54 protein-coding genes, 1 tRNA gene and 2 riboswitches (1 of these 57 cut by a window edge) are annotated in these 55621 nt (G+C 62.8%); of the genes, 25 read left to right on the forward strand and 30 right to left on the reverse strand.

The features are described 5' to 3' along the window. Positions 1-411: 411 nt before the first annotated feature. Positions 412-487 (reverse strand) — tRNA-Lys (locus A2I95_RS20870). 187 nt (positions 488-674) lie between these two features. Here A2I95_RS20870 and dapF point away from each other — a divergent pair. Both dapF and mtaB read left to right on the forward strand, forming a co-directional pair. After that, positions 675-1517, forward strand: a complete 843-nt coding sequence (dapF, locus tag A2I95_RS20875; RefSeq protein ID WP_291732877.1) for a diaminopimelate epimerase — start codon at positions 675-677, stop codon at positions 1515-1517. Further along, entirely contained in the window at positions 1514-2776 is a 1263-nt protein-coding gene (gene mtaB, locus A2I95_RS20880; protein ID WP_291732880.1) for a tRNA (N(6)-L-threonylcarbamoyladenosine(37)-C(2))-methylthiotransferase MtaB, read from the forward strand. The genes dapF and mtaB overlap by 4 nt, the downstream gene beginning before the upstream one ends. A 17-nt stretch (positions 2777-2793) precedes the next feature. Here mtaB and A2I95_RS20885 read toward each other — a convergent pair whose 3' ends face one another. Next, positions 2794-3207 (reverse strand): nuclear transport factor 2 family protein, encoded by a 414-nt coding sequence (locus tag A2I95_RS20885; protein ID WP_291732881.1) that lies wholly within the window; start codon positions 3205-3207, stop codon positions 2794-2796. A gap of 263 nt (positions 3208-3470) precedes the next feature. Here A2I95_RS20885 and A2I95_RS20890 point away from each other — a divergent pair, with 263 nt between their 5' ends. Next, on the forward strand, positions 3471-3908 hold the full coding sequence (locus tag A2I95_RS20890) for a glyoxalase superfamily protein (RefSeq protein WP_291732883.1): 438 nt from the start codon (positions 3471-3473) through the stop codon (positions 3906-3908). 159 nt (positions 3909-4067) lie between these two features. Here the strand turns inward: A2I95_RS20890 and A2I95_RS20895 are convergent, their stop codons facing one another. From A2I95_RS20895 to A2I95_RS20910, 4 genes are all read right to left on the reverse strand, one after another. Then, on the reverse strand, positions 4068-4856 hold the full coding sequence (locus A2I95_RS20895; protein ID WP_291732885.1) for a cytochrome c1: 789 nt from the start codon (positions 4854-4856) through the stop codon (positions 4068-4070). Positions 4857-4875: 19 nt separating this feature from the next. Then, on the reverse strand, positions 4876-6210 hold the full coding sequence (petB, locus tag A2I95_RS20900) for a cytochrome b (RefSeq protein WP_291732887.1): 1335 nt from the start codon (positions 6208-6210) through the stop codon (positions 4876-4878). Between the two features lie 12 nt (positions 6211-6222). After that, positions 6223-6783 (reverse strand): ubiquinol-cytochrome c reductase iron-sulfur subunit, encoded by a 561-nt coding sequence (gene petA, locus A2I95_RS20905; RefSeq protein ID WP_291732889.1) that lies wholly within the window; start codon positions 6781-6783, stop codon positions 6223-6225. A gap of 211 nt (positions 6784-6994) precedes the next feature. Beyond that, complete coding sequence (locus A2I95_RS20910) at positions 6995-7597, reverse strand: glutathione S-transferase (RefSeq protein WP_291732891.1); 603 nt, start codon at positions 7595-7597, stop codon at positions 6995-6997. 112 nt (positions 7598-7709) lie between these two features. Here A2I95_RS20910 and A2I95_RS20915 point away from each other — a divergent pair, with 112 nt between their 5' ends. Next, positions 7710-8006, forward strand: a complete 297-nt coding sequence (locus A2I95_RS20915) for a hypothetical protein (protein WP_291732894.1) — start codon at positions 7710-7712, stop codon at positions 8004-8006. 50 nt (positions 8007-8056) lie between these two features. Further along, positions 8057-8205: riboswitch (FMN riboswitch) on the forward strand. A 136-nt stretch (positions 8206-8341) separates the two neighbouring features. Then, complete coding sequence (locus A2I95_RS20920) at positions 8342-8779, forward strand: 6,7-dimethyl-8-ribityllumazine synthase (RefSeq protein WP_291732896.1); 438 nt, start codon at positions 8342-8344, stop codon at positions 8777-8779. Here the strand turns inward: A2I95_RS20920 and A2I95_RS20925 are convergent. From A2I95_RS20925 to thiB, 3 genes are read right to left on the reverse strand one after another with little or no spacing between them, the layout of a single operon-like run. Next, positions 8776-9468 carry an ATP-binding cassette domain-containing protein gene (locus A2I95_RS20925; RefSeq protein WP_291732898.1) on the reverse strand — a complete coding sequence of 231 codons (693 nt, stop codon included), beginning with the start codon at positions 9466-9468 and terminating at the stop codon, positions 8776-8778. The two genes, A2I95_RS20920 and A2I95_RS20925, sit on opposite strands and share 4 nt — an antisense overlap. Then, positions 9455-11011, reverse strand: coding sequence for a thiamine/thiamine pyrophosphate ABC transporter permease ThiP (locus A2I95_RS20930; protein ID WP_291732900.1), 1557 nt, complete (start codon positions 11009-11011; stop codon positions 9455-9457). Before A2I95_RS20930 ends, A2I95_RS20925 begins: the two co-directional genes overlap by 14 nt. Next, positions 10987-11964, reverse strand: coding sequence for a thiamine ABC transporter substrate binding subunit (gene thiB, locus A2I95_RS20935; RefSeq protein ID WP_291732902.1), 978 nt, complete (start codon positions 11962-11964; stop codon positions 10987-10989). Before thiB ends, A2I95_RS20930 begins: the two co-directional genes overlap by 25 nt. Before the next feature lie 32 nt (positions 11965-11996). After that, positions 11997-12088: riboswitch (TPP riboswitch) on the reverse strand. A 231-nt stretch (positions 12089-12319) separates the two neighbouring features. Here thiB and aroC point away from each other — a divergent pair. Further along, positions 12320-13420, forward strand: a complete 1101-nt coding sequence (gene aroC / locus A2I95_RS20940; RefSeq protein WP_291732904.1) for a chorismate synthase — start codon at positions 12320-12322, stop codon at positions 13418-13420. Between the two features lie 77 nt (positions 13421-13497). Here aroC and A2I95_RS20945 read toward each other — a convergent pair whose 3' ends face one another. Next, positions 13498-13914, reverse strand: coding sequence for a helix-turn-helix domain-containing protein (locus A2I95_RS20945; RefSeq protein WP_291732906.1), 417 nt, complete (start codon positions 13912-13914; stop codon positions 13498-13500). Positions 13915-13987: 73 nt separating this feature from the next. Between A2I95_RS20945 and A2I95_RS20950 the strand changes: the two genes are divergently transcribed. Beyond that, positions 13988-14626 (forward strand): cation transporter, encoded by a 639-nt coding sequence (locus A2I95_RS20950; RefSeq protein ID WP_291732908.1) that lies wholly within the window; start codon positions 13988-13990, stop codon positions 14624-14626. 63 nt (positions 14627-14689) lie between these two features. Here the strand turns inward: A2I95_RS20950 and A2I95_RS20955 are convergent, their stop codons facing one another. Continuing rightward, positions 14690-16192 (reverse strand): malonyl-CoA synthase, encoded by a 1503-nt coding sequence (locus A2I95_RS20955; protein ID WP_291732910.1) that lies wholly within the window; start codon positions 16190-16192, stop codon positions 14690-14692. Positions 16193-16286: 94 nt separating this feature from the next. Here A2I95_RS20955 and A2I95_RS20960 point away from each other — a divergent pair, with 94 nt between their 5' ends. Beyond that, positions 16287-17222, forward strand: coding sequence for a DMT family transporter (locus A2I95_RS20960; RefSeq protein ID WP_291732912.1), 936 nt, complete (start codon positions 16287-16289; stop codon positions 17220-17222). Between the two features lie 105 nt (positions 17223-17327). Here A2I95_RS20960 and A2I95_RS20965 read toward each other — a convergent pair whose 3' ends face one another. After that, positions 17328-18032: an SDR family oxidoreductase gene (locus tag A2I95_RS20965; protein ID WP_291732913.1), complete on the reverse strand. Its 705-nt coding sequence runs from the start codon at positions 18030-18032 to the stop codon at positions 17328-17330. Between the two features lie 96 nt (positions 18033-18128). On the opposite strand from A2I95_RS20965, the gene A2I95_RS20970 reads away from it, so the two are divergent. Beyond that, positions 18129-18965 (forward strand): LysR substrate-binding domain-containing protein, encoded by an 837-nt coding sequence (locus tag A2I95_RS20970; protein ID WP_291732915.1) that lies wholly within the window; start codon positions 18129-18131, stop codon positions 18963-18965. Between the two features lie 3 nt (positions 18966-18968). Here the strand turns inward: A2I95_RS20970 and A2I95_RS20975 are convergent, their stop codons facing one another. The 4 genes from A2I95_RS20975 to A2I95_RS20990 form a co-directional block, all read right to left on the reverse strand. After that, entirely contained in the window at positions 18969-19340 is a 372-nt protein-coding gene (locus A2I95_RS20975) for a hypothetical protein (protein WP_291732917.1), read from the reverse strand. A 143-nt stretch (positions 19341-19483) separates the two neighbouring features. Beyond that, positions 19484-20443 carry an AraC family transcriptional regulator gene (locus A2I95_RS20980; RefSeq protein ID WP_291732982.1) on the reverse strand — a complete coding sequence of 320 codons (960 nt, stop codon included), beginning with the start codon at positions 20441-20443 and terminating at the stop codon, positions 19484-19486. Positions 20444-20579: 136 nt separating this feature from the next. Next, positions 20580-20873, reverse strand: a complete 294-nt coding sequence (locus A2I95_RS20985) for a DUF1330 domain-containing protein (RefSeq protein ID WP_291732919.1) — start codon at positions 20871-20873, stop codon at positions 20580-20582. 336 nt (positions 20874-21209) lie between these two features. Beyond that, the gene (locus A2I95_RS20990) at positions 21210-22076 is read right to left on the reverse strand and encodes a branched-chain amino acid aminotransferase (RefSeq protein WP_291732921.1); all 867 of its coding nucleotides are present in this window, start codon (positions 22074-22076) and stop codon (positions 21210-21212) included. A 162-nt stretch (positions 22077-22238) separates the two neighbouring features. Here A2I95_RS20990 and A2I95_RS20995 point away from each other — a divergent pair, with 162 nt between their 5' ends. The 6 genes from A2I95_RS20995 (at position 22239) to dxs (ending at position 27612) form a co-directional block, all read left to right on the forward strand. Beyond that, positions 22239-22742 carry a MarR family transcriptional regulator gene (locus tag A2I95_RS20995; RefSeq protein WP_027256903.1) on the forward strand — a complete coding sequence of 168 codons (504 nt, stop codon included), beginning with the start codon at positions 22239-22241 and terminating at the stop codon, positions 22740-22742. Positions 22743-22747: 5 nt separating this feature from the next. Further along, positions 22748-23449: a response regulator gene (locus A2I95_RS21000; protein WP_291732925.1), complete on the forward strand. Its 702-nt coding sequence runs from the start codon at positions 22748-22750 to the stop codon at positions 23447-23449. Positions 23450-23579: 130 nt separating this feature from the next. After that, the gene (locus tag A2I95_RS21005; RefSeq protein ID WP_291732927.1) at positions 23580-24506 is read left to right on the forward strand and encodes a histone deacetylase family protein; all 927 of its coding nucleotides are present in this window, start codon (positions 23580-23582) and stop codon (positions 24504-24506) included. Next, the gene (locus tag A2I95_RS21010) at positions 24503-24745 is read left to right on the forward strand and encodes an exodeoxyribonuclease VII small subunit (RefSeq protein ID WP_291732929.1); all 243 of its coding nucleotides are present in this window, start codon (positions 24503-24505) and stop codon (positions 24743-24745) included. Before A2I95_RS21005 ends, A2I95_RS21010 begins: the two co-directional genes overlap by 4 nt. A gap of 3 nt (positions 24746-24748) precedes the next feature. Continuing rightward, positions 24749-25633 carry a polyprenyl synthetase family protein gene (locus A2I95_RS21015; protein WP_291732931.1) on the forward strand — a complete coding sequence of 295 codons (885 nt, stop codon included), beginning with the start codon at positions 24749-24751 and terminating at the stop codon, positions 25631-25633. A 50-nt stretch (positions 25634-25683) separates the two neighbouring features. Beyond that, positions 25684-27612, forward strand: a complete 1929-nt coding sequence (gene dxs, locus A2I95_RS21020) for a 1-deoxy-D-xylulose-5-phosphate synthase (RefSeq protein WP_291732934.1) — start codon at positions 25684-25686, stop codon at positions 27610-27612. Between the two features lie 390 nt (positions 27613-28002). On the opposite strand, the gene A2I95_RS21025 is transcribed toward dxs, so the two are convergent. Further along, positions 28003-28872, reverse strand: a complete 870-nt coding sequence (locus A2I95_RS21025; protein WP_291732936.1) for an SDR family oxidoreductase — start codon at positions 28870-28872, stop codon at positions 28003-28005. A gap of 74 nt (positions 28873-28946) precedes the next feature. On the opposite strand from A2I95_RS21025, the gene A2I95_RS21030 reads away from it, so the two are divergent. Continuing rightward, entirely contained in the window at positions 28947-29582 is a 636-nt protein-coding gene (locus A2I95_RS21030; RefSeq protein ID WP_291732938.1) for a class I SAM-dependent methyltransferase, read from the forward strand. 218 nt (positions 29583-29800) lie between these two features. Here A2I95_RS21030 and A2I95_RS21035 read toward each other — a convergent pair whose 3' ends face one another. The 4 genes from A2I95_RS21035 to A2I95_RS21050 are packed head-to-tail and all read right to left on the reverse strand — an operon-like array spanning position 29801 to position 34140. Next, positions 29801-30586, reverse strand: coding sequence for a carnitinyl-CoA dehydratase (locus tag A2I95_RS21035; protein WP_291732940.1), 786 nt, complete (start codon positions 30584-30586; stop codon positions 29801-29803). A 50-nt stretch (positions 30587-30636) separates the two neighbouring features. Further along, positions 30637-32664 carry an acetate--CoA ligase family protein gene (locus tag A2I95_RS21040; RefSeq protein WP_291732942.1) on the reverse strand — a complete coding sequence of 676 codons (2028 nt, stop codon included), beginning with the start codon at positions 32662-32664 and terminating at the stop codon, positions 30637-30639. A gap of 6 nt (positions 32665-32670) precedes the next feature. Continuing rightward, positions 32671-32973: a SelT/SelW/SelH family protein gene (locus A2I95_RS21045; RefSeq protein WP_291732944.1), complete on the reverse strand. Its 303-nt coding sequence runs from the start codon at positions 32971-32973 to the stop codon at positions 32671-32673. Positions 32974-32976: 3 nt separating this feature from the next. Beyond that, positions 32977-34140: an acyl-CoA dehydrogenase family protein gene (locus A2I95_RS21050; RefSeq protein WP_291732946.1), complete on the reverse strand. Its 1164-nt coding sequence runs from the start codon at positions 34138-34140 to the stop codon at positions 32977-32979. An 80-nt stretch (positions 34141-34220) separates the two neighbouring features. Between A2I95_RS21050 and A2I95_RS21055 the strand changes: the two genes are divergently transcribed. Then, complete coding sequence (locus tag A2I95_RS21055) at positions 34221-35180, forward strand: GlxA family transcriptional regulator (RefSeq protein WP_291732948.1); 960 nt, start codon at positions 34221-34223, stop codon at positions 35178-35180. A 31-nt stretch (positions 35181-35211) separates the two neighbouring features. Here the strand turns inward: A2I95_RS21055 and A2I95_RS21060 are convergent, their stop codons facing one another. Both A2I95_RS21060 and A2I95_RS21065 read right to left on the reverse strand, forming a co-directional pair. Then, the gene (locus A2I95_RS21060) at positions 35212-36402 is read right to left on the reverse strand and encodes a hypothetical protein (RefSeq protein WP_291732949.1); all 1191 of its coding nucleotides are present in this window, start codon (positions 36400-36402) and stop codon (positions 35212-35214) included. Between the two features lie 83 nt (positions 36403-36485). Continuing rightward, on the reverse strand, positions 36486-36908 hold the full coding sequence (locus A2I95_RS21065) for a VOC family protein (RefSeq protein WP_291732952.1): 423 nt from the start codon (positions 36906-36908) through the stop codon (positions 36486-36488). Between the two features lie 141 nt (positions 36909-37049). On the opposite strand from A2I95_RS21065, the gene ade reads away from it, so the two are divergent. From ade to msrA, 8 genes are all read left to right on the forward strand, one after another. After that, the gene (gene ade, locus A2I95_RS21070; protein WP_291732954.1) at positions 37050-38852 is read left to right on the forward strand and encodes an adenine deaminase; all 1803 of its coding nucleotides are present in this window, start codon (positions 37050-37052) and stop codon (positions 38850-38852) included. Further along, positions 38849-40315, forward strand: coding sequence for an AMP nucleosidase (locus A2I95_RS21075; RefSeq protein WP_291732956.1), 1467 nt, complete (start codon positions 38849-38851; stop codon positions 40313-40315). Before ade ends, A2I95_RS21075 begins: the two co-directional genes overlap by 4 nt. Positions 40316-40454: 139 nt before the next feature. Continuing rightward, a complete protein-coding gene (locus tag A2I95_RS21080) occupies positions 40455-40742 on the forward strand; it encodes an HU family DNA-binding protein (protein WP_027256921.1) in 288 nt (95 codons plus the stop codon). Between the two features lie 168 nt (positions 40743-40910). Beyond that, positions 40911-41534 (forward strand): LysE family transporter, encoded by a 624-nt coding sequence (locus tag A2I95_RS21085; RefSeq protein ID WP_291732960.1) that lies wholly within the window; start codon positions 40911-40913, stop codon positions 41532-41534. Positions 41535-41594: 60 nt separating this feature from the next. Beyond that, a complete protein-coding gene (locus A2I95_RS21090; RefSeq protein ID WP_291732963.1) occupies positions 41595-42500 on the forward strand; it encodes a DMT family transporter in 906 nt (301 codons plus the stop codon). Between the two features lie 110 nt (positions 42501-42610). Beyond that, a complete protein-coding gene (locus A2I95_RS21095; protein WP_291732965.1) occupies positions 42611-43174 on the forward strand; it encodes a DUF4202 domain-containing protein in 564 nt (187 codons plus the stop codon). Positions 43175-43281: 107 nt separating this feature from the next. Further along, a complete protein-coding gene (gene msrB / locus A2I95_RS21100) occupies positions 43282-43731 on the forward strand; it encodes a peptide-methionine (R)-S-oxide reductase MsrB (RefSeq protein WP_291732967.1) in 450 nt (149 codons plus the stop codon). Next, complete coding sequence (gene msrA / locus A2I95_RS21105) at positions 43728-44243, forward strand: peptide-methionine (S)-S-oxide reductase MsrA (RefSeq protein ID WP_291732968.1); 516 nt, start codon at positions 43728-43730, stop codon at positions 44241-44243. The genes msrB and msrA overlap by 4 nt, the downstream gene beginning before the upstream one ends. A 114-nt stretch (positions 44244-44357) precedes the next feature. On the opposite strand, the gene A2I95_RS21110 is transcribed toward msrA, so the two are convergent. From A2I95_RS21110 to A2I95_RS21140, 7 genes are all read right to left on the reverse strand, one after another. After that, entirely contained in the window at positions 44358-46364 is a 2007-nt protein-coding gene (locus tag A2I95_RS21110; protein ID WP_291732969.1) for a hydantoinase/oxoprolinase family protein, read from the reverse strand. A 72-nt stretch (positions 46365-46436) separates the two neighbouring features. Beyond that, positions 46437-47474 carry a tRNA epoxyqueuosine(34) reductase QueG gene (queG, locus tag A2I95_RS21115; RefSeq protein ID WP_291732971.1) on the reverse strand — a complete coding sequence of 346 codons (1038 nt, stop codon included), beginning with the start codon at positions 47472-47474 and terminating at the stop codon, positions 46437-46439. Between the two features lie 78 nt (positions 47475-47552). Then, positions 47553-48218 carry a glutathione S-transferase family protein gene (locus A2I95_RS21120; RefSeq protein ID WP_291732972.1) on the reverse strand — a complete coding sequence of 222 codons (666 nt, stop codon included), beginning with the start codon at positions 48216-48218 and terminating at the stop codon, positions 47553-47555. Positions 48219-48284: 66 nt separating this feature from the next. Continuing rightward, entirely contained in the window at positions 48285-49022 is a 738-nt protein-coding gene (gene mtgA / locus A2I95_RS21125) for a monofunctional biosynthetic peptidoglycan transglycosylase (RefSeq protein WP_291732973.1), read from the reverse strand. Between the two features lie 99 nt (positions 49023-49121). Then, positions 49122-53654 carry a glutamate synthase large subunit gene (gene gltB, locus A2I95_RS21130; RefSeq protein ID WP_291732975.1) on the reverse strand — a complete coding sequence of 1511 codons (4533 nt, stop codon included), beginning with the start codon at positions 53652-53654 and terminating at the stop codon, positions 49122-49124. Continuing rightward, positions 53651-54085: a GFA family protein gene (locus tag A2I95_RS21135; RefSeq protein WP_291732976.1), complete on the reverse strand. Its 435-nt coding sequence runs from the start codon at positions 54083-54085 to the stop codon at positions 53651-53653. Before A2I95_RS21135 ends, gltB begins: the two co-directional genes overlap by 4 nt. Before the next feature lie 110 nt (positions 54086-54195). Next, positions 54196-55621: the 3' portion of an NAD(P)-dependent oxidoreductase gene (locus A2I95_RS21140; protein WP_291732978.1), read on the reverse strand. 14 nt of this gene lie beyond the right edge of the window; 1426 of the gene's 1440 nt are visible here — the last part of the coding sequence; its start codon lies beyond the right edge, outside the window; the stop codon is at positions 54196-54198.

Raw genomic sequence — 55621 nt, forward strand, 5'->3', positions numbered from 1 at the left:
TGTTCCAGCCACCCATACTCCCGAACAGTAACTTTGAGGGCTTGATGGAGCGCGACCAATAGCGGTTCACAGTCGCGTTCGAAAAACGGCCTCGGATCCTACCGGTATCTTCCCAGCGTTGATTTCCGCTTCGATCTGCCTGACCCAAGTTTCAGCATTGTTTTTGCGGTTAAAGTAAGCCGGCTACTGCTCGTAACCCTTGCGGCGAATCTGAGCTTGCCAGCGAATACTTTTAGCGCTTTCGACCCATTGAACAGACGCCAGACTCACCACTTTGTTGGCAATGTTGATTGTCATCCGGTTTAGGGAGTTTTCGGGGAGATTTGCACTGTTTTTGCACCAAAAAACCGCGCCACTCTCGTAGCTTTCGCTCACCAAGRTGGCAGCTGCTTGTCTTTTTGGTGAAAGAAGTGGTGAGCCGTGTTGGGTTCGAACCAACGACCTACTGATTAAAAGTCAGTTGCTCTACCAACTGAGCTAACGGCCCACTTCTTCGTTGCTGTCTAAGCGTTTTCTCCAAGAGGATCAAGCACTTATTTCGCTTCGGRACTGCCTGGCAGCCTGTGTCATGCTGTCCCGATAGGCGGCGTATCTAGGGCCAGTGCAGCGGGGGGTCAACCCCTTTTTTCAACTTTTCTCACCGAAGACTAGATTCATCTGCAGTCCAGGTCTATATGCCCGGAATGAACACCCAAGCAGATACCGCACTCCCCTTCATGAAGATGCACGGGCTGGGCAACGACTTTGTTGTTGTTGACGCGCGCGCGCAGGACATCTCCATCACCCCGGCGATGGCCAAGGGAATCGCTCACCGCCGGTTCGGGGTGGGATTTGACCAGCTGACGGTAGTCTCAAACGGCCTCGGGGACGCGCATCTAACCTTCTATAACGCCGACGGATCCACTTCCGGAGCCTGCGGCAATGCCACCCGCTGCATTGCCCGCCATCTGATCCTGGAAAGCGGCAAGTCCGAGCTGCATCTGACCACCGATCGCGGCGACCTTTATGCACGCGATGCCGGCGATGGCCTTACGTCCGTCAACATGGGACAGCCACAGCTTAACTGGCAGGACATCCCGCTGGCCGAAGACGCGGATACATTGGAACTGCCCATCGAAGGCGGCCCTGCTGCAACCGGCATGGGTAACCCGCACTGCACATTCTTTGTCGAGGATGCCACGATCATTCCGCTGGAAGAATTCGGCCCCCGCTACGAGCATCACCCGCTGTACCCCCAGCGCACCAATGTGCAAGTTGCCCAAGTGACTGGCCCCGACCGCATCCGCATGCGTGTGTGGGAGCGCGGTGTAGGGGTGACACTGGCCTCCGGCTCCTCCTCCTGCGCCACTGCCGTTGCTGCCGCCCGGCGCGGACTGACAGGCCGCAACGTGCAGATCGACCTGGATGGGGGCACGCTGTGGATCAACTGGGCCGAAGACGGCGTGTGGATGACCGGCCCCACCATGCATGTGTTCGACGGCACCTTCACCCGCGAATTCCTGGAGACGCTGGCATGAGCGTGCCAAAGTTCACCACCCTTGGCTGCCGCCTCAACGCCTATGAGACCGAGGCGATGAAGGAGCTGAGCCAGCAAGCGGGGCTTGAAAACGCCGTGGTTGTGAACACCTGCGCGGTGACCGCCGAGGCCGTGCGCAAGGCACGCCAGGAAATCCGAAAATTGCGCCGCGAAAACCCGGAGGCGCCGATCATCGTGACCGGCTGCGCCGCCCAGACCGAACCGGAAACCTTTGCCGCGATGGACGAAGTCACCCGTGTCATCGGCAATACCGAAAAGATGCAGGCCCAAACTTGGAATGAAATCGCCAAGGGCCCGGACTTCATCGGCACAACGGAAAAGGTGCAGGTTGACGACATCATGTCGGTGACTGAAACCGCAGGCCATCTGATCGACGGTTTCGGCACCCGCTCCCGTGCCTATGTGCAGGTCCAGAACGGCTGCGATCACCGCTGCACCTTCTGCATTATCCCCTATGGCCGCGGCAACTCCCGCTCCGTCCCCGCCGGGGTGGTGATCGACCAGATCAAACGGCTGGTTGACAAGGGCTATAACGAGGTGGTGCTGACCGGAGTGGACCTCACCTCCTGGGGCGCTGATCTGCCTGCGCAGCCGCGTTTGGGCGATCTGGTGATACGCATTCTAAAGCTGGTGCCGGACCTGCCCCGCCTGCGCATCTCCTCGATCGATTCGATTGAAGCGGATGAGAATCTGATGCAAGCCATTGCCACCGAACCGCGCCTAATGCCGCATCTGCACCTGTCGCTGCAGCACGGCGACGACCTGATCCTCAAACGTATGGCGCGGCGGCACCTGCGCGGCGACGCCATCGCCTTCTGCGAGGAGGCCCGGCGCCTGCGCCCGGAGATGACCTTTGGCGCAGACATCATCGCGGGCTTCCCGACCGAAACCGACGCCCATTTCGAGAACTCGCTGAAGCTGGTCACAGACTGCGGCCTGACCTGGCTGCACGTCTTCCCCTATTCCAAGCGCGACGGCACCCCGGCCGCAAAGATCCCCAATCAGGTAAACGGCAACGTTATCAAGGAGCGCGCCGCCCGTCTGCGTGCGGCTGGCGACGCCCAGGTCGACCGCCATCTGGCTGAACAGCTCGGCAAGACCCACCGCATCCTGATGGAAAACCCGCATATGGGCCGCACTGAGCAGTTCACCGAGGTGGCCTTTGCCGCGCCGCAGGCAGAGGGCCGGATCGTCACCGCCGCCATAACAGGCGCCAGCGGCAGCCAGCTCACCGCCTGATCAGCGCGCTGAATGCGTCAGCAAGTTGCGGCCGCCACCGAAGCGGAATCGTAGAACTCGTGCAGGTCGCAGATGCGCCCGTCCCGGAACCGGCAGACAATGGCAACAGGCGTCTCCACCCGCTTTCCTGTGGCCTTGCAGGTCCAGGCCGTGGTGCCCAGCCCAACCACCCGGTCTCCCTCCGCCACAGTTTCCTCCAACGTCCAATGTTCCATTGCAAAGGCGCTGGTTAGCTCACTCAGATAGCTCTGCAGCTGCGCGCGCCCGTTCCGTGCCGCACTGAAATCCAGCCCATGCGCGCCCTCTCCCATCGAACGCATGCACATGTCTTCGGTTGTGTAGTCGTCCCACATGATCAAATCGCCCGCCTTGCAGTCATCCCACTTGGCCATCACCTCACGCAGGATCTCTGCATTCGATAGTCCCGTCATTGCAACGCCTCCCAACTGGTATTGATACAACCTCTAAAGGGTGCGCTCCGGTCCCCTCATCCGTCAAGCGTGCCTGCCCGCAATTGCAGCGCAGTCTGAACTGCGCTATGACTTCAACAAGGTCCCGGATACCTGCCGCTCGCAGCCTTTGGCTTTGGTGAAATCCGGACAAGGAATATTCCTGACGCTTGGGTGCATGCCCGGATAGCAACGCGAGCCCTGTCTGCATCGGCAACTGCACCCTTCACGCGAAAGGTAACTCCATGCAGCCACAGCCTGCTCTCCCACCTGTTCCGCAGCTTAAGGCCGAAGCGCGCCTGCTGCGCAAGCATTCACAGGCCCAGGGCCAACCCATCAGCCACAGCACCGCGCTGGAGCGAATCGCGCAGTACTACGGCTTTCGCGACTGGAACACCCTTAGCGCCCGCGCATCAAACATCCCCGATTTGCAGGTCGGGATGCGGGTCGAAGGCAAGTACTTGGGCCAGCCTTTCACCGGCTATGTCCACGGTCTCTCGGCCTGCGGCACCAACGGGCACCGTCGGATAACCCTGCAGTTCGATACTCCGGTGGATGTGGTACGGTTCGACAGCTTTTCATCCTGGCGCCAAAGGGTTTCCGCGGTGATTGGCGCCAACGACCGGTCTCCGCAAAAAACCTCCAACGGATTGCCCCATCTGGTGGTCAGCCCGCTGTTGTGACCCAAAGGCCTGTCTTCTTTCTGGTACCAAATACTCCGGGGTGAATGCCCGCAGGGCAGAGGGGCAGCGCCCCTGTCCCCCTGTCCCCCTGGCAACGAAAAACCCCCGCAAGAGACACTTGCGGGGGTTTGATGTTTCACGCTGTCAGTCAGACAAGGATCAGTCTTTGCCCTTGTGCGGCGCCCACAGCTTCTTGTTGGTCAGATACAGCAGAACCGACAGAACGGTCAGGAACAACACGCCGACAAACCCGGCCTGCTTGCGCGCCATCATCTTGGGTTCTGCGGTCCACATCAGGAAGGCAGCGACGTCCTGCGACATTGCTTCCACGTCATTGGCGTGGCCGTCTGCAAATTCCACCTGCTCATCCGACAGCGGCGGCGCCATCGAAATCCAACCGCCCGGGAAGGCAGTGTTCTGATAGAAGATGGTGCCAGCCTCTTCCTTTTCTTCGCCGGTATAGCCAGCCAGCAGAGAGGCGATATACTCGGCACCGCCCATGCCTTTGAACAGCTGGTTCAGACCCGAACCGTAGGGGCCGTGGAAGCCCGCGCGCGCCTTGGCCATCATGCTGAGATCCGGGGCGCCGGCGTTGTTGTTTTCCGGGAAGTGGTCGACCGGCTTGGCCGGGCGGTCCTCATCCAGTTCCGCATCATAGACGCTGAAGTTGTCAGCCGCGTAGGCACGCACCTGATCCTCAGGCAGCTGCGGGCCGCCCTCGTCGGACAGGGTGCGCAACGGTACCAGCTTCAGCCCGTGGCAGGCTGCGCAAACCTCGGTGTAGATCTGCAACCCGCGCTGCAGCTGGTTGCGGTCATAGGTGCCAAACGGGCCTTCAAATGAGAAGGCGTAGTCGGTGATGTGCTGCTCGCCGCCGCCTGCTGCGAAGGACGCAGCAGGGATCATGGCCAGAGCGAAGGCGGCACCGGTTGCCAGTTTCTTGAACATAGTCAGGTGTTCCTTCTTCTTACTCGGCAGGAGTGGCTTCAGCAGAAGACTTCTTGCCGTAGTGGGCGTCGAAATCCTCTTCGATGGTGGCAGGCTGCGCCGTCGGCTTCTCGATCACGCCCAGCAGCGGCAGGATCACCAGGAAGTAGCCGAACCAATAGGCCGATGCGATAAGCGAGAACGATGCATAAGGCTCTTCCGCCGGCATCGCACCCAGCCACATCAGGGCAAAGAAGTCGACGACCAGCAGCGCAAACCACCATTTGAACATCGGACGGTAACGGCCCGAACGGACGCGCGACGTGTCCAGCCAGGGCACCAGCGCCATCACGGCAATCGCACCGAACATCGCCAGAACACCAAAGAACTTGGCGTCAACAATGCCGCCGGTCACGAAGGAGGCGAACTGCACCACCCACACTTCCGAGGTGAAGGCCCGCAGGATCGCGTAGAACGGCAGGAAGTACCACTCCGGAACGATATGCGCAGGGGTCACCAGCGGGTTAGCTTCGATGTAGTTGTCCGGGTGGCCCAGGTAGTTCGGCATGAAGCCGACGATGGCCCAGAAGATCACCAGCACAACGGCCAGGCCCAGGAAGTCCTTGATGACGAAGTACGGCCAGAACGGCAGGGTATCTTTCTCGGCTTCGGCTTTGGACCCTTTGCGGACATCAACACCGGTGGGGTTGTTGTTGCCAGTGGTGTGGAAGGCCCAGATATGCACGATCACCAGCGCCGCAATCACGAAGGGCAGCAGATAATGCAGCGAGAAGAAGCGGTTCAGCGTGGCGTTGTCCACCGCCGGTCCGCCCAGCAGCCAGGTCTGGATCGGCTCGCCGATGAACGGGATCGCGCCGAACAGGCCGGTGATCACGGTGGCGCCCCAGAAGGACATCTGCCCCCAAGGCAGCACGTAGCCCATGAAAGCGGTGCCCATCATCATCAGATAGATCAGCATGCCGACAATCCAGGTGATCTCGCGGGGCGCCTTGTAGGAACCGTAGAACAGGCCGCGGAAGATGTGGATGTAGACAGCAACAAAGAACAGCGAGGCGCCGTTCATATGCAGGTAACGCAGCATATGGCCGCCGTTCACGTCGCGCATGATGTGCTCGATCGAGGCAAAGGCCAGGTCGGCATGCGGCGTGTAATGCATCACCAGGACAATGCCGGTGACGATTTGCAGCGCTAGGCAGAAGGCCAGGACGATGCCCCAGATCCACCACCAGTTCAGGTTCTTGGGGGTGGGGATCATAATTGTGTCGTAGACAAGACCGACGATGGGCAGGCGGCTGTGGAGCCACTTTTCTGCGCCTGTCTTCGGCTCGTAATGGTCGTGCGGAATACCGGACATGAGCGCGTTTCCTTATCCCAGCTTGATGGTGTTAGCGTCGGTGAACTCGGCCACCGGCACATGCAGGTTCTCAGGCGCCGGGCCTTTGCGGATGCGGCCTGCGGTGTCGTAGTGCGAACCGTGGCAGGGGCAGAACCAGCCGTGAAAATCGCCGGCGCCGTCGCCCAGCGGCACACAGCCCAGGTGGGTGCAAACACCCATCATCACCAGCCATTCGCCGGCCTCGTCCATGGTGCGGTTGACGTCAGCCGCGTCGGTGCCCGGTTTGTTCGGGTTTTCCGACCGCGGGTCGATCAGCTCGGACATCTCCACGGCACGGGCTTCGTCGATCTCTTCCTGGGTGCGGCGGCGGATGAACACCGGCTTACCCAGGAACATGACCGAGATCTGCGTGCCTACTTCCACGCCGCTGACATCGACTAGGATCGAGGACAGAGCTTTCACGTCGGCGGAGGGGTTCATCTGGTTGACCAGGGGCCATACGGCGGCACCCGCGGTCACTGCCCCGGCGCCGGCAGTGGCGTAGTAGAGGAAATCTCTCCGGGTTCCTTCGTGGTCTTCTGCGTGGGACACGAGGTTTTCTCCAATTCCAGCGCCCGTTTAGGGCAAACATGCGCATGCACCGCGATTGCTCGCAGTGACTCAGGCGCGTGTCTAGCGGGGAGAAGGGCATTCGTCCAGCGGTCATAGGCGCGCAGAAAGCCGCAGACGGCAATTCTGTCACTGCTGTGTGACCGTGCCGCACCCATATCGGTGCGGCACCTGTCATTATCAAGAGGCGCTCTCAGCCCGCTGGCGGTTTTGTGGCCTGCATCGAAGGACGCGATTCGAAGCCTGCAAACCATTCCGCCAGCGCCTCGTTGCCCTGGCGCCAGCCCGCATCCGGGTGGCGCAGATCCACATACCCCAGCGCACAGGCCACTGCGATCTGGCCGATGTCCAGCGGCCCCTGCAGATGGCTCATCCAGCGCGCATTCAGCGCGGCACAGCCGCCCAGAACCTTGCTGCGCTGCGCATCCAGCCAGCCATCCCATTGTTTTTCCTCCGGGCGCAGCCGCTTTTCATACGCCATTAGAATCGCCGCATCCATAATGCCGTCGGCAGTGGCCTCCAGCACCTTGCTGTCCCAGCCGCTGCCGTACAGCCTGCCGCCGGCACGGTCGTCCAAATAGGCGCAGATCACCCGGCTGTCATACAGTGCCGGGCCGTCGTTGCGCTCCAGCGCCGGGATCTTGGCCAGCGGGTTGCTGGCCGCCACCTCAGGGCTGGGACTCAGGGGGGTGGTGGTGACATCCAGGATTTCGACATCGTCCAGCTGCCCGGTTTCGTGCAGCAGCACCACAACCTTGCGGGCAAAGGGGGATGCTTGGGAATAGGTGAGCTTCATTGAAAATCCTCCGCTTTCAGGCCGCAGCCTACTGCAAGCTGGCCTGAGGAAAAGGGGCAATCGCCACCTGTGCTATGCTGAACCCGCATAACCAGTCACGGGAGCCCCTCCAATGATCATGCGGATATTCCAGGTTGTCATCCGGCCCGGCAAGGAGGCCGAGTTCAGCAAGTTCTTTCATGAAACCGCGATTCCGCTGATGAAGGGCACAGACGGCATCGTTTCCGTCCTGCCCGGCGCACCCCGCGCGGAAACTCCGCGGGAGTTCAGTTTTGTGATGGTGTGGAAGGATCTGGCGTCGCTCAAAGCCTTCGCGGGCGAGGACTACACCAGCCCGCACATCGACCCGGCTGAGGCCGAACTGGTCGAGTCGCGCATCATTAAACACTATGACCTGGTGGAAACCTGACTCATTGTGAAATTCCCGCTTGCAGGCATCCCTGCTGCTTGGCACAGTCCCGCCGTTCTCAGGGCGGGGCGGAATTCCCCACCGGCGGTAAGCGGGCAAATCCCGTAAGCCCGCGAGCGGCTTCCAAAGTTTGGAAGTGTCAGCAGATCTGGTGCAACTCCAGAGCCGACGGTCACAGTCCGGATGGAAGAGAACGTGCAGAAGGGCGGCGCCAGGCGTGCGCCCGTCTGCTCGTGATCGCCTTGGGTGACGTGTCATGCCGTGCTGGCAGCGAAAAGCGGACACCGGTTTTCGCGGCCGCCAGCACGCCACCAAACTGTAAAGGAGATTACGATATGACACACACCCGCTATGCCTTCATCAAGGCGCAATGGCACGCTGATATTGTTGGCCGGGCACTGGAGGGCTTCCTGCAGCAGATCCCGGCAGAGCAAGTCGACGTCTTCGATGTGCCCGGCGCCTTTGAAATGCCGCTGCTGGCGCAGGAGCTGGCAAAGACCGGGAAATACGCCGCCGTGGCCTGCGCCGCATTAGTGGTGGATGGCGGCATCTACCGGCATGATTTTGTCGCCCAGGCGGTGGTCGACGGGCTGATGCGTGCAGGCATGGATACCGGGGTGCCGGTGCTGTCGGTCTCGCTGACCCCGCATCATTTTCAGGAAACCGATCATCACGTGGCCATCTACCGCGAGCACTTCGTTCAAAAGGGCACCGAAGCCGCCAGTGCCGCGCTGATGATCACGAAAACGCGGGAAACGGCGCTGGCCGCCTAACCCAAGTAGGCCTTCAAGGCAGGCGGCGGATTGTCCAGCAGCTCCGCCGTCTGCTGCGGCGGATGCGCCGTGCCATCCGTCACCAGGACAACCTGATCTGCAATCCGGCGCGCGTCATTCGGATCATGGCTGACCATCAGCACAGTGGCACCGCTTTCCCGCGTCAGTTCCGCCACCAGATCCAGCATCTCCGCCTTCAGCGCAGGGCCAAGCGCTGCAAAGGGTTCGTCCAGCAGCAGAATGCCGCGCCCTTGCACCAGCACCCGCGCCAGCGCCACCCGGCTTTGCTGCCCGCCGGACAGCGCCGCAGGCTTGCGGCCGCCCATGCCACCAAGGCCAACACGATCCAGAGCCGCGTCTGCCCGGCTCCACTCTGATGTGTTCAGCCGCAGGTTGGCACGCAACCCTAAGCCGACGTTCTGCGCCACGGTCAGATGCGGAAACAAGTTGCCGTCCTGAAACAGCATCGCGACTGGCCGCTTGCCCGGCGACTGGCTGGTCAGGTCCGCACCATTCCACAGGATGCGCCCGCGGGTGACAGGCAGGAAGCCGGCCACAGCCTCCACCAGCGTCGATTTCCCGGCACCGGAGGGACCGATCACCGCCACGCAGGCACCGGACGCGATCTCCAGATCCGCCTCGACCGCATAGTCGCCATTCATGATCCGGCAGTTCTCAAGCCTCAGCATGCCAGCGCCCTCCGCGGTCCAAAATCCAGAATGCGCCCATCGACAGCATCAGCAACAGAAGCGCCGCACCCGCCGCTGCCTCCATCCGGTACGCCCCCATCAACCGGTAGATCTGCAAGGGCAATGTTGCGAAATCCGGATCGGCAAACAGCGCGACGACGCCGAGATCGCCCATCGACAACGCAGCCGCCAGCCCGGCGGCAAACCCTGTCTGCGCCCGCATCCGGGGCAAGTAAACCCCACGGACAAAAGCCCAGCCCCGCATGTCCAGCGACAGCGACAGCCGGCCATAGCGCGCCAGCACCTCGCGGGCGCGGGGTACCAGGATCCGCATGGCAAACGGCAGCGCCATCACCGCATTGACCAGCGCCGTCACCGGCAGAGCCAAGGCAAAGGGATCGGCAACGGGATAGATCAGGATGAACAGCCCGGTGCCGATCACCAGCGGCGAGGCCGCAAGGCCCAGAATGCCCGACAGTTCAGTCATGCCGTTGCGCCCGGCGGCCACCGCGGCGGCCATCGGCAGGGCCAGCGCCAGCAGGATCAATGTGCTGAGCGCAGCAACCAGAATGGAGTTTCCAGCGGCCTGCCAGACACTGCTTTTCAAATCTGCCAGCCCCGGCAGTCCCGCCAGCACGATTGCGGCCAGCGGCAGCAGCAGGAACGCCGCAGACAGGATAATCCAGAAAACATCCAAGCCGCGCGCCAGCGCCCCCTGCCCGTCCCAGCGCCGCACCGCGCGGTCAAGACCAGCGCCAAAACCCTCGCCCGCCGACGCCCGCAGCGCCACCAGCGCGGCGGCGCCGGTCAGCAGCAACTGCATGCCCGACAGCAGCGCCGCGCGGCCCAGATCGAAATCAAAGCGGAACGCCTGATAGATGGCGAGTTCGATGGTTGTGGCTCTTGGCCCGCCGCCCAATGTCAGCGCCACCGCAAAGCTGGAGAGGCAGATCGCGAAGACAACCGCCAGTGCGCCGGGCACCACTCGCCGCAGCATCGGCCCTTCCAGCAGCCGCCACATCGCCAGCGCCCCGGCATCCAGCTGCGCCGCCAGGCGGAAGCGCTCGGCAGGAATCTCCTGCCAGCCCTGCAGGATCAGCCGGGTCGCCAGCGGCAGATTGAAAAAGACATGCGCCAGCACCACCCCGTGCAGCCCGTAGATCTGCACCGGTTCCATCCCGAATTGGCCAAGAAGGCTGCTCAGCCAGCCAGCCCGGCCAAAGACCGCGAGGAGCCCAAGAATGGCAACAATAACTGGCAGAATGAACGGTGCGCCCAGCAGGGCAATCAGAAGCCCCCGCCCCGGAAACCGCCGCCGCGCCAAAGCGCGGGCAACGGGAATGGCGAGGCCGACACTCAGCAGCGCCGACAGGCTCGCCTGTGTCAGCGTAAAGCGGACCGCAGCCCAGTCGCTGGCTGCGAATCCGCTTCCGGCCTCAGCCCTTAGGCCAACTGCCCCAAGGGTTCCCAGGATCAGCGCAGCCACCAAAAGGGCCGCACTGATGCCGGGAAAGGCGCTTACTGGCTGAGCGCGTCCAGCCATTCGCCCAGCGCCGTATCGCGCACCTCTGCCGCTTCAGTCTCGTTCAGCAACAGGGATTTGCCCGGCGCGATCAAAGTGCCGAACCCTTCCGGCAGGCCCGCCGCCGGGGTCACTGCGGGGTACATCCAGTTGGTGGTCGGGATGATCGACTGGAAGGTATCCGATACCATAAATGCCAGGAACTGATCCGCCAGCTCCGGCTGGTCAGTGTTTGCCAGCTTGCCGGCAACTTCCACCTGCATGTAATGGCCCTCGCCAAAGGCAGCAGCAGCCTTGGAGGCGTCCTCCTCTGCTATCAGATGATAGGCGGGCGAGGTGGTGTAGGAGAGAACCATATCAGCCTCGCCTTCCAGGAACATGCCATAGGCCTCGGACCAGCCCTTGGTCACGGTGACAACGTTGTCGGACAGGCCCTTCCAGATTTCCGGCGCCTCGTCGCCATAAGCGGCCTTGACCCACAAGAGCAGGCCGAGGCCAGGGGTCGATGAGCGCGGATCCTGAATCACGATTTTCTTGTCGCTGGCAGCCAGCGCCTTGAAATCCGCAGGTGCCGTTGCATCGGCGTTGTGAACAAAGGCAAAATAGCCCCAGTCATAAGGCACAAAGGTCGCGTCGTTCCATTCGACCGGCAGCGCAAAATCGGCGCTGACCGAATGCTCGGCAAACAGGCCGGTTTCCTTGGCCGCCGCGGTCAGATTGGTGTCGAGGCCCAGAACAACGTCTGCATCAGAACGTTCGCCCTCCAGCTTGACCCGCGCCAGCAGCGCCGCGCCGTCACCTGCGCCGACCAGTTTCAGGTCGCAGCCGCAAACTTCCTCGAATGCTTTCTCCACCGCCGGGCCGGGGCCCCAATCGGAGACAAAGCTGTCATAGGTATATACGGTGAGTTCGGGCGTTTCGGCAAAAGCTGCCGACGCGCCAAGCAGTCCCGCTGCAAATGCAAGATGTTTCATGCCATCCTCCTTTGCGGCTTCGGGCAAGGGTGGAGGCTGTCCAGTACCTTCCCTCCGCCGGTGTGATCCGGTTCAGGTTCAACGGGTGTCATCTCAGCGCCGCAGCGCACCCCGAGGTCTCGCGGACATTAGGCCCCGGGCGCAACAATGACAAGCCAAAGCCCCGCCAGGACCTATGGCCAGGTCAAACTGGACCGCTGCCAGCGCCGATCCCCTGTTCTTCTGGCTTAAAATATCCCGGGGGAGCCGCCGCAGGCGTCGGGGGCAGCGCCCCTGCCCGCTTTGCCGCAGAGGAATCCGCTTGAGGCACAGGCCCCTGCCCGCTAAGCACGTCCCGCAAAGGAGACCGCGCCGCATGTCGATGAACAGCTTTGGACACCTCTTCCGCGTCACCACCTGGGGCGAAAGCCACGGGCCCGCGCTTGGCGCCACCGTCGACGGCTGCCCGCCGAACGTGCCGCTGGAGCCGGAAATGCTGCAGCAGTGGCTGGACAAGCGCCGCCCCGGCCAGAACAAGAACACCACCCAGCGCAATGAGCCGGACGCGGTCAAGATCCTGTCGGGCGTGTTCGACGGCATGTCCACCGGCACGCCGATCCAGCTGATGATCGAAAACACCGACCAGCGCTCCAAGGACTACGGCGAGATTTCCCAGACCTTCCGCCCGGGCCACGCCGACATCACCTATTTCCAGAAATACGGCAACCGCGACTACCGCGGCGGCGGCCGCTCCTCGGCGCGCGAAACCGCGGCACGGGTTGCCGCGGGCGGTGTTGCACGTGAAGCAATCAAGGCGCTGGCGCCGGGGCTGGAGATCAAGGGCTACATGACCCGGATGGGCGCGCTGAAGATCGACCGCAGCCGCTTTGACTGGGACGCGATTGAGCAGAACGATTTCTGGATCCCCGACGCAGGCGCGGTGCAGGAATGGGAAGACTACCTGCAGGCCCTGCGCAAGGCGCACGACTCGGTCGGCGCAGTGGTCGAGGTGGTCGCCCGCAATGTCCCCGCCGGTATCGGCGCGCCGGTTTACGGCAAGCTGGACACCGATCTGGCCGCCGCGATGATGTCGATCAACGCCGTGAAGGGCGTGGAAATCGGCGAGGGCATGAATGCCGCGCGGCTGAAGGGTTCGGAAAACGCCGATGAGATCTTCATGGGTGAAAACGGCCCGGAGTATTCCTCCAACCACGCCGGCGGCATCCTGGGCGGCATTTCCACCGGTCAGGATGTGGTAGTGCGCTTTGCGGTGAAGCCTACGTCGTCAATCCTCACCCCGCGCAAGTCGATCCGCAAGGACGGTTCTGCCACCGAAGTCATCACCAAGGGCCGCCACGACCCCTGCGTCGGCATCCGCGCGGTGCCGGTGGCCGAGGCGATGATGGCCTGTGTGATCCTGGATCACCTGCTGCTGCACCGCGGCCAGATCGGCGAAAACCAGGGCCGGATCGGTTGAGAAACAGGCTCTAACCAGGGCCAAGTGCTTCTTTTTGGGCGAGATTTGCAAATGCAGGCCTCGCACTTTTTCAATTCTCAACCGTGCTCGCCTGCGCATTGGCTGTGGTCGCCCAGCGCCGTCAGCACCTTGCAGCAGCCGCCATTGCCGCCGTCGCACAGATGGCTGATCCGCTCCAGCTCCGCCGCCAGCTGCTCCAGCTTTCGGATGCGGTCGCGCACATTCTCAAGCTGGCTGCGGGCGATCCGGTCGGCCTCGGCGCAGTCGTCACCCAGGTGCCCGTCTAGCCCCATCAGAGCCTTGATGTCTTCCAGCGGGAACCCCAGGTCGCGGGCGTGTTTGATGAAGCCCAGCGTATCCATGCCATCCTGCCCGTACCGGCGCTGGTTGCCAGCATTGCGGCCCGGCGCCGGCAGCAGGCCGATCTCCTCGTAATAGCGGATGGTGGGCACCTTCACGCCGGTGGTCTTGGACAGCTGGCCGATGGAAAACATGTTCAGAATCTCTTGAAGCTCTAGTGACTAGAGGCCTTACATTGACCTCGAATCAGGAATGAGGACAAGAGCAATGGCAGGCTGCTGCAATCATGAGGCCCGGTTTGACGGGGTATCGGCGGACTATAAACGCAGGCTTTGGCTGGTGATCGCCATCAACGCCGGCATGTTCGCGGTGGAAATGGGCGCAGGCCAGATGTCCGGCAGCCAGGCGCTGAAGGCGGACGCGCTGGACTTTCTGGGCGATGCGCTGACCTATGGCATCTCTCTGGCGGTGATCGGCGCCACCCTGCGCACCCGCGCGCTGGCCGCACTGGGTAAGGGCATCAGCCTGCTGCTGATGGGGCTCTGGGTGTTCGGTTCTACTATCTATCAGGTGTTCTACGTCGGCGTGCCGCAGGCGCAGATCATGGGTGTGATCGGCTTCATGGCGCTGGCTGCCAATCTGATTTCGGTAATGCTGCTGGCCCGCTACAAGGACGGCGACGCGAATGTGCGCTCGGTCTGGCTGTGTTCACGCAATGACGCCATCGGAAATGTGGCGGTGATGATTGCGGCCTTGGGGGTCTGGGGCACAGCCACCGGCTGGCCGGACCTGATTGTGGCCGGGATCATGGGCGGGCTGTTTCTGAATTCGGCCTCCCAGATTCTGGTGCAGGCAGTGCGGGAATGGCGGGAGGAAGAGGCGCACGCGGCGGCACATACACTTTAGGCACTGAGGGCTGTGCCTGCCTGGGCAGGCACAGCCCGACTTCTCGGCCGGGCGGAACAGAGATTAGCCAAACAGCCCTGCGTGTTCCTCGCGCAGGGCTTTTTTCTGCACCTTGCCCATGGTGTTACGCGGCAGCGCGTCCAGCAGGATGATCTGCTTGGGCTGCTTGAACTTGGCCAATTGCCCGGACAGAGCGGATTTGATGGCTTCAGCGCTGGTGCCGTCACCGTCAGGCACCACCACGGCCACCACGCCCTCGCCGAAGTCTGGATGCGGCACGCCGATCACCGCGCTTTCCAGCACGCCGGGCAGATCGTCGATCAGGCTCTCCACCTCCTTGGGGTAGACGTTGAAGCCGCCAGTGATAATCAAATCCTTCTCGCGCCCGACGATCGTGACATAGCCATCGGCGCCGATCTTTGCCATGTCGCCGGTGATGAACCAGCCGTCCGGCTGCAGCTCCTCCGCCGTCTTCTCCGGCATCTGCCAATAGCCCTGGAACACGTTCGGCCCGCGCACCTCCAGCACGCCAATCTCTCTGGCCGGCACCTCAGTGCTGTCCTTCATCACCCGCGCCTCAACCCCTGGCAGCGGGAAGCCGACGGTGCCGGCCCGGCGCTCTCCGTCATAAGGATTCGACGTGCTCATATTGGTTTCGGTCATCCCGTACCGTTCCAGGATGCGGTGGCCAGTTCGGACCTCCCACTGCTCGTGGGTATCCACCAGCAGGGGGGCGGAGCCGGAAATGAACAGCCGCATGTTTGCGGCGCGGTCCCGGGTCAGCTGCTCATCCGCCAGCAGACGGGTGTAAAAGGTCGGCACCCCCATCAGCGCGGTGGCCGCGGGCATCGCCTCCAGGATGGCATCGGCATCAAAGCCCGGCAGGAACACCACCTGGGCACCGGCAAGCAGCGCCACATTGGTCGCCACAAACAGCCCGTGGGTGTGGAAGATCGGCAGCGCATGGATCAGCACGTCGTCCTTGGTGAACCGCCAGTAGTCCCGCAGGGTCAGCGAGTTGGAGGCCAGGTTGTCATGGCTCAGCATCGCGCCTTTGGAGCGGCCGGTGGTGCCGGAGGTGTACAAGATCGCCGCCAAGTCGCCAGCCCCGCGGGCCACGGGCTCAAACCCGGGCTGCCCGTCCGCCAGATCGCGCAAGGTGCCCTGCCCCGCCGCATCCAGTGTCAGCACCTCGGCCTCGCCGGAGATTGCGCTGATCTCCTCGAAACGCGCAGGATCGCAGACCACGGCCCGGGGCGTTGCGTCGCCAACGAAATAGGCGACCTCCGACCCGGTATAGGCTGTGTTCAGCGGCAGAAAGATACCACCGGCCATGATCGTGCCCAGATACAGTTCAATCGCCTGAATCGTTTTCTGCACCTGCACCGCGATCCGGTCGCCCGGCTGCACGCCCAGGGCTGCCAACGCCGCCGCCATCCGTTCGGCACCGGCAAACAGCGCACCGAAGGTAACCGTGCCATCGTTCGGGAGACGGGCGAAGACATCCTTCTCGCGTCCCAGGGACGACTCGCGCAATTGGCGGATCAGGTGGTTGGCGTCATACATCGGCGGCTCCTTCATCTGGCGGCGCCATTTGCGCGCCTTGATCCCCCGAAATCAAGCCATTGATCTTTGAGACACACGGGCGCAGGTTCACACCATGGCAAAATCCTTAACATCGCATCGACCGATGCTGGCGATTCTCCTGAAGGTGACAGCAATTGCTCTGTTCACCGCTCTGTCCGGGATCATCAAGGCGACATCCGAACATGTTCCAGCAGGGGAGGCGGTGTTTTTCCGATCGTTTTTTGCGATTCCTGTGATTGTGGTCTGGCTATCCATGCGCGGCGAGCTGCGGCACGGTTTGATCACCAAAAAGCCGATGTTTCACGTGTGGCGCGGCCTTGTTGGAACGTCTGCCATGGCAATGACTTTCATGGGGCTGGCACTGCTGCCGCTGCCAGAGGTTACCGCCATCGGTTATGCCACGCCAATCTTCACCCTGATCCTGGCAGCGCTGTTTCTGGGGGAAACCATCCGGCTGGTGCGGATCAGCGCAGTGGCCATCGGCCTGCTGGGTGTTCTCATCATGATTTGGCCGCGGCTGGGCGGCGATTTGGATGACGGCGCCATGCTGGGCGTACTGCTGGTGGTCGGCGCAACAGTGGCCCGCGGCTTTGTCCAGATCCACATCCGCCGCATGGTACAGTCCGAGCATACCGCGGCCATCGTGTTCTATTTCTCGCTGACAGCCTCCGGCCTGGCGCTGCTGACCGCACCCTTTGGCTGGGTCCTGCCGGATGCGCAAACCGCCGCGCTTCTGGTCAGCGCCGGCCTGGTCGGCGGGGTCGCACAGATCTTGGTCACGTCCTCTTACCGCTTTGCCCCGGCCTCGATGCTGGCGCCCTATGACTATGCCTCGATGATATTTGCCATCGTCATTGGATATGTCTGGTTTGAGGAATGGCCGACGCTGGTGATGCTGGCGGGTGCTGCTCTGGTGATTGCCGGCAACGTGCTGGTCATCTGGCGCGAGCACCGGCTGGGCCTGCGGCGCGGCAAGGCCAGGCCGCTGATTGATCCCAAGGGTGGGTAACAGGCTCTAACATTGAATTTCCTGCGGCTGGAGGCCACTAGGGCGACGCGCCCGCCCTCACAAAAAGGGGCGGGCGCTGCCAGGCCTGCGTCAAGGCGGGCCAGTTCAAATGGCGCGGGTCAGCCCCCCATCAACACGAATGTTCTGCCCGGTGGTATAGGCCGCATCATCCGAGGCGAGATAGGCGATCAGCGCGGAAATCTCGCGGGCGGTGCCGTAGCGGCCCATCGGGATACGCGCCTTGCGGTCTTCGGTCTCTGGAAGGCTGTCGATAAACCCTGGCAGCACGTTGTTCATCCGCACGCCCTGGGCGGCAAACTTGTCAGCAAACAGCTTGGTAAAGCTCGCCAGACCGGCCCGGAACACGCCGGAGGTCGGGAACAGCGGGTCGGGCTCGAACACCGCAAAGGTCGAGATATTGACGATCGACCCCTTGCCCTGCGCCGCCATGACGGGCGCCACCAGACGCGCCGGGCGGATCACGTTCATCAGGTAGAATTCCATCCCCAGATGCCAATCGTTATCGCTGATTTCCATGATGTCACCCTTGGGGCCGTGGCCCGCGGAATTGACTAGAACGTCAATCCGTCCCCAACGGTCCATAACCTTATCGACCAGCGCCTGCAGGTCGTTTTGTTCCAAGTTAGAGCCTGTATGGCCCACGCCGCCCAGCTCTTGCGCCAGGGCCTCGCCCTTGCCGGAAGAGGAGAGGATAGCGACCTCATATCCTTGTGCGTGAAGATGGCGGGCGGCATCCGCGCCCATGCCGCTGCCTGCGGCGGTGAAGAGTGCAACTTTGGTCATTTCCATACTCCTTTGCTTGTTCCCAAGATGGCCGTTGAAGGCGCGCTTGACCAATCATGTCTCATCGCGCGAGACTGCAGAAAAACTACTGGCTTGGATCTGATGCGCTTGCCCAATCTCAATGCCCTGCGGATGTTTGACGCCGCCGCCCGCCGCCTGAACTTCGGCCGCGCGGCAGAAGAGCTGCACCTGACCCAAGGCGCGGTGGCGCAGCAGGTGCGGCGGCTGGAGGCGGATCTGGGGCACAAGCTGTTCCACCGCCACGCGCGGGGGCTGACGCTGACTGATACCGGCCGCAGCTACCACGCGCCGGTGCAGCAGGCCTTGGCACTGATCGGGGATGCAACAGACAAGCTGGCCCCGGCGGTGCAGCGGGTGACACTTTCGGTGCCGCCCTCCTTTGCCTCAAAATGGCTGGTACCGCGGCTGCCGGAGTTCGAGGCCGCGCATCCGGACATCGACCTTCGGGTGGTGGCAGAGGAGAGCCTGACAAATTTCAAACGGGACGGCATCGACATTGCCATCCGCCAAGGCAGCAAACCGCAGGACAGCGGGCTGAATTCTGCCCTGCTGTCGCTAGTGGACCTGGTGGCAGTGGCACGGCCGGACTCGACTCTGGCACGGGAAGAGACGCTGGAACTCGCGGACCTGGCCCAGCACACGCTGATCCAAGACGGGCATCGCCACTGGGACCTTCTGCTGCGCCAGGAGGGCCTCACAGCCGTCGGCAGGGTCCTGCAATTCAACCAGACAGCGCTGGCGATGGATGCGGCGGTGAACGGCCAGGGCATCGCATTGGTGCCCCGGATCTTTCTGGGCAGCCAGCCCTTGGAGGTGCTGTGGCAAGCACCCCGGCTGGAGGACCAGGGCTTCCATGTGCTGTGGCCCAGCGCAAAAAGCCGGGCCAAGGCAGTGGTTGACTGGCTGCTGAGCCAATAAAATTCAGGCCGAGGCCGTCTCTGCCCCTTCCGGCGCGCTGAGCGAGATCACGCCAACAACGGCGGCCCCGTTCAGCCAATAGAAGGCGGCGTCCAGACCGGCAAAACCAAAAATGAACGGTGCTGCCAGAAAGGTCAGGCCGACAATCAGGTCCACGGCCAGATGCAGCTTGTAGGGCAGCACCCGGATCAGGCCGAGGTGGTGGTCGGTCAGCACCGTCAGCACAAAGGCGGCGATGCCGGTTGCAACCGACAGCCACAGCGCCAGCGGGTTGCTTTGGCCGAGGCCCAACAGAAACGGCAGCCCCATCAGGGCGATTGCCACCGGATAGTCGAGATAGGCGTGGACGGTGCGGGTCACGAAACGAAGAGGCATGGATCAGATCCTTGTTACTGAGAGTGTCCTGGCCGCATCATTTGCGGCTCTGTCCCCAGATTGATCCGTTTGTTCCGAACGGTGAATTTCAATTCATCTGCATAACCATGCAGATCGTTCAGAATCTGGAAGGAATGCCCGGTTCAGGCCGCCAAGTGCTGCTGCCGGTAGGCTGCGGGCGACATGCCGACTTGCTTGCGGAACACCCGTGAAAATGCCGCCTCGGACGCATAGCCGGCAATCTCGGCAGCGTCGGCCACGTTCAATCCCTGTTCCGTCAGCCCCTGGCAGGCGATCTGCATCCGCCAACCGGTGAGGTACTGCATCGGTGTTACCTCCATCTTGGCGGCAAACTCCTGAGCGAATGCAGTGCGCGACATCCCGGCTTCACGTGCCAGGCCCTCGACGCTCCACTCCTGTGCCGGCGCCTGGTGAAAGGCCGTCAACGCCCGGGATATACGCGGGTCTGCGAAACCGGCCAGCGCCGACCCACTGGGACTTTGGTGTTCAAGATAGGCACGGATCGCCTGAGCAAACAGCACCTCAGACAGTTTCAACGCAATCAAGTCGCCGCCGATGCGGGCGCCATGCACCTCGGATCCGATCATCCGCAGCGTCGCCTCGATCCAGGCGCCGGCTTCCTCGCCGTAGTTTTCGATCACGATATAGGGCGGCAGCCGGTCAATCAGCATATGCCCGGTGCCGCGCCGCCCCGGCACACCGGCAAAGGAGAAATGGCCGCAAATCAGCTGGGTGTCCCTGTCCTCTTCAGCGCCGCCATAGACCAGCACCCCGCCGCCGTCATAACCTGCGTCCTCCAGCACCCGGTCAAGCGGCAGGGCGTTCAACGGCTGCACTTCGTTGCACAAAAGCATATGCGCCGCGCCATGCGGGATCAGCACCAAATCGCCCTGTTTCAACCGCAGGGTTTCGCCAGTGGCGGGCACATGCAGCTTCAACTCTCCGCGCTGAACAAAATGGAACCGTGCCACGTTGTCGAACGGCGGCACCTGGATCCCGAAGGGCGGTGTAAAGGAGGTACGGAAATAGAGTGTCCCTTTGAGGGAAAGCCGGGTGAGGATATCGCTGAGCAGGTCCAACATGGTGCCCATGATAAGCACCCCGCATCTGGCGTCCATGGTGCAGGACGATCCGCAAGGGAATGTGAACGGATTGCCAAGCAACAGTATACACACGGCCAGCAGGACCGCCACCTGCCCTGTGACCACGGATCAAACGCTAGGTTTCAACAATGCCGATTTGATAGTTTAAAAACGCCCGTTCCCGGATCTTCCTCAAGGCGTGGTATTCAGCACTTTGAAACACCTTGTCCACTGCGTCCCTGTCGGGATACCGGACCACAGTCACCATCTCCGGAAGTGCCTGGCCGATCAGTGTTTCCGAGATTTCATACCCTTGGATGATTTCAGCGCCTGCCTCTTCAAGCAGCGGCTTGGTTGTCCCCAAGTACATGGTCAGCGCTTCCAGGTCGTCTGGATTTACTGTTGTCAGTGCAAAAACTGTAACTGGCATTTTTCACCTGTCTGCAGATCCCTCAACCTTTGGTGCCCCGTTTGGACCAGCCAAAGACAATTGCATCACATCAAGCCATTGATGCGGCTGATGCGCGGCCTTTGCACACCACTGCTAACTCGTGAAAACCCACGTCCCGGAACCGTTATGCCACCGTGATGGCAGCACTTAAACTGTTCATTTTAAGACGCGGATATCCGGCCGTTCCTTACTGCCGCGGGGACTCATCAAATGGAGGCTGCCGCTTCTAGCTGTGATATTCAGGCCGGCAGAGCGGCGGCAAAACAAAACCCCCGCACGCAGGCGGGGGGTTTTCAATCCGGAAGTGAGGTACGCTTACGCGCGGACCAGTTTCTCGTAATCCTCGGCGATCTCGCGGGTCAGAGCGCCGACCTCGAATTTGTACGGGCCAATCTCGCCAACCGGAGTGACCTCGGCGGCGGTACCGGTCAACCAGCACTGTTCAAATTCTTCCATCTCTTCCGGCTTGATCCGGCGCTCATGCACGGTGACGCCCTTGTCCTTGAGCATGCCGATCACGGTCTGGCGGGTGATGCCGTTGAGGAAGCAGTCCGCCAGCGGGGTGTGCACCTCGCCGTCTTTCACGAAAAAGATGTTGGCACCGGTCGCCTCGGCCACATAGCCGCGCCAGTCCATGAACAGTGCGTCCGAGCAGCCCTGCGCGGTCGCCTTATGCTTGGAGATGGTGCAGATCATGTAGAGGCCGGCCGCCTTGGCGTGGACCGGGATGGTTTCCGGGCTCGGGCGTTTCCACTCAGCAATCGCCAGCTTGGCGCCCTGCATCTTGGCGTCGCCGTAATAGGCGCCCCAGCCCCAGACCGCGATCGCCATCCGCACCGGGTTGGCAGCAGAGGCCACGCCCATATCATCGCCCGAGCCGCGCCAGACCAACGCGCGCACATAGGCGTCCTGCAGGCCGGACACCTTTAGCGCCTCATCCTTGGCCGCCTCGATCTGATCAACGGTATAGGGCATCGGCATATCCAGCGCCTCGGCACTGGCGATCAGGCGTTCGGAATGCTCGCGGCTCTTGAAGATCTTGCCATTATAGGCGCGCTCACCCTCAAACACCGAGGAAGCATAATGCATCGCATGGGTCAGGATATGCACCTTGGCATCCCGCCAGTCGACAAGTCCCCCATCCATCCAGATCACACCGTCGCGGTCGTCGTAACCAGCCATGCCGCACCCTCCTAAAACTCTGCGGGATTTCCATTTATTGCGCAGATTACGACCGAAACGGACATAATCTTGCGTCAAAGCTGAGATTCGATACATCTTCACCCTTGGAATGTCAACAACACTGACATAAACTGCACGGTAATACAGACGAGGGGGCACCGAATGCCTGAAGGCCGGACAGGGCAGGGATACGGCGGCGAAAGCCTGCTGTTTCTGACGGATGAGCAGCTGCGCCAGGGGATCGAGGCAATGTTCTTTGCCTATCGCGGCTTTACGGCCGATCCGGACCGGATCCTGGCAGAATTGTCCTATGGCCGGGCGCATCACCGGGCGATCCACTTCATCAACCGCTCGCCGGGCACGACAGTGAACAACCTTCTCAGCATTCTGGGCGTGACCAAACAGTCGCTGAACCGGGTGCTGCGCACGTTGATCGGCGACGGGCTGGTGATCAGCAAAGTGGGTGAGCTGGATAAGCGCGAGCGGCATCTGTACCTGACCGATCAGGGCGCAGCGCTGGAAGCCACACTGTCAGACGCCCAGCGCGCCCGGATGCGCGCCGCCTACAAGGATGCCGGTCCCGAGGCGGTGCAGGGCTTCAAGAAAGTGCTTGAGGCGATGATGGATGCGGACATGCGCCGCGCCTATGCGAAGCTGCGGGATTGAGCCACATGAGCATGAATGACGCCCACCTGCTGATCGTCGATGACGACGAACGCATCCGCGGGCTTTTGAAGAAATTCCTGATGCGCTCGGGATTTCTGGTCACTGCTGCACGCGATGCCGCCCATGCCCGGCGGGTGCTGGCGGGGCTGGATTTCGACCTGATCGTCATGGATGTGATGATGCCGGGCGAAGATGGCATCTCGCTCACCCAATCGCTGCGTGAGACCATGGCCACGCCGATCCTGCTGCTGACGGCCAAGGGCGAGACCGAAGACCGGATTGCTGGTCTGGAGGCAGGGGCGGATGACTATCTGCCAAAACCGTTTGAGCCCAAGGAACTGCTGTTGCGCGTCAACGCCATCCTGCGGCGGATGCCTGACACCACGGCGCAGGAAACGGCCCCCAAGGTGCTGCATCTGGGCGCCATCCGTTATGACATCGAACGCGGTGAGATGTGGCAGGGCGATGAGCTGATCCGCCTCACCGGCACTGAAAGCCAGCTGATGAAGATCTTCTCGGCCCAGCCCGGCGAGCCGGTCTCCCGCACCAAACTGGTCGAGGATCTGGGCCGTGACCGGGGCCAGGCGCAGGAACGTGCCGTGGATGTGCAGATCACCCGCCTGCGCCGCAAGATCGAGCCGAACCCGAAACAGCCGCAATATCTGCAGACGGTACGCGGCGCGGGATATATGCTGGCCCCCGACTAAAGCGCACCGCGCCCCTTCCTCTTCCCAAAAATATCCCGGGGTCCGAGGCAGAGCCCCGGGATTCCCCTTGCCGCGCAGCGCCGCGGCCCCCTAGGGTCGCGCCAAACCCGGCCGCAGGAGGATATAAGCCATGACAACCGCCCTGATCACCCACGCGGATTGCCTGAACCACGTGACACCGGACGGACATCCGGAACAGGTGGCGCGGCTCGCGCATATCCTGCACGCGCTGGAACCTTTGGACCTGAAGCGGGTAACGGCTCCGATGGCCGCCGAAGACGATATTCTACGCATTCACCCGGCTAGCTACCTGTCGGACTTGCGCAAAGCCTCTCCGGCAGAGGGCTGGGCACAGATCGATGGCGATACCTTCCTGTCCCCTGGCTCGCTGGATGCGGCCTTCCGTGCTGCGGGCGCAGTGGTGCGCGGTGTCGATATGGTGCTGGGCGGCGAGGTTCAGAACGCCTTTGCCGCGGTGCGCCCGCCGGGGCATCATGCCGAAACCGATACCGCGATGGGCTTCTGCCTGTTCGGCAATGCGGCGCTGATGGCCAAACACGCGCTGGACCATCACGGACTCAGCCGCGTTGCGGTGGTGGATTTCGACGTGCATCACGGCAATGGCACCCAGGACCTGCTGTGGGACGAGGCACGCGCGCTGGTGATCACCAGCCAGCAGATGCCGCTCTGGCCCGGCTCCGGCCGCCCGGAGGAGGACGGCGCCCATGGCAATATCCTCAACATGCCGCTGGCCCCGGGTTCGGGCCGGGCGGAAATGCAGGCAGCTTATGAGGGTCAGGCCTTCCCGCGGTTGCGTGACTTCAAGCCGGAGCTGATCATCATCTCTGCAGGCTTTGACGCCCATCAGGACGACCCGCTCGCCAGCCTCAACTGGGCAACCGCCGATTTCGCCTGGATCACGGCCGAGCTGTGCAAACTTGCCAGTGAACTTTGCGGAGGCCGTATCGTCTCGACTTTGGAAGGCGGATATGATCTGAACGCGCTGGCCGCCGCAACGCGCGCGCATGTGGAAGAATTGATAAAGGCACCGGCATGACAGAGACCCCCGTAGACCAGATGAGCTTTGAACAGGCGATGCGCGAGCTGGAAGGCGTGGTGGACCAGCTGGAGCGCGGCGACGTGGCGCTGGATGCCTCGATTGCGCTGTATGAACGCGGCGCGGCGCTGAAAAAACGCTGCGAGGATGAGCTGAAGCGCGCCGAGGAAAAGGTCGCCGCCATCACGCTGGATGCAAACGGCACCCCCAAGGGCATCCAGCCGCTGGACGCCGGCTGAGCCATGACCGCCGCTGCAGACGCAAGAACGCGCCCCTTTAGGGCAGTGCTGAAAGACGCACAGTCCCGCATCACCGCGCATATGGAGATGCGGCTGGCAGGCAGTGACGAGCTGCACACCGCCATGCGATACGCCATCACCGGCGGCAAGATGCTGCGCGGTTTTCTGGTGCTGGAAGGTGCCCGCCTGCATGGGATCCCGTCCAAAACCGCATTCGAGGCAGCTCTCGCCATCGAATGCATCCACGCCTATTCCTTGGTGCATGACGACCTGCCCTGCATGGATGACGACGACCTCCGCCGCGGCCAGCCCACCGTGCACCGGAAATGGGATGAGGCAATGGCAGTGCTGGCAGGCGACAGCCTGCAGGCCTTCGCCTTTGAACTGCTGGCAGATCCCAAGATTGGCCCGCATGCGCTGACCCTGATCCGCGGTCTGGCGCAGTCCTCAGGCAAGGACGGCATGGTCTCGGGTCAGATGCTGGATATCGCCGCGGAAACCGCCGCTGATCCACTGACGCTTGAACAGATCTCCCGCCTGCAAAGCCGCAAGACCGGCTGCCTGATCGAATGGTCCGCCACCGCCGGCGCGGTGCTGGCTGGTGCCGACCCGGTTCCGCTGCGGCAATACGCATCCGCCCTTGGCCTTGCATTTCAGATCGCCGACGACATCTTGGACGTGGAAGGTGATGTTGCCAAGGTGGGCAAGGCCGTGCGCAAGGACGCAGACGCCGGCAAAGCGACCTTTGTCTCGCTTCTGGGGCTGGCAGAGGCCAAAACCCGTGCCGGCGCCCTGTGTGAAGAGGCCTGCGATGCGCTTTCACCCTACGGTGAAGACGCGGCAACCTTGAAGGACGCCGCGCGTTTCGTTATTGCGCGCGACAGCTAACCCCGCGCGCCACGCCACGCACCCTGCCCGGCGCAGCCCAAGGAGACACCATGCCCGACCGGCCCAAAACCCCGCTTCTGGACCAGATCACGCGCCCCGCGGATCTGAAGGGGCTGACGGATGCCCAGCTGGTGCAGGTGGCCCACGAGCTGCGGCAGGAAACGATCTCTGCCGTCTCGGTCACCGGCGGCCACCTCGGCGCGGGTCTCGGCGTGGTGGAACTGACCACCGCGCTGCACGCCGTGTTCGACACCCCGCGCGACAAGGTGATCTGGGACGTCTCCCACCAGTGTTATCCGCACAAGATCCTGACCGGCCGCCGCGACCGCATCCGCACCCTGCGGATGAAAGACGGGCTCAGCGGCTTCACCAAACGCTCTGAGTCGCCCTTTGATCCCTTTGGCGCCGCCCACAGCTCCACCTCGATCAGCGCCGCGCTCGGCTTTGCCGTGGCCCGCGACCTTGGCGGTGTGATCCCAGAAGGCAACGGCGACGCCATCGCGGTGATTGGCGACGGCTCAATGTCGGCCGGCATGGCGTTTGAGGCGATGAACAACGCGGGCCACCTGGGTAAACGGCTGATTGTCATCTTGAACGACAATGAAATGTCGATCGCCCCGCCTGTGGGTGCGCTGTCCTCCTATCTCTCGCGCCTCTACGCGGGCGAGCCCTTCCAAGAGCTGAAGGCCGCCGCCAAAGGCGCCGTCTCGCTGCTGCCGGAACCCTTCCGCGAAGGCGCCAAACGCGCCAAGGATATGCTTAAGGGCATGGCGGTCGGCGGCACCCTGTTCGAAGCGCTTGGCTTCTCCTATCTCGGCCCCATCGACGGCCACGACATGGACCAGCTGCTGCCGGTCCTGCGCACCGTCAAGGCCCGCGCCACCGGCCCGATCCTGATCCATGTCCTGACCAAAAAGGGCAAAGGCTACGCCCCGGCTGAGGCCGCCCGCGACAAGGGCCATGCCACCGCCAAATTCGACATGGTGACCGGTGAGCAGAAAAAGGCGCCCAGCAACGCGCCCTCCTATACTTCGGTCTTCGGCAATGAGCTGGTGAAACTGGCCGCCAAGGACGACAAGATCTGCGCTGTCACCGCCGCCATGCCCGATGGCACCGGGCTGAACCTGATGGCCGAACGCTACCCCTCGCGCTGCTTTGACGTCGGCATTGCCGAACAGCACGGCGTGACCTTTGCCGCCGCGCTGGCCGCTGGCGGCATGAAGCCCTTTTGCGCGATGTATTCCACCTTCCTGCAGCGCGGCTATGACCAGGTGGTGCATGACGTGGCGATCCAGCGCCTGCCGGTCCGCTTTGCCATCGACCGTGCCGGTCTGGTCGGCGCCGATGGCGCCACCCACGCCGGCAGCTTCGACATTGGCTATATGGCCAACTTGCCGGGTATGGTGGTGATGGCCGCCGCCGACGAGGCAGAGCTGGTCCATATGGTCGCCACCGCCGCCGCCCATGACGACGGCCCCATCGCCTTCCGTTTCCCCCGCGGCGAGGGCGAAGGTGTCGAGATGCCCGAGACCCCGGAAGTTCTGGAAATCGGCAAGGGCCGGATGATCCAGGACGGCAAACGCGTGGCGCTGCTGTCCTTCGGCACCCGCCTGGGCGAGGTGCGAAAGGCTGCCGAGGCATTGGCGGCCAAAGGCATAACGCCCACCATTGCCGACGCCCGTTTTGCCAAACCGCTGGACCACAGCCTGATTCTGCAGCTGGCTGCAGACCACGAGGCGCTGATCACCATCGAAGAAGGCGCCGTGGGCGGTTTCGGCTCCCACGTCGCACAGCTGCTGTCCGAGGAAGGCGTGTTCGACAGCGGCCTCAAGTTCCGCTCAATGGTGTTGCCCGATACTTTCATCGACCAGGCCAGCCCGGCGGACATGTATGAAGTCGCGGCGATGAACGCGCCGCAGATCGAAGCCAAGGTGCTGGAAGTGCTGGGCGTAGCGACGATAGGCGAGAAGCGGGCTTAATAGCAGAACAATGGGCCCGCGCCTGCCTGGGCTGGCGCAGACACGCCTGCCAGCTGTGTGCGGCGTGTTAAAAAAACCGGTCACCTCACAGGCATACCTGTGAGCCCCAGATAGCTTTCTTTTGTTCAGCTTGCGCACCAATGCAGCGACCTTGTCGTCCCCGAGCAGGTAGACAGGCAGCTTGTAAGGGCAGACCACGGCAAAGTTCAACAACATGGCCCGTTTGGCAAAAACCGCGGGGTCAAACACGATGTCCGCTTTGGCTGCAAACGATTGCTCTTCCCAAATCTGATCCAGAACCCCAGGAAACTGCTTACTGATCCGCGCGTAAAGCCGCCCCAGCGTCCGGAAATTTAACAGAACAAAGACCAAATGCAGCCAGCCCATGCCCTAAACCCCCGGCGGCTCGGCAGGCGGCACAAAGCTTTCCATATCCTCGGCCTCCAGCACCGCGCACAGCCCCTCGCGATATGTGGGATACAGAAGCTCCACCCCCAACTCGTCTTTGATGCGCCGGTTCCGGACCCGCTTGTTCTCGCCGTAAAAGCTGCGCGCCATCGGCGTCATGCCGGCCTCGTCAAAGGGCACCTCGGCAGGCATAGGCAGGCCAAGCAGTTCCGCTGCATGGCCCAGCACATCCTGCGGCGGGGCCGGGTCGTCATCACAGACGTTGTAGATCGCACCCGGGCTGGGCTGCGCGATGGAGGCCGCCAGCACCTGCGCGATATCCTCCACATGAATACGTGAAAACACCTGTCCCGGCTTCACGATCCGCCGCGCCTTGCCCGCCATCAGCTTGGCAAAGGGACCGCGGCCAGGGCCGTAGATACCGGCCAGCCGGAAGATATGCAGCGGCAGACCCGGGATCGCCTGCCAGTGCGCTTCCGCCTTGACCCGCCAGTCGCCGCGCTCGCTGGAGGGCCTCACGGGCGTGGCCTCATCCACCCAGGCGCCGCCGTGGTGCCCATAGACGGCGGTGGTTGAGAGATAGCCGGCCCATTCCAGTTCCCGGGCCGCGGCAAGTTGGTCACCCATCGCTGCCAGCAACGGATCGCCGTCCGCATTGGGCCCGATCGAGCTCAGAACATGCGTCACCCCATCCAGCGGCACTGACTGCCCCGGCCAGGCGATCATCTCCACCCCTTCGGCTTCCACCACCTCGCGCGAGGTGCCGATGACCCGCCATCCCTGCGCCAGCAGGCGCGGGGCAAGGGCACGGGCCGTGTATCCAAATCCAAGGCAGAGCAGCGTTTTTTTCATGTCTCCTAGATGCGTTGGCCGGTCCGGCGGCGCAAGGGTTGATTCGAATCCTCATCCGCCTTTTCATACCCCGTATGGACAAGCAGAAACCGGGACTTTCGAACGCATACGCCCTGCAGACCCCCGCCGGTTCCAAGCAACTGTACGGAGACTGGGCCAGCACATATGATCAGGATTTCGCTGCCGGGCAGGACTACCTGCTGCCCGGATTGACTGCCAAGGCTTTTGCCGCCGCCGGGGGAACAGGCCCGGTGCTGGATGCCGGCGCAGGCACTGGCCTCTGCGGCCAGGCGCTGCAAGCGCTCGGAATTGAGCCTGTTGACGCCACCGACATCAGCGCCGCCATGCTGGCCGAGGCCCTCCGCAAGGATGCCTACCGCGACGTGATCGAGGCTGATCTTCTGGAAGGCATCCCGGTGCCGCGCGGCTTCTACCGCGGTGTGGTGTCTTCCGGGACTTTCACCCACGGGCACCTCGGCCCCGAAGTGCTGCCTGCCCTGCTGCGAGTGGCCGCACCCGGTGCCTGGTTTGCTCTGTCGGTGAATGCAAAGTTCTATGAAAAGGCTGGGTTTGCAGACGCCTTTGACCGGCTGCTCCAGGGGCAATGGATCAAGAGCCTCACCTTGCCGGAATTGCGTATCTATGGCCCCGGCGCCACCGGCACGCACAGGAACGACACCGCCCTGATCGCCTTGTTTCAGAAGGTGTAAGCCCGCCTGTTCTTTCCGGGTCAAAGACGGCCGAAGGCCGCCATGCGCCAGCATGGGCACAGCTCCTTGAGACGGAATGAACAGGAAACGCGCTCGAACTGGCTGCTTGAGGAGCAGACCTGCTCCTCAAGAGCTTCTCAGTGGAAAGAAAGCGCCGGGCCGGGCCCAACTCTGCAGGGGACATCTTCAGATGTTCCTAAGCAGGCGGGAGTTCTGCTTCAGCGCCCCTTCCAGATCGGATCGCGTTTTTCGGCAAAGGCACGGGCACCTTCCAGATTGTCCTCGGAACCATAAAGCACATCCACCGTCTGCAGCTGGCGCTGCGTGATGCGGTTCATGGCATCCTGAAACTTTGCGTCCTCAGCGTCGCGCACGATTTCCTTAATCGCCGCATAAACCAGCGGCGGGCCGGACGCGAGCAAGCGCGCCAGCTCCCAGGCGCGGTCCATCAGTTGGTCCGCCGCCACGATCTCATTCACCAGGCCCCAGCGGCTGGCTTCCTCAGCATCGAACCAGCGCCCGGTAAGCAAAAGCTCCATAGCGATGTGATAGGGGATGCGCTTGGGCAGCTTGACGCTGGCTGCGTCCGCAACGGTGCCAGAACGGATTTCCGGCAGCGCAAAACTGGCATGATCTGCCGCAATGATCATGTCTGCCGAAAGCGCCAGCTCCAGCCCGCCGCCGCAGGCGATGCCGTTCACCGCGGCGATCACCGGCTTGTTCATATCGCGCAGTTCTTGCAGCCCGCCAAAGCCGCCAACGCCGTAATCGCCATCCACAGCATCACCATCTGCGGCCGCCTTCAAGTCCCAGCCCGGGCAAAAAAACTTTTCGCCGCCGCCGGTCAGAATCGCCACCCGCAATTCCGGGTCATCGCGGAACTCGCGGAACACGCCCCCCATCACCCGGCTGGTCTGAAGGTCGATGGCATTGGCCTTGGGCCGGTCCAGCGTCACTTCCAGAATTGCACCGTCACGGCGGGTTTTCACTGGGCTGTCGGTCATCTCAAATCCTCCTGGCATGGTCCATGCCGTTTCTGCTTCAGGCCGAAGCCTCAGTATTTCCTGCGCATCAGCGCATCCGCCGCCACCGCATCCGAGGGGGTACAGAGCAGCGGGTTGATCTCAATCTCTTCCAGTCCCACGGCGTTTTCGATCACGTACGCCTCGACGGCACCGATCGCCCGCAGGATTGCGTCGCGGTCCGCCGCCGGGGCGCCGCGGTAGCCGTCCAGCAGTTTTGCGATGCGCAGCGACTTGAGTGCGGTCTCAATCTCTGCGTCCGAAGTCGGCAGCAGGAAAGAGGCGCTGTCCTGCATCAGCTCGGTCAGGGTGCCGCCCGCGGCCAGGGTCATGACAAACCCATGCGCCGGGTCCTTGACCACGCCGATCAGCAGCTCGGCCACCGCGCCGGTGACCATTTCCTCCACCAGGAAGTGCGAAGCCGGCATGTTGAATGCCGCATCACTCACCTCCTGGCCGGAGTTCAGGTTCAGCGCCACGGCGCCTGCCTCCGTCTTATGCGCGACGCCTTCGCCCTTCAGCACCACGGGAAAACCGACATCCACCGCCACTGCACGGGCATTGGTCGCAGAGGCTGCCCGCTTGGAGCGCGGGACGCGCAAGCCATAGCCGGAAAGCTGAAACTTGGCTTCGGCCTCGGGCACCAGATCCGGCTCCACCGCAGGTGTCGGCAGCAGCAGCGGCTGAGGCACGTCCGGCAGCGGCATACTGGCGGCCTCGCAAGCCGCAATGGCTTCGCTGAGACCGCAGAATGGTACCACGCCCGCCGCCATCAGCCGCGCCGCCACATCTTCGGGCAACAGTTCCGGCAGGGTTGCCACCAGGCCGACATTGGCACCGGTGGTCTGATGCGCGCCAATCGCCGCCTGAATGGCGCATTCCCAATCCGACGCTTCACAGCGGTCGCCGCGCGGGAAGTCGGCAATCAGCATGGTCATCGCCAGCTGCGGGTCCATCATTGCGGAGAACGCCTTGGTCATCGCCTCCGTGTCGCGCCAGATATAAGTGTGGTAATCAAGCGGATTAGCCAGCGCCACCATCGGGCCTAGTGCTTCCCGCAGATCCGACTTCTGCCGCCCGTTCAGCGGCGGAAACTCCACGTCCCGACCATGGCCGGTATCCGCGGCCAGGCTTGCCTCCCCGCCGGAACAGCTGATGGTTGCAATGCGGTTCGAGGGCAGCCGCCCTGCTGCATGCAACAGCTTCAGCGTTTCCAGGAAGGACGGCAGGTCATCCAGACGCGGAATGCCGAGACGTGAGAGCAAAGCCCCGGCCCCCGCGTCGCCGCCCGCAAGCGAGGCGGTATGAGAAACAGTTGCAGCCTGGGCCTCGGCCGATTTGCCGACTTTCAGCGCGATGACCGGCTTGCCCAGTTCACGGGCGCGGGCCGCCAGTGCCTCAAAGGCGCGCAGATCGCCAAAACCCTCGATATGCAAGCCCAGCGCGGTGACACGGTCGTCCTCCAGCAGCGCCTGGCCAATTGCGGCAATGCCGGATTGCGCCTGATTGCCCGCGGTCACCACATAGGCCACTGGCAGGCCGCGCTTCTGCATGGTCAGGTTGATCGCGATGTTGGAGCTTTGAGTGACCAGCGCCACGCCTTTCTCCGCCCGCGCGCCGCCATGCTGGTCCGGCCACAGCAGCGCACCGTCCAGATAGTTGATGAAGCCATAGCAGTTGGGCCCGAGGAAGGGCATATCGCCCGCCGCTTCCAGCAGCAGCGCCTGCAGATCGGCACCCTCGGCATCCTCAGCCGCTGCCTCAAGGAACCCGGAAGCAAAGCACACCGCCCCGCCTGCGCCGCGCGCCGACAGCGCCCGCACCACCTCGATCGTGATGAAACGGTTCACCCCGATAAAGGCTGCATCCGGTGTTTCCGGCAGGCTGTCCACATCCTTGAAGGCAGGCAGGCCTGCGACTTCTTCGGCCTTGGGGTGGACGGGCCAGATGGTGCCCTCGAACCCCATCTTCTGGCACTGCTCGATCACCAGGCGGCACCATGCGCCGCCGCCGATCACAGCAATGGTTTTCGGGCGGAAAAGCCTGTTTAGAGACTGCATTTGATCTTATTCACCGGTCTTGCCGCGGTCCAGATGGCCGAGGTCTTGTTCAGGGTTGATCCGGTCGCGCACGCGGGTTTTCAGCTCATTCACATCAGGAAAGCCGCCGTCCCGTTTGCGTTCCCAGACCAGCTCCTTATCAACATGGATCTCAAAGATCCCGCCCAAATCTCCGGGAACCAATGTCACCCCGCCCAATTGGTCCTGGAAGGTCTGCAGCAGCTCCTGCGCCATCCAGCCCGCCCGCAGCAGCCAGTTGCAGCCGATGCAGTAGGTTATGGTAACAATTGGTTTCCCGGTTTGGGTCATGGATCAGCCTCCGACGGCGCGCAGCATCTCGCGGCTGATGATGTGCCGTTGGATTTCACTGGTGCCCTCCCAGATACGCTCGACCCGCGCATCGCGCCAGATACGTTCCAGCGGCAGCTCGTCCATCAGGCCCATGCCGCCGTGAATCTGGATTGCCTCGTCAGCGACAAAGGCCAGCATCTCGGTTGCCTTCAGCTTGGCCATCGACATATCGCTCTCGGTGACCGTGCCCTGATCGAACTTCCAGCCGGCTTCCCACGTCAGCAAGTTCGCCGCCTTCAGCTCCAGCGCCATATCAGCCAGCTTGAAGGAGATGCCCTGGAATTTGCCGATCTGCTGACCGAACTGCTTGCGCTCGGCGGCGTATTCGATCGAGTGCTGCAGCGCCCGTTCGGCGCGGCCCAGGCAGGTGGCCGCGACCTGCAGGCGGGTGGCGCCCAGCCAGGTGTTGGCCACCTCAAAGCCCTTGTCGACCTCCCCCAGAATGGCCGAGGACGGCAGGCGGCAATCGTCGAACTCTAGCACTGCATTGGTATAGCCGCGGTGGCTGACGTTGCCGTAGCCATCCCGCACCTCAAATCCTGGCGTGCCCTTGTCAACAAAGAAGGCAGTGATCTTCTTTTTTGGGCCGCGCGGTGTTTCCTCAACCCCGGTGGCCATGAAGCAGATGGCGAAGTCGGCGATATCGGCGTGGCTGATGAAATGCTTGGTGCCGTTCAGGATCCAGTCGTCGCCGTCCTGGCGCGCGGTGGCCTTCATGCCGCGCAGGTCGGACCCCGCGTCCGGCTCGGTCATCGCCAGGCAATCCCATTTCTCTCCCTTCATGCAAGGGTAGAGATACTTCTCTTTCTGCTCATCCGTACCGGCCAGCAGGATGTTTGACGGGCGCGCAACACCGGTCCAATGCAGCGCATAATTGGCGCGGCCCAGTTCCTTTTCATACATCAGCCACGACAGCGTATCGAGGCCGGCACCACCTGCTTCCTCAGGCATGTTGGCGGCATAAAGCCCCGCTTCCATCGCCTTTTTCTGCACATCACGGATCACATCCATGTCCAGATGGCCGGTGCGCTCGATCTCCGCCTCATGCGGATACAGCTCCTTTTCCACAAAGGCGCGGGTGGTCTCGACGATCATCGACTGTTCTTCGGTCATCCCGAACTGCATGGCGGTCTTCCTTCGGCAAATCTGTTGATGGTCAGAGTAGGCGCCTTGCGCCCCCGCATCATGCGAAGTTAGAATAAATCATGCGAAGTTGGACAAAAGATAGCGCTGCGGCGCAGCAACTTGATGTGCTGCTGTTTGATGCCTTCTCAGCCCATTGCCTGGCCAATACGGTCGAGCCGCTGCGCGCCGCCAACACCTTTGCCGGGCGGCAGGCCTATGCCTGGCGGTTCCTGACGCTGGACGGCGGGCCTGCAGTGTCTTCTTCGGGGATGGAGGTGCGGGCGCATGGGCGGCTGGCGGAGTGCAGCGGCGATCTGCTGATTTCGATGCCGTCCTATGACTTCCTGCGCCATGCCACGGTGGCAACTGCCCGGGCGCTGAAAGCCGCGGCACGCCGCTACAAGGTGCTGGCAGGGTTCGACACCGGTGCCTGGCTGCTGGCGGAGGCAGGTCTTTTGGACCGGCGGCGGGCAACGATCCACTGGGAGGAACTCAGCCGTTTTACCGAGGCCTTTCCTGAGGTCCAGGCCGAACGCAAAAGGCAGGTCTGGGACGGCAACCGCGTCACTTGCACCGGAGCCCTGGCGGCCTTTGACACGATGATGGAACTGATCGGCGAACAGCACGGTGCAGCGTTGCGGCTGGAGGTGGCGACGCTGTTCATGAGCCCTGAGGCCACCGAAACCCAGGATCCGATCCTGGCCCGCAGCAAGTCCGTTGCCCGCGCTGTGGCGGTGATGCAGGCCAATCTGGAGGCGCCCTTGCCCATCGCAGCGGTCGCACGCCAGGCTGGGCGCAGCCAGAAGGATCTGGAAGCCCGGATGAAGACGGAACTCGGCGCCACACCGCAGGCTGTTTACCGGCGCCTGCGGCTTATCCAGGCCAGAAAGCTTGTGTTAGAGACGGACTTGAGCGTCTCCGAGATCGCCCTGCGCTGCGGTTATGACGACCCAAGCGCACTGACGCGGGCTTTCAAGGCAGAGTTTGGTGTCACTCCGCGGACCTTGCGCAGCGGCGGGCAAATTGCCCACCCTGCATAGGGTGGGCGGTGCCGCCCACCGCCACTGAAGCTCAGACCTGTTTGGCCGCCATCCACAGGTTCAGCCGCCACAGCCCCCAGGCCAGCGGGATCGCCGCCAGACCGCCGATCACATAGGCCAGCGGCTCATCCGCAAAGGATTCGAACATCTGCGTGTAGCCATGGATCGCGGCAAAGGTCAGCGCCGCATTGAACAGCCCGCGCTGGTGCCGCTGTGCCGCCCAGAAGATCACCGCGGCCAGCACCGCAGCCCACAGGACCGAATAGAGGTTTTCAGAGATGAACAGCGCACCGTCGCGGAAGGCATCGCGCGCGGCTGAGTAGCTCTCCCAATCCTCGTAACCATCGCTGTAGCGGCCCGGCCCCCAAACGGTTTCGCCCACCACATCGCCCCAAAGCGAGCCGACAAGGGCGCAGAGGTTCGCAACGACAAACCCCAGGATCGCCAGAATGCGCAGGTGCCGGGCATAGCGCTCAGCCAGCCGGGACGCGCCCCAGACGCAAAGCACGATCAGCAGCACCATCTGCAGGATCGTCAGCGTCGATTCCGGCGAATAGAACACATAGGCCGCGTGGAAATAGCTGGTGCCGGTCTCCAGCATCTGGGCAAAGGGCGCAATCGCCAGCGCAGTGACAAAACGCACGTCTACTTGCCAGCCTGCCAGGGCCAGCGCCGCCGCGTAATAGAGCAACGCCAGGTTCCGCAGCGGCGAGCCGATGCCGTACTGCTGAAGCAGCAGCTCAATCCCAGCCAGATGCATCGCCAACCCCATCAGCAGGATCGCCCCCAGCACAAAGCCCGCCGACCAGGCCCCGTGCCGCCAGCGCCAGGTGCAGATCAGAGCGACCAGCGCACCGCCGGGCATCATGATCCAGCCGGCAACATCCTCATACTTGTCCACCAGCTCGATCGAGGCGCCGCCCAGCAGCATTCCCGCCCCGATCAGCGTGGCGGAGTTGCCGAACATCCGCAGCATCTCGCCACCGCGCGCCAGCACCGCCAGCCCGCCGCCCAGCATCAGGATGCCCGTGACAGCCACCGCCATCGGATCAGCCAGCCAGAAGATAAACCCGGAGGTCGCCGCGATGATTCCGAAACACAAGATCGCATTCACCGCCAGCGAGACCATCACCTCGCGCGAGCGGGCTTCGATCCTGCGGGCCTGATCCGGGGTCAGAACCCCCTCTTCAACCAGGGCAGTTGTGTCGGCAATGGCGTGCATCAGCGGTCCCTCGCGGCATCCCAATGGGTCCGCCCAGCATGGACCGGCCTGCACCTTGTGAAAAGGGGAGGAATTCCCGGCGCTTACCCCTTGGGCCGGCTAGGCACCCAAGCATAACCGTTTTCACACAGGATATAGGCCTCGCGCAGCCCGTGCGGCTTGTCTGTTGGCTCTTGCAGAATGGTGAATCCCGCTGCCTCCGCCCGTACCGCGGCGTCATCCGGATCGGTGTCATACAGGCGGATCTCGATCCCCGCCCCGCGCGGCGGGTTCTCCGGCAGCAGGTTCAGCAGCGGATTCTCCGCATAGGTGCCGTCGCTGTGCAGCTGAAACACCTGGCTGCCATAGGTGACGATGGCAAAGTCCTTGGTGACCTGATGGGCATTCAGGCCGAAAACAGTCTCTAAAAAGGCTACTTCTGCCGGAACATCCCGCACCAGCAGATTGATCCCGATCCCGCGCAAGGAGCGGCCAAGGCTGTCCGCATCTGTTGTTTCATAATCCATGAGCCCAGTCTTCCCCGGAAACCCTCTTGCGGCAACGCCAAATGCGCCAGCCTTCGGCGCCTTTCCACCACCGGTATGAAGCTTTGATGGCAATGCAAGCAATCCGCTTGCCTTCCCGTCCGCAATCGGAACAATTGGAATATGTCAGAAAATATTTTTCCGAGCTGGCCCGACACCGCCCCGCAATTGATCGAAGTAGCCGCAGGCCGCGCGCTGGCGGATACAGTGATCCGGCAGGGGATCTGGGTCAATGTTCACACCCGCGAGCAGCTGCCGGGCCATGATATCGCCATCGTGGCCGGCCGCATTGCTTATGTCGGGCCTGATGCCTCTTATTGCACCGGGCCTGAGACGCAGATCATAGAGGCGAATGGCCGCTACATGATCCCGGGCCTCTGCGACGCCCATATGCATATCGAGAGCGGTATGCTGACCCCGGCGGAATTCGCCCGTGCTGTGATCCCGCATGGCACCACCTCAATGTTCACCGACCCGCATGAGATTGCCAATGTGCTGGGTCTGGACGGGGTGCGCTACATGCATGACGAGGCGCTGATGCAGCCGGTCAACATCTTCACCCAGATGCCCAGCTGCGCGCCCTCGGCACCAGGGCTGGAAACCACCGGCTATGAGATTTCCGCCGAAGACGTGGCTGAAGCGATGAACTGGCCCGGCATTATCGGCCTGGGGGAGATGATGAACTTCCCCGGTGTCGCAAATGCCGACCCCAAGATGCTGGCAGAAATCGCCGCCACCCAGCGCGCAGGCAAGACCGTGGGCGGCCATTATGCCTCTCCCAATCTTGGCCCTGATTTCGCCGCCTATGTGGCCGGCGGCCCGGCGGACGACCACGAGGGCACCTGCGAGGCCGACGCCATCGCCCGTGTGCGCCAGGGGATGCGGTCTATGATGCGGCTGGGCTCGGCCTGGTATGACGTCGAAAGCCAGATCACCGCGGTGACGGAAAAGGGCCTGGATCCGCGCAACTTCATCCTCTGCACCGACGACTGCCACTCCGGCACTTTGGTCAACGACGGCCATATGAACCGGGTGGTGCGTCACGCCATTGCCTGCGGCTGCGATCCTGTCGTGGCCCTGCAAATGGCCACCATCAACACCGCCACCCATTTCGGGCTGGAGCGTGAGATCGGCTCCATTACGCCCGGGCGCCGTGCCGATGTGATCCTGACATCGGATCTCACTGAGCTGCCCATCGAACTGGTGGTCGCCCGCGGGCAGATCGTGGCGGAATCAGGCTCTATCAAGGTGGATTGCCCGCATTACGACTGGCCCGCCAGCGCCCGCGGCACCGTGCATCTGGGCCATGAGCTGACAGCCAGGGACTTTGAACTCGCCGCGCCTGAGGGTGCCAATGCGGTTACTGCCAATGTAATCGGTGTGGTCGAAAATCAGGCCCCGACCAAGGCACTGCAGGCGGAGCTGCCTGTGGTGGACGGGCTGGTCGAAGGCAGCGGCGATGTCTGCCAGATCGCGCTGGTCGAGCGCCACCGCGCCACCGGCGGCGTCACCAACGCCTTTGTCTCGGGCTTTGGCTATACCGGCAAGATAGCGATGGCCTCCACCGTGGCGCATGACAGCCACCACATGATCGTCGTCGGCACCGACCGCGCGCAGATGGCGCTGGCCGTCAACCGCCTGGCAGACGTGGGCGGCGGCATCACGCTGTACAAGGATGGCGAGGAGCTGGCGCTGGTCGAGCTGCCGATTGCCGGCCTGATGTCTGACAGCCCCGCCACCGAGGTCGCCGCCAAGGCGCAGAAAATGGTCGAGGCAATGGAGGCCTGCGGCTGCAGCCTCAACAACGCCTATATGCAGCACTCGCTGCTGGCGCTGGTGGTGATCCCGGAACTCAGGATTTCCGACCTGGGCCTTGTCGACGTCCGCAGCTTCCAGAAAATCCCGGTGATTGAGACCGCTCAATGATAACAACAAAACACCCCGGCCATCCGCCGACCGAAAGTTTCAACGACGCAACCGAAGCAGTGGACCGGCTGGAGCTGCTGTACCGGCAGGCCACCGGCTTCATCTGCGAGGAATTCAGCCGTGCAATGACCGACGGTGCGCCGGACAACCAGCGCATCCGCGCCTATTACCCGGAGATCCGGTTCTCCACCACGAGTTTTGCCCAGGTAGACAGCCGCCTCAGCTTTGGTCATGTCTCTGCGCCTGGCACCTATGCAACCACGGTGACGCGGCCGGACCTGTTCCGCAATTACCTGATCCAGCAGATCAACTTGCTGATCCGCAACCACGGCCAGCCAGTGACCATTGATGTCTCTAAGACTCCAATCCCGGTGCATTTTGCAGTTGCTTCGCGTCCTGACCTGACAGTGCCGCAGGACGGTGCAGCCGGGTTCACCCTGCGCGACGTATTTGACGTGCCGGATCTGTCGACCACCAATGACGATATCGTCAACGGCACCTATCAGCCGCCTAATGGCACCGGACCGTTGGCTCTGTTCACCGCGCAGCGCATCGACTACTCGCTGGCACGGCTCAGCCATTACACTGCCACCAGTGCCGAGCATTTCCAGAACCACGTGCTGTTCACCAATTACCAATTCTATGTTGCCGAATTTGAAGCCTACGCCCGCGCCCAACTGGCGGATCCCGAGTCCGGCTATACCAGCTTTGTCAGCACCGGCGACCATGAGATCACAGATCCTTCGGCAGCGATTCCGGAAATCAGCAAGCTGCCGCAGATGCCCACCTATCACCTGAAGCGCACGGACGGAGGCGGCATCACCCTGGTCAACATCGGTGTCGGCCCGTCCAATGCCAAAACCGCCACCGATCATATCGCGGTGCTGCGCCCGCATGCCTGGCTGATGGTCGGCCATTGCGCAGGCCTTCGGAACACTCAGGCACTGGGAGACTTTGTACTGGCACATGGATACTTGCGCGAAGACCACGTGCTGGATGACGACCTGCCGGTCTGGACGCCGATCCCGGCGCTGGCGGAAATCCAGGTCGCCCTCGAGGAGGCGGTGGCCGAGATCACCGAATACGAGGGATTTGACCTTAAACGGATCATGCGCACCGGCACCGTCGCCACCATCGACAACCGCAACTGGGAATTGCGCGATCAGTCCGGCCCGGTACAGCGCCTGTCCCAGTCCCGCGCCGTCGCTCTGGACATGGAAAGCGCCACTATCGCCGCCAACGGCTACCGCTTCCGGGTGCCCTACGGCACGCTCCTGTGCGTCTCTGACAAGCCGCTGCATGGGGAGCTGAAGCTGCCCGGCATGGCCTCGGACTTTTACCGGACACAGGTTGCGCGGCATCTGCAAATCGGCATAAGAGCGATGGAGCGGCTGCGCGGAATGCCTTTAGAGCGGCTGCACAGCCGGAAATTGCGCTCGTTCGATGAAACGGCCTTCCTCTAGGGCTGTTTTTTGCAGTTTTCCTAGAAAAAATGCCTATTTTCGCCTGCCCAGCGCCCACAAGAAGTTGTGTTATCATACAACATAACGATAATATCCGGCGATGAGGCCCCAGAGTTCGGGCAGTTTAAGGAGACGAAGAATGTCCAAACCGATGACCAAAACCCAGCTTGTTGCCGCTCTGGCTGACGAAATGGGCAGCGACAAGAAAGTCGCAGGTTCCGCCCTGGAAGCGGTCTGCTCGCTGATCACCCGCGAAGTGTCGGGCGGCGGTGCCGTGACTCTGCCGGGCGTCGGCAAGATCTACTGCCGCGAGCGCCCCGAGCGCGAAGTGCGCAACCCGGCCACCGGCGAGAAGTTCACCAAAGAAGCCGACAAGGTTGTGAAAATGACCATTGCAAAAGCGTTGAAAGACAGCGTGAACGGCTGATACCGGCGATAAACCGGACGGTTTCAGGGCTGCCCCCGCGGGCGGCCCTTTTCTTTTGCCCGGATGTTTCCCGGGTGCGGAAAAGCTTCGCCCGCGGCCGCAGCGTTGCTGCTTGCCAACAACGCCCGTCAAGCGCAATCTGCCGTCACACCCGAGGAGGGCTGCTGCATGACTGAAGTGAACCTGATGCTGATCCTTGGGGCCGCTCTGCTAGCCGGTGCCAGCCCCGGCCCCGCCACGCTGACCATTGCCGGCACCGCCATGCAGCGCGGCCGTGCTGCCGGGCTGGCCCTGGCTGCCGGCGTCAGCAGCGGCTCGCTGATCTGGTCGGTCTCTGCCGCCTTTGGCCTTGGGGCCGTGATGCTGGCCAATGCCTGGATCTTTGAGGTCGTTCGCTATTTCGGTGCAGGCTACCTGATGTATCTCGCGCTGCGCTCGGCCCGTTCCGCGCTGCACCCCGGAACCCCGGAACTCAAGGCTTCCGCGGCGGTATCCTTGCGCACAGCTTTTGCCAAGGGACTGGCCTTGCATCTGACAAATCCCAAGGCGGTGCTGTTCTTTGGGTCGCTTTACGCTATCGGCATCCCGCCCGGCACTGAACCATCAGCGCTGCTGACGGTGATCGCCGCCATCGCCGTGCAAAGCACGCTGATTTTTCATGGTTACGCACTGCTGTTCTCCAGCAGCGCAGCCACCCGGATATATCTGCGCCTGCGCCGCGTGTTCGAGGCAGTGTTTGCCGCCGCTTTTGCCACCGCCAGCTGGCAGATCTTTGCGGCCAGGCTCAGCTGACAGGTCTTGACCCTATGACACAATATCCGGAGGGTCCGCAGCAACTGAGAGGAATTCACAATGGACGGACGTGCAATTGCCATGGGGTTGGCTTTCGCCCTGATGTGGTCTTCGGCCTTCACTTCGGCGCGGATCATCGTGCAGGATGCTTCACCGCTGTTCTCCCTTGCGGTGCGATTCCTGATCTCCGGCCTGATCGGCGTCGCAATTGCCCGCGCTATGGGGCAAAGCTGGCGGCTGACGCCGGGCCAGTGGCGTGCCACGGTGATCTTCGGTATCTGCCAGAACGCGCTCTACCTCGGCCTCAACTTCGTCGCCATGCAGTGGATCGAGGCCTCGCTTGCCGCGATCATCGCCTCCACCATGCCCTTGCTGGTCGCACTGGCCGGCTGGGCGCTGTTCGGCGAGCGGCTGCGGCCCCTGGGCTACGCCGGATTGGCGGCGGGCGTCCTCGGCGTGGCACTGATCATGGGCACCCGCCTCAGTGCCGGGGTGGACCTGTTCGGTGTGGCGCTCTGCGTGATCGGCGTGCTGGCGCTGACCACTGCAACGCTGGCTTTGCGCGGCGCCACCTCAGGTGGCAATTTCATGATGGTAGTGGGGCTGCAGATGCTGATCGGTTCCGCCATCCTGTTTGTCGCCGCACCGCTGACCGAAGATATTTTTGTGAACCCCACATGGCGGCTTGCGGCGGCCTTTACCTATACCACGGTGGTGCCGGGGCTGATGGCCACTCTCATCTGGGTGATGCTGTTGAACCGCATCGGCGCGGTGCGGGCCGCCACTTTTCACTTCCTCAACCCGGTGTTTGGCGTGGCCGTTGCCAGCGTTCTGCTGGGTGAAAAACTGGGCCCGCTCGATGTGCTTGGCGTGACAATTGTTACTGTCGGCATTCTCGCGGTTCAGCTTGCCCGCCGCCCCACCCTGCCGCCAGCAGCGCTCTCCCGCGCGGCAAAGCCGGGCTGACGCCCGTCTCTGCCCCTTGGGTCGGCACGCCTGGCGGCGTGCCGACCCGTTGCAACCCGCCGCGCTTCCGCATTATTCTGGCCCTCAATGACCAAACAGGAGGACGCAGCATGAGCGCGCAATTGACCCAGGTGCTGGACGCCATCGACGCCGCCAATGCCCAGGATCCCAGCCTGGAGGACGGCCAGCCCGCCGCTCTGCTTTACGGCCAGCGGATGAGCTCGGAACAGTCCCGCCTGTTCCCCGATGCCAATGAGCCGCTGCAGATCGCCGCCCGCGGTCAGCATGTGGAGCGCTGGAAGCTGCAGCGCGGCGCCTTCCCGGAAGGCCGCGCGGGCTACCTCGCCTGGCGCAAGGCCGAGGCGGATCACCACGCCGGCGTGGTCACTGCCCTGATGCAGGAGGCAGGCTATGGTGCCGGCGATGTGGACGCCGCCGCCCGCATGCTGCGCAAGGAGGGCATCAAACGCGACGACCAGGTGCAGGCGCTGGAGGACATCATCTGCTTTGTCTTCCTGAAGTGGTACTTTGAACCCTTTGCCGCCAAACACCCGGCAGAGAAGGTCCAGCGCATTGTTGAAAAGACCGCCCGCAAGATGTCGGCGGAGGCCCGCGCCCGGGTGCTGGGCGAGTTCACCCTGCCCGCGGAGCTGGCCGGCGCCTTCGCCGCCTGAGCAAACCCCGCCCCCGCACACGGCTTTGCGAGCCGCCTGTAACAGGGCATTGCATTTGCGCCCTCACACCCCATGTTCTGCGACAAGAAAACAGGCGGGAGGACACCATGACCAAATACACAAAAAATCCGGACGCCATTGCCGCCCTCTCCGAGGAAGAGTTCTATGTGACCCAGAACGCGGGAACAGAACGCCCCGGCACTGGCAAGCTGCTGAGTAACAAGGAGCCTGGCATCTACGTCGACATTGTCTCGGGCGAGCCGCTGTTTGCCTCCTCCGACAAATATGAATCGGGCTGCGGCTGGCCCAGCTTCACCAAACCCATTGAGACAGCACATGTGCAAGAACTGGAAGACCGCACCCTCGGCATGATCCGCACCGAGGTTCGCTCTACCCATGGCGACAGTCACCTCGGCCATGTCTTCCCTGACGGTCCGATGGACCGGGGCGGCCTGCGCTACTGTATCAACTCCGCCTCCCTGCGGTTTGTCCATCTGGATGACATGGAGGCAGAGGGCTATGGCGCCTACATCAACCAAGTGGAGGTCGTGAAATGAGCACCACCGAACGCGCCGTCCTTGCAGGCGGCTGTTTCTGGGGCATGCAGGAACTGATCCGCAAGCGCCCCGGCGTCATCAGCACCCGCGTCGGCTATACCGGCGGCGACGTGCCCAACGCCAGCTATCGCAATCACGGCACCCACGCCGAAGGGATCGAGATCATCTTCGACCCCGCCGTCACCTCCTTCCGGGAGATGCTGGAGCTCTTCTTTCAGATCCACGACCCGACCACCCTGAACCGCCAGGGCAACGATCTGGGGATGAGCTACCGCTCGGCGATCTACTACGTGGACGAGACGCAAAAAGCGGTGGCCGAGGAGACCATCGCCGATGTCAACGCCTCCGGCCTCTGGCCCGGCAAGGTGGTGACAGAAGTCGAACCTGTTGGCGACTTCTGGGAGGCCGAGCCTGAGCATCAGGACTACCTGCAGCGGCTGCCCACTGGCTACACCTGCCACTTCGCGCGCCCCGACTGGGTGCTGCCGAAACGCAACGCTGCAGCGGAATAGGCTCTAATAAGGCAGCTCAAACCCCCACCGTAATCGCGCGGGGGTTCTTTCACGTGCCGGATCCCCAGAAAACATCCCAGCTTCTTCTGGCCCCATGCCTCCGGCAGCAGCCTATTATTCAGCCGCCACCCGCGGCCGCCCGCTGGCTTCCACGGTCAATGTCCCCTCGACAAACACCTGCCGCGATTCCACCTGCGCGGTGCGGATATCCCGCTCCACATGCACGTGTATGTCCTCGGCGCCGGCTGCTTCCGCCGCACCGCGGGCCTCTTGCGCCAGTGCCGCCTCCAGCGCCGCCAACGCCTCGTCCGAAGCCGGGAAATCCGCCGGTCCGCTTTCCAGGTGCACCCGGTACTTGCCCTCCGAAGGCGAAGTCACGGTGCCGCTGCGCCGCATAGTGACCCGGCCCACTACCGCGCCAATGGCGTTGGCAACGCCCGCGTGCTCCGGCAGGATCATGTTGCAATGCAGACGCTCCCCCACCGCCGGGTAATAGCTGGGAGCAGAGGCGCCAAGCCCGACAACATCCACGTTCAGCGCCGCATTCAGCGCCAGCAGCCCGCGGTGCTTTGCCAACCCTTTTTGCATCAGCACATGCCGCGCCAACTGTTCCGCGGGCAGACCGAAATCTTCGGCCTCCTCGGAAAAAGCAGATTCTAACAAGGTCATAGCGGTCTGTTCAGTCAGCTGATCAATAATCATCTGCGCCAGCTTTTCTGCATCTTTAGCCACCATGTCGCCGCTGCCCACCCGGCGCCGGGCAAACAGCGTCAGCGCCTTCTCTGCCGCTTCCCGGTCCCAGGCATCAACGCGGCCCAACACATGACTGGCGTCCGAAGGCGTCACACCGGAGACCTGCACCAGCCCGCGATCCACCAGCCGACCCAGCGAGCCGTGCTCCATCCGGGTGCGCAGGATCTGGCCCAGCGGGTGCACCTGCATCCCGATCCGCGCCAGCAGCCCGGCCTCCCGCTCGCTCAGGCCCGCCACCGGCACCCCCGGCACTGCACGCACGAAACGCCCGTCAAACTCGCCCACAGTGGAGTTTCGCTGCTGCTCGTCCAGCGCTGCATGCACAACCTCCGGCGCATCTGTCGCGATCAGAGACACCGGCACCACCCGGCGTGGTCCCAGGGTCAACCCGCCTGACAGCCCGCTGGTGACCAGATGCACCTGGCTGTCGCCGCCCAGGCCGGTGGTGCGCATCGCCACGGCTTCGACCATTGTGCGAAAGGCACCGACTCGCGCGCCCGCCGGATCAATCGCCGGCTTGCCGTCCTTGATCAGCGCCACATCTGTCGTGGTGCCGCCAATATCGCTGACCAGCGCATGATCCACCCCGGTCATCCAGCGCGCCCCAACGATCGAAGCCGCCGGCCCCGATAGAATGGTTTCGATCGGCCGCTCCCGCGCCTGCTCTCCGCTCATCAGCGCGCCGTCGCCGCGCACCACCATCATCGGCGCCTCGATGCCAAGGTCCAGCAGCGTGTCCTGTGCCCGACCGATCAGACGGTCGATCATGCCAATGAGACGGGCATTCAGCACGGCTGTCACCGCCCGCTTCGGCCCGTTCAGTTTGGCCGACAACTGGTGCGAGCAGGTGGCCGGAGCGCCGGTCAGTTCGTGAATGATCCGTGCCGCCTCAACCTCATGCGCCGGGTTGCGAGTGGCAAAGACCCCGGCGACGGCAAAACCCGTCACCCCCTGGCCTTCGGTGCGCAGAAACATCTCCAGCGCTTCCGTATCCAGAGGCGCCGCCTCGCTGCCCGCATGGGTGTGGCCGCCGCCAATCACCAGCGCCGGATCCCCTTTCAAAGCGTCCCGCAGCCCGTGCCGGTCGAGATCCGACTCGGCAAAACCGATGTAAATCAGCGCCACCCGGCCGCCCTGCCCCTCGACCAGCGCATTGGTGGCCAAAGTGGTCGAGAGCGCTGCCAGAGATACTTCCTGCGGCTGCACCCCGGACTGCTCCAGCACCGCCCGGATCGCACCGCCGACGCCAATCGCCAGATCCTGGCGCGTGGTCAGCGACTTGGCCGAGGCTATTACTTCCTTCTCGTCGCGGATCAGCACCGCATCCGTATAGGTTCCGCCCGTGTCCACACCCAGCAACAGCGCCATACTCAGCCCCTTCAATCTCTGTTCGCCGGACCGGGTGTAACGCCTATTTGCGGCCCGTCCATCCTGTTTGCGTCATGAAAGCTGTTGAACCGCCCATCGCGCCGCGTCCGCGACTGCCGGATCAGGGTCCTCCGTCAGCCCGCACGCCACGCCCCGCAGTTCCGACTGGCAGGAGTTACCGATGGCATACAAAACATTACGCACAAACCTGTCCCGCCCGATGCGTTTTATCGGCGAGCCGGAGAACATTGCGCGGAACGCTGCGTCATCCAGCACCGCTAGTTCTGCCAGCTTCGGCGCTTTCAGCTCCTCCCGCGCGGCATAGCGCATGTCGCTGGCGGCCACTGCAAACTTGTTCCAGGGACAGGCTGCCAAGCAGTCGTCGCAGCCATAAATCCGGTTGCCCAGCTTGCCGCGCAGCTCTTCGTCGACCACCCCTTTGTGCTCGATGGTGAGGTAGGAAATGCAGCGCCGCGCATCCACCTGGTAGGGTGCCGGAAAGGCATCGGTCGGGCAGCTGTCCAGACAGGCCCGGCAGGACCCGCAGCGGTCCCGCTCTGCCTCATCCGCCGGCAGCTCCAGTGTGGTGAAAACAGACCCTAAAAAGGCCCAATTCCCCCAATCCCGGCTCACCAGATTGCTGTGCTTGCCCTGCCAGCCCAGCCCTGCCGCCATGCCCAGCGCTTTCTCCGGCACCGGCGCAGTGTCGACAAAGACCTTGACCTCGCATTCCTCCCCGGCCTCGGCAATCAGCCAGCGCGCCAGCCGCTTCAGCCGCTTCTTGACCAGGTCGTGATAATCCTTGTTGCGGGCATAGACCGAGACAGCTCCGCGGTCCGCCTGGCCCACCACTGCCATCGGGTCCTCGTCCGGCGTGTAACTCTCCGCCAGCATGATCACCGACCGCGCATCCGGCCACAGCTGCGCCGGATCGCCTCTCCAATGGGTGCGCTCCGCCATCCAGCCCATCTGCCCGTGATATCCGGCTTCCAGAAACGCCTGCAGGCGCCCGGGCACCTGCGGCACCTCCCACGGACGGCAGATCCGGCAGGAGACAAACCCCTCAGCCAGTGCTTGTGCCACCAGCCGTTCTTTCAGCGCTGCACTCATCTTCTTTCTGGTCCCAAATACCTCGGGGTGAATTGGGTCAAAGGCCCAAGAGGGGCAGCGCCCCTTGCCCCGTTGATATCAGAAATCCAGATCAGTGTAATGCGGCGGCGGGCGGAAGCCCGGCACCTGATCCGCCAGGATCGACCGGAATGCGGGCCGCGACTTGATCTTGGCGTACCAGTCCTTGACCACCGCCGAGCGGTTCCAGTCCACATCCGAGATGTAATCCAGCGACGACAGATGCGCGGCAGCGGCAAAATCCGCCAGCGTCATCATGTCCCCCGCCAGCCAGCGCCGGTGATCCAGCAGCCAGGCCATGTAATCCAGGTGGTACTTGATCGCCTTGGCTCCGGCCTTGACGTTGCGGCTGTCCGGGTAGCCTTCGCCAGTGATTTTCTTATTCACCCGCTCATAGAGCAGCTTCGAGGTCACCTCGTGATGGAACTTGTCGTCAAACCAGCTCACCAGACGGCGCATCTCATAGCGGCCCTCAGCATCCTTGGGCATCAACGGCGGTTCGGGCCGGACCTCTTCCAGATATTCGCAGATCGCAGCACTTTCAGCCATCATTTGGCCATCCAGCCGGATCACCGGCACCTTGGCCGCTGGGTTGCGGCGCAGGAAATCGGGATCCTGCTCCCAATACCGTTCCTCGACCAGTTCAACCTCGATCTTTTTTTCCGCCAACGACAACCGCACCTTGCGGCAATAGGGGGACAACGGAACGTGGTACAGGCGAGCCATGGCTAAGGGGTATCTCCAAAAACAAAACAGCGGATGCCCCAGCAATGCCTTGGCCGGTGCAAAGATTCAATCCTCGAAACATTCCGCCCGCCCGTCTGCGCGAATGGTAGCCGCACCATCGGCGATCTGTGCGGCGCGGCGCTGCACGAAACCGCTGGGCCGGCGGGCAGAGCGATCTTTGGGATTGGGCAGCACAGCGGCAATCAGCGCTGCCTGACGCGCGCTCAGCTGATCCGGGCCAACACCGAAGTATTTGCGCGCAGCAGCTTCGGCGCCAAACACACCTTCGTCCATTTCGGCGACGTTCAGATAGACCTCCAGGATGCGCCGCTTGCTCCAGACGATTTCCACCGCCGGGGTCAGCAGCGTCTCCAGCACCTTGCGCGGCCAGCTGCGGCCCTGCCACAGGAACACATTTTTCACCACCTGCTGCGAAATGGTCGAGCCGCCGCGGGCGCCGCCCGCCTCGATCGCCGCCTGAATGGCACGCGCATCAAAGCCCCAATGGCGGCAGAACTGCGCATCCTCGGCCGCCACCACCGAGCGCGCCAGCACCGGCGCAATCTCCTTCAGCGGCACCCACATCCGGTCCACCTCCCCCAAACGGCGCTGCTCGGCCCAGATGGTATGGGTGATCGGCGGGTTCACCACCGAAAACAACAGGATGAGGCAAGAAAAAACCGCCGCAACAGCCAGCACCACGCGCAACAGCCAGCGCCGCAGCCAGCGAAGGGGTTGTACCTTCAGCTTTACTGCCTTCTTGCTGCTCTTGGCTTTCTTCTTTTTCGCAACTGCCTTTGCCATGCCCTTCTATAGGCCAGGATGCCCCCGGCAACCAACCGCCAAAAAGAAAACCCCGCAAGCATTTGCCTGCGGGGTCGATTTTCAAATCTCTAACTTGGCTTATTCCGCCGGAACAGCTGCCTGTTCCTGCATCACCGGATGCGCCAGTTTGTCGAGCATCTCCTTTGGGCAGACCTGCAGGAAATTGGTCTTCTCGATGTCCCAATGCTGCAGGATCTCCGCCGCCTTGCGGCTGCCGGTTTCATCCAGATGGCGGGCAATCAGGCCTTTCAGCTCCGCTTCCCAATGCGCCACGGTAACCGGGCAGGTGACCAGCGATTCCATGTTCATCATGGTTTCCGCCTTGCCATCGGGATCGTAAAGATACGCCATGCCGCCGGTCATGCCCGCGCCGAAGTTGGCGCCGATGCTGCCGAGGATCACCGCCACGCCGCCAGTCATGTATTCACAACCGCAGGCGCCGCAGCCCTCGATCACCACCGAGGCGCCCGAGTTGCGCACCCCGAACCGCTCGCCTGCGCGGCCTGCGGCAAACAAATAGCCGTCGGTTGCGCCGTACAGAACGGTATTGCCGATGATGGTGTTCTCGGACGCGTTCAGCGGGCTCACCTGCGGCGGGCGCACCACGATGGTGCCGCCCGACAGGCCCTTGCCGACATAATCATTGGCATCGCCTGACACCTCCAGTTTCAGCCCCGGTGCTGCAAAGGCGCCCAGAGACTGCCCGGCAGAACCTTGCAACTTCACCGTCAGATGGTCCGGCTGGAACGAGTTGCGCATGCCGAAATTGCGCACGATATGGCTTGAGGTGCGGGTGCCCACGGTGCGGTGGGTGTTCTGCACCGCATAAGACAGCTGCATCTTCTCGCCGTCTTGCAGGAAGCGGGCGGCGTCGCGCACAATCTCCGCATCCAGCGTGTCCGGCACGGCGTTACGGTCCTTGTCGCGGTTGTAGACGATATTGGCAGAACCATCGACCGTGATCAGCAGCGGGTTCAAATCCAGATCGTCCAGATGCGCCGACCCGCGCGAGACCTGCGCCAGCAGATCCGCCCGCCCGATCACCTCGTCCAAGCTACGCGCGCCGATGGAGGCCAGGATTTCCCGCACTTCCTGCGCATAGAAGGTGATCAGGTTCACCACTTTGTCCGCGTTTCCGGTGAACTTGCCGCGCAGCGCTTCGTCCTGGGTGCAGACACCCACCGGGCAGGTGTTCGACTGGCACTGGCGCACCATGATGCAGCCCATCGCGATCAGCGCCGCGGTGCCGATACCGTATTCCTCGGCCCCCAGCATCGCCGCCATCACGATATCGCGCCCGGTGCGCAGCCCCCCGTCGGTGCGCAGCGTCACCCGCTCGCGCAGGTTGTTCATCGCCAGCACCTGATGCGCCTCGGTCAGGCCCATCTCCCACGGCAGTCCGGCATATTTGATCGAGGTTGCGGGCGACGCCCCGGTGCCGCCATTGTGGCCCGAGATCAGAATCACATCCGCCTTTGCCTTGGCCACGCCGGCGGCAATGGTGCCAACGCCGGAGGACGCCACCAGCTTCACCGTCACCTTGCAGCGCGGGTTGATCTGCTTCAGGTCATAGATCAGCTGCGCCAGATCCTCGATCGAATAGATATCGTGGTGCGGCGGCGGAGAGATCAGGGTCACACCCTTGGTGGAGTGGCGCAGGCGGGCAATCAGGTCGGTGACCTTCATGCCCGGCAACTGGCCGCCCTCGCCGGGCTTAGCACCCTGGGCAACCTTGATTTCCAGCTCTTCGCACTGGTTCAGGTATTCGGCAGTCACGCCAAACCGGCCCGACGCCACCTGCTTGATCTTGGCTGAAGGGTTGTCGCCGTTCGGCTCCGGCACGAAATGCGCCGGATCTTCACCGCCCTCGCCGGAGTCGGACTTGGCACCGATCCGGTTCATAGCCACGTTCAGGGTCTTGTGCGCTTCGGGGCTCAGGGCGCCCAAGCTCATGCCCGGCGTCACAAACCGCTTGCGGATCGAGGTGATCGATTCCACTTCCTCGATCGGCACAGCAGTACCCAGCGGCTTGATGTGCAACAGGTCGCGCAGGTGAATCGGCGGGTTCGACTGCATCTTCGCCGAATACTGCTTCCACAGCTCGTATGAGGCTCTGTTGCAGGCCATTTGCATCATATGCATCGAGGTCGCTTCCCAGGCGTGGGTCTCGCCCGACTTGCGCGCCTTGTAGAAACCGCCGATCGGCAGCACGCCTTCAGCCGAGGTCCAGGCCTTGGCGTGGATTTCCTCCGCCTTGGTCTGGATACCGGTCACACCGATGCCGGAAATGCGGCTGGTCATGCCCGGGAAATACTCCGCACACATGGCGCGGGACAGGCCCACCGCCTCAAAGTTCAAACCGCCGCGATAAGATGACACCACCGAAATGCCCATCTTCGCCATGATCTTCAACAGACCCTGGTCGATGGCTTCCCGGTAGCGTGCAACGTTTTCGGTCAGGCTGCCGTCCAGCAGCCCGCGCTCGATGCGGTCAGCCAGCGAATCCTCGGCCAGATAGGCGTTCACCACGGTGGCGCCGCAGCCAATCAGCACCGCAAAATAATGCGGGTCGATACATTCGGCAGCGCGCACGTTCAGCGAACAGAAGGTCCGCAGCCCCTTGCGGGTCAGATGCGAATGCACGGCAGAGGTCGCCAGGATCATCGGCATCGCCACCTTGCCCGTGCCCGAGAATTGATCGGTCAGCACAATGTGGCCCGCGCCTGAGCGGACAGCCTCCTCGGCCTCGGCCCGGATCCGCTCCAGCGCGGCGCTCAGCGATCCGCGGCCCGGCGCAAAGGAACAATCGATTTCGGCCAGCGGCGCGTTCAGCTGGTCCACCAGCTTGTCCCACTGGGCATTGCCTACGAAAGGGCTCTCCAGCACGATGATCTCGGTCTGGCTACTGTCCTCGTCCAGCACGTTCTTCAGGTTGCCGAACCGCGTCTTCAGCGACATCACCCGGAATTCGCGCAAACTGTCGATCGGCGGGTTAGTCACCTGGCTGAAGTTCTGGCGGAAGAAATGGCTCAGCGGGCGGTACATCTTGGACAGCACTGCAGACGGCGTGTCGTCGCCCATCGAGGCCAGCGATTCCTTGCCGTCTTCGGCCATCGGCGCCAGGATCTGCTCCAATTCCTCGATGGTATAGCCGGCCGCGACCTGACGGCGGCGCAGTTCTTCACCGGTGAACAGCGGCTGCTCGGTGGCGCTGGCCAAGGTGGTGTCCAGATCGTTGATCCGCTTGACCCAGTCGCCAAACGGCAGCGCACGGGACAGCTTGTCCTTGATCTGCTGGTCGTTGAACAGCTTGCCCTTCTGCATGTCGACAGCCAGCATCTGGCCCGGACCCAGCGCGCCCTTCTCGACCACATTTGCCTCGTTAATCGGCACCATGCCAGCCTCAGAGCCGGCAATCACCAGACCGTCGCCAGTCACCACATAACGCATCGGGCGCAGACCGTTGCGATCCAGGCCGGCACAGACCCAGCGGCCATCGGTCATCGCCAGTGCGGCAGGACCGTCCCAGGGTTCCATTACCGAATTGCAGTAGGAATACATGTCGCGCCAGGCCTGCGGCAGTTCCACCGCCTGTTTGGACCAGCTTTCCGGCACCAGCATGGTTTTCGCCATCGGCGCAGAGCGGCCCGCGCGCACCAGCACCTCGAACACGCCATCCAGCGCGGCAGAATCCGACGCGCCGCCCGGCACGATCGGCTTGATGTCCTCGGCATGGTCGCCAAAGGTCGCACTGGCCATGCGGATCTCATGGCTCTTCATCCAGTTCAGGTTGCCCTTCAGCGTGTTGATTTCGCCGTTATGGGCCAGCATCCGGAACGGCTGCGCCAGCCACCACTGCGGGAAGGTGTTGGTGGAATAGCGCTGGTGATAGATCGCAAAGGCGCTCTCGAACCGTGCGTCCATCAGGTCGGGGTAGAACACCGCCACCTGCTCGGCCAGCATCATGCCCTTGTAGATGATCGACCGGCAGCTGAGCGACGCAATATACAGCCCCGCAATCGCCGCGGCATTGGCCGCCTTCTCGACCCGGCGGCGGATCACATACAGTTCGCGCTCAAAGGTTTCCTCGTCCACGCCCTTGGCGTTGGAGATCAGGATCTGTTCGATCTCAGGCCGGGTCGCGTTGGCCTTTTCGCCCAGGCAGGTCACGTCCACCGGCACATGGCGCCAGCCGTAGATGGAATAGCCCATGCGCAGGACTTCGCTTTCGACGATGGTCCGGCAACGCTCCTGGGCGCCGAAATCGGTGCGCGGCAGGAACACCTGGCCCACCGCCATCAGCTCATCCTGGCGCGGCTCGTGGCCGGTGCGGCGGATCTGGTCATAGAAGAACGGAACAGGGATCTGAACATGGATGCCCGCGCCGTCGCCGGTCTTGCCGTCGGCATCCACCGCACCGCGGTGCCAGATCGCCTTCAGCGCGTCGATGCCGGCCTCAACCACCCTGCGGCTCTTCTTGCCGTTTACAGAGACCACCAGACCGACGCCGCAGGAGGAATGTTCTTCCTCCTCGGAATACAGGCCATTTTCAGCCATCCACTTGCGCTTGGTTTCTTCGGCGCGCACCCAATCGGCATCATATTTGGTCATTGGCTGTTTCCTTCTCCGGAAGGGGCAAACATGTCGATCACGTCAGCGCCGGTCAGTTTACGGCTGCTGCTGTCAAACGCGTAGCCCGCTGGCTTCTTGTCGATGTAAAGTTCCAGGCGCAATTCATTGCCGCCTGCGTTTTCAAACAGGCCAGCCGACATCTGCGTCTGGCCCTTATGTTCTCCTGCGGTCATCCGATACCACAGCGCCGATCCGCATTTGCCGCAGAACGCCCGCTCGGCCCAGCCCGAGGACTGATAGGTCTGCACCGGTCCCAGCGCCGCGTAACCACTGGCCGTCTGAAAGCTCAGGTAAGGACCACTGGCCCAGCGCTGGCACATCTCGCAGTGGCAGGCGGAAATGGATTCGCGCGCAGGTGTGGCGGTGACGGTCACCGCGCCGCACATGCATTGTCCCTGCAATTCACTCATGTCCATCTTCCTTTTGCTCGCTGGGTCAGCAATGCTGACCTTGCTGCGGTCCATCGCTGCTCCGCCGGTGCATTGGGGGCATGCACAGACGGTATACAGGCGGTGCCGGGTTATTCTGCCGCCACCGCGGCCTTGCTGTTGAAGCTCTCCAGGATCGCTTCCGCGCAGTCGCGGCCGTCCTTGATCGCCCAGACCACCAGCGATGCGCCGCGCACGATGTCGCCCACTGCATAGACGCCTTCCAGATCGGTCGCACCGGTCTTGAACGCGGCCTTAACGGTGCCCCAGCGGGTCACAGGCAGCTCCGGCTGGTTCCACAGGGCGGGCAGATCTTCCGGCTCAAAGCCCAAGGCTTTGATCACCAGATCAGTTTCTTCCACGTAATCCGCGCCTTCGATCACCTCCGGCGCCTGACGGCCCGAGGCGTCCGGCTGGCCCAGGCGCATCTTCTGCACCATCACGCCAGCGACCTTGCCGCCCTCGTCGGTGAAGCCTTTGGGCGCCGACAGCCATTCAAAGATCACGCCTTCTTCCTCGGCGTTCTGGGTCTCACGCTGCGAGCCCGGCATATTGGCGCGGTCGCGGCGGTAGAGGCATTTGACCGAAGTCGCACCCTGGCGGATCGAAGTCCGCACGCAATCCATCGCGGTATCGCCGCCGCCGATGACAACGACCTTCTTACCCTCGGCATTCAGGTCGCCATTGTCGAATTCCGCAACCTCGTCGCCAAAGCTTTTCTTGTTCGACGCGCACAGGAAATCGATCGCCTTAACGATCCCTTCAGCGCCGCTGCCCGGCATTGCCAGATCGCGCGATCTATAGACGCCGGTGGCGATAATCACTGCATTATGCTTGGCGCGGATCTCCTCGAATGAAATGTCCTCTCCCACATTGCAATTCAACACGAAATTCACGCCGCCGTCGGCCAGCAGCTTGTTGCGGCGCTGGACCACGTCCTTTTCCAGCTTGAAGCTGGGGATACCGTACATCAGCAGCCCGCCGGCGCGGTCATAGCGGTCATAGACGGTGACCTGCACGCCGGCCTTGCGCAGCATATCCGCCGCGGCCAGCCCGCCGGGGCCGCCACCGATGATGCCAACGCTCTCGCTGCGCTCAGCCAAGGGCGCGGCAGGTTTCACCCAACCGTTTTCCCAAGCGGTGTCGGTGATGTATTTCTCGACCGAACCGATGGTCACGGTGCCATGTCCCGACTGCTCGATGACGCAGTTGCCTTCACACAGACGGTCCTGCGGGCAGATACGGCCGCAGATCTCCGGGAAAGTGTTGGTGGCCTGCGAGGTCTCGTAGGCTTCTTCCAGGCGGCCGGTTGCGGTCAGCCGCAGCCAGTCGGGGATGTTGTTGTGCAGCGGGCAGTGGCTTTGGCAATAGGGCACACCGCACTGGCTGCAGCGGCTCGCCTGCTCTTCCGCCTTGGCAGCAGCGTACTCCGCATAAATCTCATTGAAGTCTTCCTTGCGTACACTTGCGTCACGCTTTTGAGGCATGTCGCGTTCGATCTGCACGAATTTCAGCATC

The sequence above is a fragment of the Leisingera sp. F5 genome, from assembly GCF_001593695.1.

Bases quoted from the DNA above. Each gene is read 5' to 3' on its own strand.
- dapF (WP_291732877.1), top strand. From the start codon at position 675: ATGCCCGGAATGAACACCCAAGCAGATACCGCACTCCCCTTCATGAAG.
- mtaB (WP_291732880.1), top strand. From the start codon at position 1,514: ATGAGCGTGCCAAAGTTCACCACCCTTGGCTGCCGCCTCAACGCCTAT.
- A2I95_RS20885 (WP_291732881.1), bottom strand. From the start codon at position 3,207: ATGACGGGACTATCGAATGCAGAGATCCTGCGTGAGGTGATGGCCAAG.
- A2I95_RS20890 (WP_291732883.1), top strand. From the start codon at position 3,471: ATGCAGCCACAGCCTGCTCTCCCACCTGTTCCGCAGCTTAAGGCCGAA.
- A2I95_RS20895 (WP_291732885.1), bottom strand. From the start codon at position 4,856: ATGTTCAAGAAACTGGCAACCGGTGCCGCCTTCGCTCTGGCCATGATC.
- petB (WP_291732887.1), bottom strand. From the start codon at position 6,210: ATGTCCGGTATTCCGCACGACCATTACGAGCCGAAGACAGGCGCAGAA.
- A2I95_RS20910 (WP_291732891.1), bottom strand. From the start codon at position 7,597: ATGAAGCTCACCTATTCCCAAGCATCCCCCTTTGCCCGCAAGGTTGTG.
- A2I95_RS20915 (WP_291732894.1), top strand. From the start codon at position 7,710: ATGATCATGCGGATATTCCAGGTTGTCATCCGGCCCGGCAAGGAGGCC.
- A2I95_RS20920 (WP_291732896.1), top strand. From the start codon at position 8,342: ATGACACACACCCGCTATGCCTTCATCAAGGCGCAATGGCACGCTGAT.
- A2I95_RS20925 (WP_291732898.1), bottom strand. From the start codon at position 9,468: ATGCTGAGGCTTGAGAACTGCCGGATCATGAATGGCGACTATGCGGTC.
- A2I95_RS20930 (WP_291732900.1), bottom strand. From the start codon at position 11,011: ATGGCTGGACGCGCTCAGCCAGTAAGCGCCTTTCCCGGCATCAGTGCG.
- thiB (WP_291732902.1), bottom strand. From the start codon at position 11,964: ATGAAACATCTTGCATTTGCAGCGGGACTGCTTGGCGCGTCGGCAGCT.
- aroC (WP_291732904.1), top strand. From the start codon at position 12,320: ATGTCGATGAACAGCTTTGGACACCTCTTCCGCGTCACCACCTGGGGC.
- A2I95_RS20945 (WP_291732906.1), bottom strand. From the start codon at position 13,914: ATGTTTTCCATCGGCCAGCTGTCCAAGACCACCGGCGTGAAGGTGCCC.
- A2I95_RS20950 (WP_291732908.1), top strand. From the start codon at position 13,988: ATGGCAGGCTGCTGCAATCATGAGGCCCGGTTTGACGGGGTATCGGCG.
- A2I95_RS20955 (WP_291732910.1), bottom strand. From the start codon at position 16,192: ATGTATGACGCCAACCACCTGATCCGCCAATTGCGCGAGTCGTCCCTG.
- A2I95_RS20960 (WP_291732912.1), top strand. From the start codon at position 16,287: ATGGCAAAATCCTTAACATCGCATCGACCGATGCTGGCGATTCTCCTG.
- A2I95_RS20965 (WP_291732913.1), bottom strand. From the start codon at position 18,032: ATGGAAATGACCAAAGTTGCACTCTTCACCGCCGCAGGCAGCGGCATG.
- A2I95_RS20970 (WP_291732915.1), top strand. From the start codon at position 18,129: ATGCGCTTGCCCAATCTCAATGCCCTGCGGATGTTTGACGCCGCCGCC.
- A2I95_RS20975 (WP_291732917.1), bottom strand. From the start codon at position 19,340: ATGCCTCTTCGTTTCGTGACCCGCACCGTCCACGCCTATCTCGACTAT.
- A2I95_RS20980 (WP_291732982.1), bottom strand. From the start codon at position 20,443: ATGTTGGACCTGCTCAGCGATATCCTCACCCGGCTTTCCCTCAAAGGG.
- A2I95_RS20985 (WP_291732919.1), bottom strand. From the start codon at position 20,873: ATGCCAGTTACAGTTTTTGCACTGACAACAGTAAATCCAGACGACCTG.
- A2I95_RS20990 (WP_291732921.1), bottom strand. From the start codon at position 22,076: ATGGCTGGTTACGACGACCGCGACGGTGTGATCTGGATGGATGGGGGA.
- A2I95_RS20995 (WP_027256903.1), top strand. From the start codon at position 22,239: ATGCCTGAAGGCCGGACAGGGCAGGGATACGGCGGCGAAAGCCTGCTG.
- A2I95_RS21000 (WP_291732925.1), top strand. From the start codon at position 22,748: ATGAGCATGAATGACGCCCACCTGCTGATCGTCGATGACGACGAACGC.
- A2I95_RS21005 (WP_291732927.1), top strand. From the start codon at position 23,580: ATGACAACCGCCCTGATCACCCACGCGGATTGCCTGAACCACGTGACA.
- A2I95_RS21010 (WP_291732929.1), top strand. From the start codon at position 24,503: ATGACAGAGACCCCCGTAGACCAGATGAGCTTTGAACAGGCGATGCGC.
- A2I95_RS21015 (WP_291732931.1), top strand. From the start codon at position 24,749: ATGACCGCCGCTGCAGACGCAAGAACGCGCCCCTTTAGGGCAGTGCTG.
- dxs (WP_291732934.1), top strand. From the start codon at position 25,684: ATGCCCGACCGGCCCAAAACCCCGCTTCTGGACCAGATCACGCGCCCC.
- A2I95_RS21025 (WP_291732936.1), bottom strand. From the start codon at position 28,872: ATGAAAAAAACGCTGCTCTGCCTTGGATTTGGATACACGGCCCGTGCC.
- A2I95_RS21030 (WP_291732938.1), top strand. From the start codon at position 28,947: ATGGACAAGCAGAAACCGGGACTTTCGAACGCATACGCCCTGCAGACC.
- A2I95_RS21035 (WP_291732940.1), bottom strand. From the start codon at position 30,586: ATGACCGACAGCCCAGTGAAAACCCGCCGTGACGGTGCAATTCTGGAA.
- A2I95_RS21040 (WP_291732942.1), bottom strand. From the start codon at position 32,664: ATGCAGTCTCTAAACAGGCTTTTCCGCCCGAAAACCATTGCTGTGATC.
- A2I95_RS21045 (WP_291732944.1), bottom strand. From the start codon at position 32,973: ATGACCCAAACCGGGAAACCAATTGTTACCATAACCTACTGCATCGGC.
- A2I95_RS21050 (WP_291732946.1), bottom strand. From the start codon at position 34,140: ATGCAGTTCGGGATGACCGAAGAACAGTCGATGATCGTCGAGACCACC.
- A2I95_RS21055 (WP_291732948.1), top strand. From the start codon at position 34,221: ATGCGAAGTTGGACAAAAGATAGCGCTGCGGCGCAGCAACTTGATGTG.
- A2I95_RS21060 (WP_291732949.1), bottom strand. From the start codon at position 36,402: ATGCACGCCATTGCCGACACAACTGCCCTGGTTGAAGAGGGGGTTCTG.
- A2I95_RS21065 (WP_291732952.1), bottom strand. From the start codon at position 36,908: ATGGATTATGAAACAACAGATGCGGACAGCCTTGGCCGCTCCTTGCGC.
- ade (WP_291732954.1), top strand. From the start codon at position 37,050: ATGTCAGAAAATATTTTTCCGAGCTGGCCCGACACCGCCCCGCAATTG.
- A2I95_RS21075 (WP_291732956.1), top strand. From the start codon at position 38,849: ATGATAACAACAAAACACCCCGGCCATCCGCCGACCGAAAGTTTCAAC.
- A2I95_RS21080 (WP_027256921.1), top strand. From the start codon at position 40,455: ATGTCCAAACCGATGACCAAAACCCAGCTTGTTGCCGCTCTGGCTGAC.
- A2I95_RS21085 (WP_291732960.1), top strand. From the start codon at position 40,911: ATGACTGAAGTGAACCTGATGCTGATCCTTGGGGCCGCTCTGCTAGCC.
- A2I95_RS21090 (WP_291732963.1), top strand. From the start codon at position 41,595: ATGGACGGACGTGCAATTGCCATGGGGTTGGCTTTCGCCCTGATGTGG.
- A2I95_RS21095 (WP_291732965.1), top strand. From the start codon at position 42,611: ATGAGCGCGCAATTGACCCAGGTGCTGGACGCCATCGACGCCGCCAAT.
- msrB (WP_291732967.1), top strand. From the start codon at position 43,282: ATGACCAAATACACAAAAAATCCGGACGCCATTGCCGCCCTCTCCGAG.
- msrA (WP_291732968.1), top strand. From the start codon at position 43,728: ATGAGCACCACCGAACGCGCCGTCCTTGCAGGCGGCTGTTTCTGGGGC.
- A2I95_RS21110 (WP_291732969.1), bottom strand. From the start codon at position 46,364: ATGGCGCTGTTGCTGGGTGTGGACACGGGCGGAACCTATACGGATGCG.
- queG (WP_291732971.1), bottom strand. From the start codon at position 47,474: ATGAGTGCAGCGCTGAAAGAACGGCTGGTGGCACAAGCACTGGCTGAG.
- A2I95_RS21120 (WP_291732972.1), bottom strand. From the start codon at position 48,218: ATGGCTCGCCTGTACCACGTTCCGTTGTCCCCCTATTGCCGCAAGGTG.
- mtgA (WP_291732973.1), bottom strand. From the start codon at position 49,022: ATGGCAAAGGCAGTTGCGAAAAAGAAGAAAGCCAAGAGCAGCAAGAAG.
- gltB (WP_291732975.1), bottom strand. From the start codon at position 53,654: ATGACCAAATATGATGCCGATTGGGTGCGCGCCGAAGAAACCAAGCGC.
- A2I95_RS21135 (WP_291732976.1), bottom strand. From the start codon at position 54,085: ATGAGTGAATTGCAGGGACAATGCATGTGCGGCGCGGTGACCGTCACC.